The organism is Sphingomonas sp. 10B4, assembly GCF_035019905.1.
GTDB lineage: Bacteria > Pseudomonadota > Alphaproteobacteria > Sphingomonadales > Sphingomonadaceae > Sphingomonas > Sphingomonas glacialis.
The window spans coordinates 1-47,228 of sequence record NZ_JASJVC010000026.1 but is presented as its reverse complement, the minus strand read 5'-3'; the positions used below and the strand labels follow the sequence as shown (position 1 = coordinate 47,228).

Below are 47,228 nucleotides of genomic sequence, written 5' to 3'. Positions count from 1 at the left end.
GCCCGCTGGACAAGGTGAACCGCCAATTTCGCGTCACCCGACCCAACGCGCTGTGGGTAGTTGACTTCACATACGTTCACACCTGGGCGGGCTTTGTATACGTCGCCTTCGTGATCGACGCCTACGCCCGGCGGATTGTCGGGTGGAAAGTCAGCACGGCACCCACAGCCAACTTCGTTCTGGACGCGCTGGAACAGGCGATCCACGCCCGCAAGCCTGGTCCAGCAGACGGCCTGATCCACCACAGCGACCGTGGCGTGCAATACCTTGCTATGAATTATACCCAGCGTCTGGCCGAAGCCAAGCTGGTGCCATCGGTCGGCAGCGTCGGCGACAGCTATGACAACGCCTTGGCCGAGACCATCAATGGCCTCTACAAAGCCGAAGTCATCTGGCGGCAAAGGTCGTGGCCAGGCGTGTCAGCGGTGGAAATGGCAACCCTGCGGTGGGTCGATTGGTTCAACAACCATCGCCTGTTCGGCCCAATCGGATACATCCCACCCGCCGAGGCCGAAGCCAATTACTATGCAGCCCTTGAGAACCTGGATATGGTTGCATGACTCAAACCAAATAGCCTCTAGGAAACCCGGGACGGTTCAATACCACTCCGCATCCCCGATGACTCGCACGCCAAAACGTCGACGGGAATCCCTAATCGGACTCAAATGTAAGGCGAGAACCACTAGGAACCGCGACGCGTCACTCCGGGCGTTTCCCGGGGTGACGAACGCAAGCAAACAAAAAGGGGCGCCCGGCATCTGCCGGGCGCCCCTTTTTCGTAACGCTTCGCGTGCGTTCAGCGCGCGCGCGGCCCGCCGAACGGGAGCGGCGGGGCAGGGCGGCGATCGCGGCGCGGAAGCTGCGCCTGATACGCGTGGCCGCAATGCCCGACGCAATACGGGAAACCGGGGTTCACCTTCTCGCCGCAGAAGTGGAAGTCGGGTTCGCCCGGGTGGCCGATCGGCCATTTGCAGATCTTGTCATTGAGATCGAGCAAGGTCGTCTTGCCCGCCATTTCGGCCGAGGGCTTGGCGGGTACGAGGCGGCGCGGCGGCGCTGGCGTGATCGGCGCTTGCTGCTCGCCGGGTGCCTGGCGCAGGAAGCCGCCGGGGCCGACCGAGCGCAGGATCGGGGGCGCGGGACGCGCGACGACGGGGGCTGCGTCAGCCTCGTCGGTGTCGTCGTCGCTATCGGCCTCGACCGCGACCTCCTCTTCTTCCTTGTCTTCGATCTCAGCGACCGGGGGCGCTGCGACGACCGCCGGGCGCGGGGCAGGCGGCGCTGGCTTGGGTGCGGGTGCGACCGGGGCCGCTGCCTTGGGCGGTGCTACTGGTGCGGGCGCGGGTGCCGGCGTCGGTGCGGGCGCGGCGGCGGCGGTTGCCGCTGCCTCGTTCGGCTTGACCGGCGAGGGGCGCGACTGCAGGCCAAGGCGGTGCGCCTTGCCGATGACGGCATTGCGGCTCACGCCACCGAGTTCCTCGGCGATCTGGCTTGCGGTCTGGCCTGCTTCCCAGCGCTTGCGCAGCGTATCGATGCGTTCGTCGGTCCAGCTCATTCAATTTTCCCAATCGTCATGCCGGGGTTGCGGGCGGCGGCGGCAGTCTTTAGCGACACCCCCATGAGCAGCCAGCCCCCAATCGGCGAAATTCGTACCCAAATGAACGCTCCCGGCGTTCCGGTCATCCGGAATGTCAATTGGGGCGGTCTTCGAACGCTCTATATCAAGGAGGTGCGCCGTTTCTTCAAGGTGCAGCTGCAGACGATCTGGGCGCCGGCGATCACGACGCTGCTGTTCCTGATCATTTTCACCGTCGCGACGGGCGGAAAGCGCCCGGTGATGGTCGGCGGGGTCGCGGTTCCCTTCGCTGATTTCATCGCGCCCGGGCTGATCGTGATGGGGATGCTACAGAACGCGTTCGCCAATGCGAGCTTCTCGCTGCTGGTCGGCAAGATCCAGGGGACGATCGTCGATTATCTAATGCCGCCGCTGTCGACCGCCGAGTTGCTCGTCGCGATGGTCGGTGGTGCGGTGACGCGCGCGATTTGCGTGGGGCTTGCCGTGTCGGTCGCGATGGCCTTGTGGCCGGGCGTCCATATCGTGCCCGTCCATCCGCTCGCGATCCTGTGGTTCGGGCTGCTCGGCTCGGCGTTCCTGGCGCTGGTCGGGGTGCTGACCTCGATCTGGGCGGAGAAGTTCGATCATGCCGCCGCCGTCCAGAATTTCGTGATCGCACCGCTGACGCTGCTGTCGGGCACCTTCTATTCAGTTGATACGCTCGCGCCCGCGTTCCGCGCGTTCAGCCATGTGAACCCATTCTTCTACATCATCTCGGGCTTCCGCTACGGCTTCCTCGGCACCGCCGACTCGCCCGTGCTGGTCGGCGGCGCGGTGATCCTCGCGATCGACGTCGCGCTCGGGACGCTGTGCTACGCGCTGCTGCGCTCGGGCTGGAAGATCAAGAACTGAGGCGTTCCGTGTTGCGCGCGCTTGGCGTAGCGCGCGGGCAGAAGGAGTCGGTGATGCGGATCTGGTGCGCGCTGGGAATGGGGCTGCTCGTCGCGGCGTGCGGCAAGGCTGCGCCAAACGCCGTCCCGACGGCGCAAGCCCCGCAGGCACCGCAAGTCCGCATCGCACAAGTCGGCGGGACGGTGTTTGCCGCAACCGTCAGCGGACCCGGCACGGTCGCCGCGCGCGCGGTCGAGGCGATGCCGGGGAGTGCGGCACCGGGGGCGAAGGCCGCCAACGCCGGCTATGCCTTGCTCGCCACGCTGCCCTGGGCGGACGCGGCGCGCATCACGCTCGGCGCAAGCGCGCAAATCCGCTTTCCGGCATTCCACGGCGATGTCGTCGTCGGGCGCGTAATCCGGATCGCGCCGCCCAAGGCGGGCGCATCAGAGGTCGAAATCACCTTGCCGCGTGATTCGCGTTTCGCCGCTGGCCAGTCGGCAACCGCGCGAATTGTCGCGACGGGCGCTGGCACGACGATGCTCGCGGTCCCGCCGAGCGCGATCCTCGGTCCGCATACAGGCGCTGCGGCGGTCTATGTCGTCGATCTGGCAAGCGCGCGCGTCCAAAAGCGCGCGGTGACGCTCGGCGAACAGACGCCCGACGGCATCGGCGTGAGCGCCGGGCTGCAAAAGGGCGAGTGGGTCGCGCTGACGCGAGTCGATCAACTCGGCGACGGCATGAAGATCGCGCCGGTCGGCCCTTCGCAATAGCGTCTTCCCGGCCGATGCCGCGCGGTGTTGCGCTTGCGGCGGCATCTTCGTAAAACGGGATTCGGGCGACCGGTTGGGTCGCCCTTTTGCTTTTTCAGGAGACGGCCCGTGTCGACCCCCGCTTTGATGCCTGTGTACCCGCGGTGCGGCGTACGCCCGGTGCGAGGCGAAGGCTGCTATCTGTACGGCGAGCAAGGCGAGCAATATCTCGATTTCGCCGCCGGCATCGCGGTCAACGCGCTTGGCCACGGCCACCCCAAATTGGTTGAGGCGATTGCCAAGCAAGCAGCAACGCTGATGCACGTCTCCAATCTCTATGGTTCGCCGCAGGGCGAGCATCTCGCGCAGCGCATCGTCGAGAATTCGTTCGCCGACACGGTGTTCTTCACCAATTCGGGCACCGAAGCGGTCGAATGCGCGATCAAGACCGCGCGGCGCTATCATTACGCCAACGGCAATCCGCAGCGCACGACGCTGATCACCTTCAACAACGCCTTTCACGGGCGCACGATGGGGGCGATCTCGGCGACCAACCAGCCCAAGATGCGCGACGGTTTCGAACCGCTGCTGCCGGGCTTCGCCTATGCGCCGTTCAACGATCTCGAAGCAGCCCTCGCGCTGATCGACGATACGACGGCTGGCTTCATGGTCGAGACGATCCAGGGCGAGGGCGGCGTCTCGGCATCCACCACCGAGTTCCTGCAAGGGCTGCGCAAGGCGTGCGACGAGCACGGCCTGCTGCTGGTGCTCGACGAGGTCCAGTGCGGCTATGGCCGGACCGGCAAGATGTGGGCGTATGAACATTACGGCATCACCCCCGACATCCTGTCCTCGGCCAAGGGCATTGCCGGCGGTTTCCCGCTCGGCGCGTGCCTCGCGACCGAGGAAGCGGCCAAGGGGATGGTATTCGGCACGCACGGCTCGACCTATGGCGGCAACCCGCTGGCGATGGCGGCTGGCGAGGCGGTCCTCGACGTGATGCTCGAGCCGGGCTTCCTCGAGCATGTGACCGCGATGGGCGAGCGGTTGCGCGCCTCGGTCGAGCAGATGATGCCGAATTACGACCAGATCTTCGACAGCCTGCGCGGCAAGGGGCTGATGTTCGGGATCAAGCTCAAGGATGCCGTCGTCGCGCGCGATTTCGTGGCGCATCTGCGCGATCATCACGGGCTGCTGACGGTCGCGGCGGGCGAGAACGTCGTCCGCGTCCTGCCGCCGCTGGTGATCGAGGACGCGCATATCGCCGAATTCGTCCAGAAGCTGAGCGACGGCGCGCGCGATTTCACGCCCGTGGCGGTGGCGGCGTGAGCTAAAACTCCCTCTCCCTTTGGGAGAGGGAAGGGGCCCGCTCGGCGCAGCCGAGTGGGAAGGGTGAGGGCAGCGCACGCCAACACCCTGTCCTCACCCTTCCGCGGCTTCGCCGCTCCCTCCCTCTCCCAGAGGGAGAGGGAATTAAGGATTTAGGATGCGTAATTTCCTCTCGCTTTCCGATGCCGGCCCTGACGGCGTGGCCGCGATGCTGGCCGATGCGCTCGACCGCAAGGCGGCGCGCGCCGGCTGGCCCAAGGGCAAGCCCGATGCCGATGCACCGCTCGCCGGCCACACGCTCGCGATGGTGTTCGAAAAGAGCTCGACTCGTACGCGTGTGTCGTTCGACATGGCGATCCGCCAGCTCGGCGGCAGCTCGGTGATCCTCGACTCCGGCACCACGCAGCTTGGCCGCGGCGAGACCGTTGCCGACACCGCGCGCGTGCTGTCGGGCTATTGCGACGCGATCATGCTGCGCACCGACGATCACGCCAAGCTCGAGGAAATGGCGCAGTATGCGACGATCCCGGTCATCAACGGCCTGACCGACGATTCGCATCCGTGCCAGATCATGGCCGACCTGCTGACGATCCTCGAGGCGGGCAAACCGCTCCCCGGGCTCAAGGTCGCCTGGCTCGGCGATGGCAACAACGTCCTCGCCTCGATCGTCGAGGCCGCCGGGCTGATGCAGTTCGACGTCGTCGCGGCGTGCCCGCAAGGGTTCCAGCCCGACGATGCCGTGATCGGCCGCGGCGCGGGGCGCGCGCGCGTCGTCTCGCACCCCGCGGAGGCGGTGGCGGGCGCCGATGTCGTCATCACCGATACCTGGATCTCGATGGGGCAGGCGCATGCCGACACCAAGCTCAAGGCGATGCTGCCGTATCAAGTCGACGCCGCGCTGATGGCGCAGGCCAATCCAGCAGCGGTGTTCCTCCACTGCCTCCCCGCGCATCGCGGCGAGGAGGTGACGCCCGAGGTGATCGACGGGCCGCAATCGCTGATCTGGCCCGAGGCGGAGAACCGGCTCCACGCGCAAAAATCGGTGCTGCGCTGGTGCTTCGGGCAGATCGGTTGAACCCGCGCTGAGCGTCCACCATATCCGTCATCCCGGCGAAAGCCGGGATCTCCTGGCTGTAGGGCGCTCCCGAGCCCCATGAGACCCCAGCGTTCGCTGGGGTGACGAAAGTTTGCGATGACCGATCCGATCACCACCGACACCGACCGCGCGCTCGGCTTCACCATCCCGCAGCGCCATGCGCGCGGCCGCATCGTGCGGCTCGGGCCGGTGCTCGACACCATCCTCGCCGCTCACGCTTACCCGCCTGCGATTGAGGCGTTGCTCGCCGAGGCACTGACGCTCGCCGCGTTGATCGGCTCGACGCTCAAGGATGCCGGCGGTCAGCTGACGATGCAGGCGCAGACGCAGAACGGCATCGTCACGCTGCTGGTGTGCGATTATCGCGGCGGCGAACTGCGCGGCTATGTCCAATACGATGCCGAGCGGCTCGCCGCAGGGCCGGAAGAGCCGAGCCTGTTCGCGCTGTTCGGTGCAGGCTATCTCGCGATCACCTTCGACCAGGCAACCACCGGCGAGCGCTATCAGGGCATCGTCCCGCTCGACGGCAGCTCGCTGAGCGAAGCGGCCGAGCATTATTTCCTCCAGTCCGAACAGATCCCGACGCTAGTGCGCGTCGGCGTCGGTCGCGCGGCGGACGGCAAGCGCGTCGCGGGCGGGCTGCTGCTCCAGCATCTCCCCGAGGGCGAGGATGGCCGCGAGCGGCTCCACACCCGGCTCGACCATCCCGAGTGGGAGCATGTCGCGATCCTGGGTGGGACGATGGCGGCCGATGAGCTTGCCGACCCGGCGCTGCCGCTCGAGACGCTCGTCTGGCGCCTGTTCAACGAGGAGGAGGAAGTCCGCCTCCACGGCGAGACCGCGTTCGCGCGCGGCTGCCGCTGCTCGCCGGATTACATCGCGCAAGTGCTCGGCAAATTCCCGCCATCCGAGCAGCAGGCGATGGCCGATGAGAACGGCGTGATCTTCGTCGATTGCGCGTTTTGCGCGACCAAATTCCCCGTTCCCGCCGCGAGCGAGATCGTTACGTAAACGCATTGTAACAGGCCGGGTGTATCCCCAGATACGCGTCTGGAAGAGAGCCGGCCGTGCGGAGGCGCGCCGCCGGACAGGGATCGATACAATGCAAGTGCGAAACGTGGTGCGCGCGATGATTGCGGGCTTGGCAGCGACGGGCGGCTTGGCCGCCGCAGCGCCAGCGGGCGCGCCGACACTGGCCGCGCTGGCGCGGATCGAACCGGGTGAATGGCAGTTCAAGGCGCTCGATAGCGATGCGCCGCCGCGGTCGATCTGCATCGCCGATGCACGCCCGCTGATCCAGTTCGGGCATGGCAACGCGCAGTGCCAGCACAAAGTCCTGGTCGACGATGCCAATGTCGCGCGGGTGACCTATGTCTGCCCCGGGACCGGCCATGGGCAGACCAGCGTCAAGGTCGCGACGCAGCGCAATTTCAATCTCGAGACACAGGGCATTTTGAGCGGTGCGCCGTTCGACGAGCAATATGAGGCGCGTCGGGTTGGTGACTGCGCGGCAGGTGTCGCGCGCCTTAAGTGATCGCGGTAAAGGTCTTTTCAATCTTTCGGCACTAGGACGGGTTCGTGCAATTCTTGTGAGCGCACGCTTTTCTCCCAATCGCCCAGAGATGGGCATCCCCTGGGCCGCCTAAGGGCGGCCCGTTTTTCTGACGGGGCTATACTTGCGTAATGCGAGGGCGAGGGGTACCCGCGGGAGATTATGACAAACGAAAACATTTCGGCAGCGCCTGCAGGCGCCGCACCGCTTGCGGTCGTCTTGGTCTCAGGCGGTCTTGATTCGATGGTCGCGGCGGCCTTTGCGCGCGAGGCGGGCTATCGGCTGCTCGCGCTGTCGGTCGATTATAATCAACGGCATCGGCTCGAGCTCGCTTCGGCACGGCGGATCGCGCATGTGCTTGGCGCCGAGCGACACGTCATGTTGCCGCTCGATCTCGCGGCGTTCGGCGGATCGGCGCTGACCGCCGATATCGACGTGCCCAAGGACGGCGTCCAGCCGGGGATCCCGGTGACCTATGTGCCGGCGCGCAACACGATCTTCCTCAGCCTTGCGCTCGGCTGGGCCGAAGCGGCGGGCGCGCGCGATCTGTTCATCGGCGTCAATGCGCTCGATTATTCGGGCTATCCCGATTGCCGTCCCGAATTCATCGCCGCGTTCGAGGGGCTCGCCGAACTTGCCACCAAGGCAGGCGTCGAGGGAAGCCCGTTCCGCATCCATGCGCCGTTGCAGGACATGACCAAGGCCGACATCGTCCGCGAAGCGGCGCGGTTGAAGATCGATCCGGCGCTCAGCTGGTCGTGCTACGACCCCGCGCCCGGTGGTTTGCATTGCGGCGTGTGCGACAGCTGCCGGTTGCGCAAGAAGGGCTTCGCGGAAGCCGGGTTTCCCGATCCCACCGCCTACGCGGTCTGAGCCGATGTCGTACGCGGTCAAGGAAATGTTCCTCACGCTGCAGGGCGAAGGCGTGCAGGCCGGGCGGCGCGCGGTGTTCGTCCGCTTTGCCGGGTGCAATCTGTGGTCGGGGCGCGAGCAGGACCGCGCGAGCGCGATTTGCCGCTTCTGCGACACCGATTTCGTCGGGACCGACGGCGCGGGCGGCGCGAAATTCGCCGATGCGGTCGAGTTGGTCGCGGCGGTCGCGGACTTCTGGGGTACGGACCCGGCGCATCGCTTCGTCGTGCTCACCGGCGGCGAGCCGATGCTGCAAGTCGACGATGCCTTGGTCGACACGCTCCACGCCGAAGGTTTCGAGATCGCGATCGAAAGCAACGGGACGCTCGCGGTACATCCCGGGATCGACTGGGTGTGCATCAGCCCCAAGGCCGGGAGCGAAGTTGTCCAGCGCAGCGGCGACGAATTGAAGCTCGTCTGGCCGCAGCCGGGCAGCGATGTCGCCGAGCTCGAAAGCTGGGACTTCGCGCATCATCTGATCCAACCGCTCGACAGCATCGCTGCCGAGGCCAATCACGCCGCCGCGATCGACCTCGTCATGGCGCGCCCGCAGTGGCGGCTGACGTTACAGGCGCACAAGGCGCTGGGCCTGCGCTGAGGCAGGCCCTGACGCGCCGCGTCAGCGGAACGTCGTCGTGAATTCCCCGCACTTGCGCTGGAGCCAGGTGCCGCGCTTGTCCCAGCACGCGTCGTCGAGCCGCGGCAGTGACAGCCGCGTGTCGACGCGGACGCGGCGCGCGAAGCGTTCCTCGCCGAACGGGATGAGCGCATTGCGCAGCGAACTCATGTCGCGCACCGCGACCTTGTACAGCTCGCCGCGCGGTGCGTAAGCCGCATCGGTCGCGACGGCTGCCGCGGTCTGGCAGAAGCCCAGCTGCGCGTTGACCGTGGTGAACGCCGAATAGGTCTTCGTGCCATAGCGGTCCATCGCCGCCTGGCCGGGCTTGAGGCCCTTGTTTACGCGCGTGAAATATTTGGTCAGGATGTCGAGCGACTTCTTGAACTCGTCCTTATGATTGATCACCGAGATGTTGTAATTCTCGACCGTCAACAGGCTCGGTTCGAACTGGCACTGCAGCGCCGCGACGTTGAGTGCCGAGCGCATGTTCCACACGAGGTTCGCCCGAACTTCCTCGTCGGTTGCACCCGGCAGCGTCGGCAGGCCGGGCTCGTCGCCGCGGATCGGTGGGCCACTGAAATCATGCGGTTTGAAAAAGAACTGTGCCGACGCAGGGGTGACGGCGAGGGCGGCGCCCGCGATTGCGGTGATCGCAGCCAGTTTACGCAACACGGTCATTGAAAGCCTCTCGTTAACGATGCTGCGATTACGGCTTTTTGACGCGCAACCCAACTCTTTTCGTTTCATCGCATGCCGATGCCCGGGCGTTCTGCGCTGGAATCGAAAGGGCCGCCCGGTTGCCCGGACGGCCCTCGCGATAATCGTTCCCTGACGGGAAGATTACATTGCGTTGGTGGTGGTCGTGGTCGTGGTGTTCGAGGTCATCATGGTGTCGTTTGCCATCATGCCTTCGTTGCCAGCGGCGTCGGTCGACGTCATCGTGTCGTTGGTCGTCGCGCCCATCGTGTCGGTCGAGTTCATGTCGGTGACCATCGTGTTGTCGGTCGTCGTCGTCTCGGTCTTCGGGGTGCATGCCGAAATCGCGATCGCCGCAACAGCGATCATCGAACCAGCAGCGACCTTGGAAATGAATGCACGCATTGGAAAGCTCCCTAGATAAATGGTTGGTTGGCCTCGAGACCTTTAATACCCAAACCGTGGTGGACATTAGTCCGGAAACGCCTGACCCTCAAGCCCAGTTTTGTTGCCTGATAGAATGAGTTTGCAGGAACGCTGCAAGGCGCAACGCCAAGGCTGCGTCAAAAGTTGCATAATCGGTCGGCCGGCCGAGCATCTCGGCGCTGGTCACCGCGAAGTCGGGGAGGCCGCAAGGCACGATCCCGCCGAAGTGCGCGAGGTTGGGCGAGAGGTTGACCGAAAAGCCGTGGAGCGTCACCCAGCGCCGAACGCGCACGCCGATCGCCCCGATCTTGGCCTCGGCCGGGTCGCCGCCGAGCGGGCCAGCGATGTGCGTCCAGATGCCGACGCGGCCCGGCGCACGGAAGGCGGTGATGCCGAGATCGCCGAGCGTGTCGATCACCCAGCCTTCGAGACCGTGGACGAACTGGCGCACGTCACGCCCGCGCTTGTTGAGATCGAGCACGACATAGCCGATCCGCTGCCCGGGGCCGTGATAGGTGTAGCGCCCGCCGCGCCCGGTCTGGACGACGGGGAATTGCGGGTCGCGCAGTTCGCTCGGGTCGGCGCTCGTCCCGCCGGTGTAGACCGCAGGATGTTCGAGCAGCCAGATCAGCTCGCGCGCTCGGCCTTCGACCACCGCCGCGGCACGCGCCTCCATCTCGGCGAGCGCCTCGGCGTAGGGGACAGGCGCGGGGGAGATGCGCCATTCGATGTCGTCGCGAAGATCGGTCACCTGCGCGATGTGGCCCGGCTGCAGGCCGGACGCAAGTGATTGGCAAGCGCGGCGGCGTCGGTCTAAGAGCGGGCGCGCGGTCGGGGCCGCGCGGCGAAGCGGGGAGGAACGACGTGAGCGTGACGATGAGCACCGTGTGGGATCGCACCACGGACTGCCTGAGCGAGCGCCGCGCCGCGATGCTGCCGATCGTGCTGCTCGGGCTGTTCGTGCCGCTGGCCCTGATCGGTACACTGATGCCGCTGATGGGATCGAGCGGGCATGGCGGCGACCTGCTGCTCGGGATCATCGTCTTGCTGCTGTCGCTGCTGACGAGTTGGGCGGGGCTCGCGCTCACCGCGCTCGCACTAGATCCGGCGACCCCGCGCGTTGCCGCGGTGCAGGCCGCCAATCGGCGTTTCCTGCCCGTGCTCGGGATCGGGCTGGTGACGCTCGCGGTGGTCGTGGTGCTGGCGATGCCGATCGGGATCGTGCTTGGCCTGAGCGGGATGAACATGGCCGCGCTTGCCGCCGGCACGCTGCAGCCGGGCGACGTCAATGGCGGCGCGATGGCGTTCGTCTCGCTCTACAGTCTCGTACTGGCCGTCGTGCTGTTCTGGGCCTATGCGCGCTGCGTGGTGCTGGTGACCCCGATCGTGCTCGAAGAGCGGCGCGGATTGGGCGTCTATCGCCGGAGTTTTGATTTGACGCGGCATATCGCGTGGAAGGTGATCGGCGTGGTGATGCTGTACGGCGTGGTTTCATGGGTCGCCTCGGCGGCGGCCAAGAGCGTATTCGGGACGGTGTTCGCGCTCGTCCTCGGCGGCGAGGGGACCGTCACGCTCGCCAGCATCCTTACGCAGGTCGTCGTCGCTGGCGTCTCGACGCTGTTCTCGCTGCTCGCGGTGGTGTTCCTCGCCAAGCTATATCTCGCCGCCCGCGAGGCGATCGTCGCGCGCTCATGAAGCTCGATGCTGCCGCCGTGCTGCGCGACGCCTGGGCGATGGCGAAGCGCGATCGCGACCTGTTGATCGCGGTCGGGGGCGTCTTCCTGCTGGTGCCGAGGGTGGCGCAAGTGATGTTCGTTGATCCGACCCCGCCGCTGCCCGCGTCGAGCTCGGACCCGGTCGCGCTGCAGGCGTGGCTCGATGCGGTCGCTCTGTGGTCGAGGCATAACGACCTGCTCGTGCTCGCGTTGACGCTGGCGTCGTTGTTCGGAACGCTGACGCTGCTGCTGCTCTATACCGATCGCGACCGCCCCGATGTCGCCGGCGCGTTGCGCAAGGCTTTGCCGCTGCTGCCGCGCTACATCCTGCTGGCGCTGGTGGTGACCTTCCCCGTCAACATCGCCTCGCTGCTGCTGATTCCGGGCCTGTATCTGAAAGGGCGGTTGATGCCGATCGGCCCGGCCTTCGTCGGCGAGCGGCCGCTCGGCGTGATCGCGGCGTGGCGGCGCAGCTTTGCGCTCACGCGCGGGCATGGCCTCACGCTGATGGCGTTTGCGTGCGTGCCGTTGATTGCGGGCGACGTGCTGGCACTGCCGTTCGAATTGCTCGGCTCGGCGATGAACGGCGCGCCGATGGCCAACCCAGTCGTCGCTGCAGTGCTCGACGTGTGCAATGGCGGCGCGCGCAGCGTCGCGACGATCGCCGCGATCCTGCTCGAGGTCGCGCTCTACCGGCGGCTCAGAAGCGGAATCTGAGGCGCCGTCTCGGGCGGGAGATGCCCGGTGATGCGCGGATCGGTGAAGGTTTCGATCGTCCGCTGGATCGCGGTGAAGCCTTGCGCGCGGTAGAAATTCAGCGCGCTCGGGTGGTCGAGCGTGCAGGTGTGGAGCCAGACGCGCGCGATTCCCTTGGTCCAGGCGCGCGCGAGCGTTTCTGCCATCAGCCAGCGGCCAAAGCCCTGACCCGCAAGTTCGGGGATGAGCGCGAAGTACGAGATTTCGCATGTTGCGGGCTGGCGGAAGTCGAGCTCGACCATCCCCACTTCGATCCCCGCGGGATCGACCACGGCATAGATCGCAACGGCCGGATCATGGATGATCGCGCGCAGGGCGGCTTCGTCGATCACGAGGCGCGAGAACCACAGCCACGGCGCGCCGACGCGGCGGAACAGAACGCGGTAGCGATCGGGCGTCGGCGCCTCCCAGCGCGCGAGCCGTAGCCGCGAGGCGGGGAGGGGGCGCAGCGGCGGCTTTTGCCGCATCTCGAGCGTGGTGACGATCGCCGCGACCTCTGCGTCGCGGACCGGTGTCAGCCCCATCGGCTCACGACCAGGTCGCGAGCGGCGGCAAGCTCATCAGGATCGCATCGATATTGCCGCCGGTCTTTAGCCCGAACAGCGTGCCGCGATCATAGACCAGGTTGAATTCGGCATAGCGCCCGCGCCATTCGAGCATCTGCGCGGTGTCGGCGGGCGTGAACGGCAAGTTCATCCGCCGCCGCACGATCTTCGGGTAAACGTCGAGAAACGCGCGGCCGAGATCCTGGATGAAAGCGAAATTGGCGGCGAAATCGCCCTCGAGATGGTCGCAGAAGATCCCGCCGACGCCGCGGTGCACCTTGCGGTGCGGGATGTAGAAATAGTCCTCGGCCCATTTCGAATAGCGCTCGTAATAGTCCGCGCCGTGCGAGTCGCACGCGGCTTTCATCGCGGCGTGGAACTCGGCGGTATCCTCAGGGTAGGGGAGCGGCGGGTTGAGATCGGCGCCGCCGCCGAACCAGCGCTTGGTGGTCACGAGGAAGCGGCAGTTCATGTGGACCGCGGGGACATGCGGGTTCGCCATGTGCGCAACGAGGCTGATGCCGGTGGCAAAGAAGCTCGGGTCTTCGGCCGCGCCGTGGATCGACTTGGCGAATTCGCCCTCGAACGCGCCACCGACGGTCGACACGTTGACGCCGACCTTTTCGAACACGCGTCCCTTCATCACGCCGCGCACCCCGCCGCCGCCGTCACCGCCGCTCGGGTCGGTGCGGTCCCACGCGGTGTAGTCGAAATCGGCGTCCGATCCGGCCTCGCGTTCGATCGCGACGAATTCGGCGCAGATCTGGTCGCGCAATTGCTCGAACCAAAGGCGGGCGGTGGTTTGTTCGGGGTCGAGTTGCATGGCGCTGTTGTGACGAGGGATCGCGCTCAAGTCGAGATGGCTTTCCACATCCTCCCCCGAGTTCCGGGGCAGATTTAGGCGGGCCAACCGCCGGTCTGGCGCAGCGCCTCGCTCAGCGCGATTCCCGCCGCCACCGCGATATTGAGTGAGCGCATTCCCGGTACCAGCGGGATCCGCACCGCAAGATCGGCCTGGTCGTGCACCGCGTCGGGCACGCCGCTGCCCTCCGATCCCATCAGCAGCACGTCGTCGGCGCGGAACGCTGCGGCGTCGAGCCGCACGCCGCCGCGCGTGGACAGCAGCACGATTCGCCCCGGCACAGTCGCGACGAACGCGTCCCAGTCGACATGTCGCCGCACCTCGACCAGTTCGGCATAATCCATCCCCGAGCGGGCGAGCGCCTTCTCGCTCCAGGTGAAGCCCGTCGGCTCGATCACGTCGACGCCTGCGCCGAGACAGGCGCCGAGCCGGAAGATGGCGCCGACATTGCCGGCCATGTCGGGTTGATAAAGAGCAATACGCATGCCGCCCCGCTAGCACCCTTAAAATGCAGTTGGCAAAAGCTAGGCGGCCCGGCTACCAGAGCCCTCAAGCTTCCCCGATCGAGGGAAGCGTTCAGGCGTGCCTGTGGATCCGTCGTGCAGGGCGTCGTGTCAAAAATTGATCGCTCGACCGCGCGCAGTGGCGGGGGGCGAAGAACAAGGGCGAGTGGATGGCAAGCGGAAACACCCTGGACGTTCCCCTACACGAGGAACCGCACCATGACGGGGAGCCGCGACGTCGCGATTTCCTCAACATCGCGGCGGTCTCTGTCGCCGGCGTGGGCGCGCTCGCCATCGTCGTCCCCTTGATCAACCAGATGAACCCGTCGGCCGACGTGCTCGCGCTGGCGACGACCGAAGTCGATCTCAGCAAGGTCGAGGCCGGACAGGGCGTCGTCGTGTCGTTCCGCAAGCAGCCGCTCTTCGTCCGCAACCTGACGCCTGCGGAAATCTCCGCCGCCGACAAGGTCGACATCAAGTCGCTGCGCGACCCCGAAACGCTCGAGCAGCGCACGCGCGGTCAAAAGAACTGGCTGATTACGCTCGGCGTCTGCACGCATCTCGGCTGCATCCCGCAGGGCATCACCAGCGGCGAGGATCGCGGCCAGTTCGGCGGCTATTTTTGCCCGTGCCACGGGTCGCAATACGACACCGCGGCACGCATCCGCAAAGGCCCGGCACCGAAGAATCTGCTCGTGCCGGATTACAAATTCACGTCGCCGACGACGGTCGTGGTGGGTTGAGGATAGCGATATGAGTTTTCCCTGGGCCAAGCATTACGAACCCAAGAGCGGGTTCACCAAATGGATCGACCAGCGCCTGCCGCTCCCGCGGCTCGTCTATGGCGCGGTCGGTGCGGGCTATCCCGTGCCGCGCAACCTCAACTATTTCTGGAACTTCGGCGTGCTCGCCGGCGCGGCGCTCGCAATCCAGATCGTCACCGGCATCGTTCTCGCGATGCACTATGCGGCCAATGGCGGCGTGGCGTTCGATTCGGTCGAGCACATCATGCGCGACGTGAACGGTGGCTGGTTCCTGCGCTATGCGCACGCCAACGGCGCCTCGATGTTCTTCGTCGTGGTCTATATCCACATCTTCCGCGGCCTCTTCTACGGATCGTACAAGGCACCGCGCGAGATGATCTGGCTGCTCGGCGTCACGATCTTCCTGCTGATGATGGCGACCGCGTTCATGGGCTACGTCCTCCCCTGGGGGCAGATGAGCTTCTGGGGCGCGCAGGTCATTACCGGCTTCTTCTCGGCGATCCCGGTGGTCGGCGAGACGATCCGGATCTGGCTGCTCGGCGGATACGCGCCGGACGATGCCGCGCTCAACCGCTTCTTCTCGCTCCACTATCTGCTGCCGTTCGTGATCGCGGGCGTCATCATCCTGCACATCTGGGCGCTGCACATTCCCGGCTCGAACAACCCGACCGGCGTCGATGTGAAGGGCGAGCAGGACACCGTCCCGTTCCATCCGTATTACACCGCCAAGGACGGCTTCGGGCTCGGCGTGTTCCTCTTCATCTTCGCAGCGCTCTTGTTCTTCGCGCCCAACAGCCTTGGCCATCCGGACAACTATATCCCGGCAAACGCGCTGCAGACGCCGGCGCACATCGTCCCCGAATGGTATTTCTGGCCGTTCTACGCGATCCTGCGCTCGTTCACCGCGGACTTCCTGTTCATCCCGGCCAAGCTGCTCGGCGTGCTCGCGATGTTCGGCTCGATCCTGATCCTGTTCTTCCTGCCGTGGCTCGACAGCTCGCCGGTGCGGTCGTCCAACTATCGCCCGCTGTACCGCATCTTCTTCTGCGTCCTGGTGGTCGACGTGCTGGTGCTCGGCTGGGTCGGTGGATCGGAGATCTCGCCGTTCAAGGTCGCGCTCGGGCAGATCACCGCAGCCTATTATTTCGCACACTTCCTGATCATCCTGCCGATCGTCTCGCGCGCCGAGCGGCCGCAGCCATTGCCGAACTCGATCACCGAGGCGGTGCTGGCGAAAAAGGGTGGCACCAGTCCGGCTCATACCGCGCTCAGCGGTAGCCCGGTTCCGGCCGAATAAGGGGCATTCAGACCAATGGTTCGCGCAATCGCAATCCTCATCGGCGCCGGTATCGTCGCCTGCCTCGCCTGGGCGCTGTTTGGCACCGTCTCGGGCGCCATCACCGACCCGGCGCCCCCCACCGCGGTCGAGGAATTCCATCGCCATCCCAAGGACGTCGAGCTCGCCTCTAACGGCTTGCTCGGTACGTATAACGAGCGTCAGCTCCAGCGCGGCCTGCAGGTCTACAAGGAAGTCTGCTCGAACTGCCACTCGCTCAAGCACGTCGCGTTCCGCGACCTGACCCAGCTCGGCTACTCGGCGGGTCAGGTGAAGAAGTTCGCGGCGGACTGGGCGGTCAAGGCCAAGCAGTTCGACCCCAAGTCGGGCGACACGACCGAGCGTCCCAACACGCCGGCCGATTATTTCCCGGCGGTCTATTATCCCGGCACCGGCAACCCGCCAGATCTCTCGCTGATCACCAAGGCGCGGCATGAAGGCCCGGCCTATGTCTATTCGCTGCTGACGGGGTATCAGGATCAGCCGGCCGCGTTGCTCAAGCACTTCCCCGACGCGAAGGTGCCCGACGGCCTCTACTACAATCCGTATTTCGCGAACCTCAACCTCGCGATGCCGCCACCGCTGACGCAGGATGGGCAAGTCACCTATCTCGACGGCACCAAATCGACCGTCGATCAGAATGCCAAGGACGTCGCGGCATTCCTGACCTGGGCGGCCGAGCCAAACCTGCCGGCACGGCATGGCTATGGCCTCGCAGTCCTCGGCTTCCTGCTGCTGTTCTGCGTGCTTTCCTACGGCGCCTATCAGAACATCTGGCGCGACATTAAGCACTGATCCATACGTCGCCCCGGCGAAAGCCGGGGCCGCTGCGTTGACTCGCGGAACGCCTGGTTCGCGAACCGACATAACGGCCCCGCCTCCGCCGGGGCGACGAGGAATTTTCGTGTCCGACAATGACGACCTCAAGGCGCTGATCCGGACGATCCCGGACTTCCCCAAGCCCGGCATCCAGTTTCGCGACATCACGACCTTGCTGCTCGACCCGCACGGCTTTGCGCAGGCGATCATGCGAATGGCGGCGACGACGCTCGGGCCGATCGATCTCGTCGCCGGGATCGAGGCGCGCGGCTTCATCTTCGCCGCCGCACTCGCCCGCCCGCTCAACGCCGGCGTGCTGCTGATCCGCAAGGACGGCAAGCTGCCCGGTGCGACGATCGCCGAGGATTACGCGCTCGAATATGGGACCGACCGCATCGTGATGCATGCCGATGCGCTGGCACCTGGCAAGCGCGTGTTGCTGGTCGACGATCTCATCGCCACCGTTGGTACCGCGCGCGCCGCGCTGCGGCTGCTGCGCAAGGCAGGCGCGGTGGTCGAACAAGCGCAGTTCCTCGTGGATCTGCCCGATCTGGGCGGCGCCGATGCGTTGCGCGCCGACGGCGTTACGGTCGATTCGCTGATCGCCTTCCCCGGGCACTGAGCATCGGACAGGAACCAAGCATGAGCCGCCGGGTTGAGGATCTAACCCCGCGCCCCGCATAATGTCCGGCGCGTCGTCCAGCAGGAACGCGCCATGTCCTTTATCAAGCTAACCCTCGCCGCAGCCGCCCTCGTCACCGTCGGCGGCCTTTCGGGCTGCGTCGACGATTACGGTTATGGCGGCGTCCAGGTCGGCTATGGCGCAAGCGCGTGGGATCCCTATTATGGCGGCTACAGCGCGGATCCGTATTGGGGCTGGCAGGGCGACTATTATTACCCCGGCTCGGGCTATTACGTCTACGATCGCAACAATTACCGCCACCGCTGGAACGACCAGCAGCGTGGCTATTGGCAGGGCCGCTCGCAGCAGTGGCGGGGTGCGCGCCGCGAGATTCGCCCGATGTGGCGCGATTACGGCATCCAGGGGCGCCCGGGTGGCGGGTTCCGCGGGTCGCCAGGGCGCGGGCCACAGGGCGGTGGCGGCTATCACGGCGGCGGCAATCGCGGCGGTGGGCATCACCGCTGATCGTCAGTCGTCCTTACTGAATCCGCCGCGTCGAACCATTACGCGGCGGGTCGGGTGCGAATGAGGCCGATCGAGACGAAGGTCATCACCGTGACATCGTCCTGGTTGAGCACGGTCATCCGGCTGCGATAGCTCCCCATCTCGGGCCGGCTCTGCGATGCGCGCTTGTCGAGGATCTCGGTTTCGCAGCGCAGCGTGTCGCCGGGATAAACGGGCTTGAGCCAGCGCAGTTCGTCGATCCCGGGCGAGCCGAGACCGGCTTGATCGTGTGCCTTGAGGTTCTCGACAACCATTGCCATCGTCATCGCGCAGGTGTGCCACCCGCTCGCCGACAGCCGGCCGAAATGCGTCTCGGCGGCGGCCGCATCGGAGAGGTGGAACGGCTGCGGGTCATAGGCCTTGGCGAATGCGACGACCTCGTCGTGCAGCACGGCATACTGGCCGAACGACGCTTTGGTACCGACCACGATATCTTCGAAATATTGCATCGCGCGAGTGTCTCGCGCGCCCGCGTCGAAGGCAAGCGCTACTTGGCGAGCGCTGCGCGGAACGGCGCGTCGTCGCCGTCGAGTCCGGTCCCCGCGGGCAGGCCGAGCACATCGCGGATCAGCGGCGCGACATCGACATTGTCGAAACCGGGCAGCGGCCCGAGCGGCTTGATCGCCGGGCCGCTGGCGATGAACAGCGCGGCCATTTCGGGCGCGGCATTGTCGAAGCCGTGATTGCCGCCGGGCTTGGCATCGGGCTTCGGCGTGCTGGCGGTGAGCGACCAGCCCGTCTCGGCCAGGCAGAAATAGGGCGGCACGCGCGGGTTGGCGCCGTAGTGCAGCCGTGCCGGGATCTCGCGCTTGCGCCAGCAATCGTAATGCGCGTGATGGCCGAGCAGCGCCCTTTCGAGCGCCGCCTCATGTCCGGGCACCGCATAGAGGCTGGCGAACGGCCCCGATTCGAACAGGCGATAGTCCGCCGGGTTGGCAATGCTGTCGAGCGCGATCGTACGCGCCGGGCTGGTCGCGGCCATGCCGTGATCGGCGACGATTATTAGATTGGCGGGCTGGCCGAGTGTTCGCAGGCCCGAGACGAGCGCCCCGATCTGGGCGTCGATCTGCTTGACCGCTTCGGTCGTCTCGGGCGCGTCGGGGCCAAAGCTGTGGCCCGCACTGTCGACGGTATCGAAATAGAGCGTGATGAAGCGCGGGCGCTGCGCCGCCGGCCGGCGCAGCCAGTCGATCACGCCGGCGACGCGCTGTTCGCCCGGCACCGCTTGGTCGAACGGCCACCAATCCTCGGGCCGCATCCCGCCATTGGTCGCGCCGTGACCCTTGAGCGTGCCGCCCCACGCGACGTTCGAACCCGGCCAGAACATCGTCGCGCTGCGGACCCCACCGCGCTCGGCCGTGACCCAGAGCGGCTCGGCGGCGTTCCACCAGAAGGGGTCCTTCGAATCCTCCATCGTGAACTTCTCGCCCGGCCGCGCGACATCCTCCATCGCGTTCGAGACGATGCCGTTGCGATCGGGCCGGAGGCCGGTGACGAGCGTCCAGTGATTCGGGAAGGTCTTGGAGGGGAAAGACGGCCGCATCGCCGCGCTGATCCCGCTTGCGGCGAGCGCATCGAGGTTCGGCGTCACCCCGCGGGTGCGGTAATCGGGGCGGAAGCCGTCGATCGAGACGAGGATCGTGACGGGCGTCCGCGCTTCCGCGCGCAGCGCGCTGGGGCGCGGTCCGGGGGCGGGCGCGGTGACGCAGGCTTGCAGGGCGGCGCACAGAGCTGCGGCAAAGATCTTGGTGGTAAAACGCATGTGCGATTCCCTGCGACACGATTGCGTCGGCGCTATGACAGGGTGCGCTGGGCGCGCCTAGCGGGCGCCGCCTGCTGTTCCCCCTTCTGATCCTCCTTCTTCCCCGGCGAAGGCCGTGGCCCAGTCGTGGAACGATGGCGAGAAAGCGCGGCGCTCGCTTGCGATCGGCTCGCTCCCGGGCCCCGGCCTTCGCCGGGGAAGAGAAGAAGAAAGGGGAAAGGGTAGACGAGAAGGGCAGGCGCGATGGTGCGCCTATCCCCCCAGCGAGACCTTGGCGAACAGGCTGACGCTCACCGGCATCTTGCCATACGCGGCATCGAGTGCTGCGGGCTTGGCGAACACCCCGACCGACCCGCCGAGTGCGAGATCGAACGGCCAGACGAACGGCAGCCGATAGGCATAGCCCCCCTCGAGCTTGCCGACGCGGAACTTGCGGTCGTGCAGCGGGTCGGTCCGATCGGGGAACAGCTCGTCATTTGCGACATTCTCCGCGCGCGCGAAGACCGTGTGGTGCCGGTCGATGTCCCAATTCGCCTCGGCGAGCCATGCGGTCAGCGTGCGCCCGGGCAGCAGATGCTTGTTCGAGAAAGCGAGCAGTGCCGAGACGCCGTGCTGCGCATATTGCACGCTCGCGGTGGTGCGCGCTTCGTCGCGGTCGGGTTCGAGCTGTTCGGGGCTCTTGAGCCGGCCGTGGCTGACCTGCACCGCCCAGGCGGGCGAGGGGGTCCAGGTCGCGCGCACGCTCCACGAATCGAGGCTGGGGCGCTCGATGTTCCAGCGAAACTGGTCGGGCTCGCGTCCGCGAAACGCCGAGGCCTCGAGCTGCCAGCGCGATGCCGCATAGCCAACGGTGACGACGCCGTAGCTGATATGCGTGCTGTCGAACCAATGGTGCGTGATCGGCGAGAGCGGCTGGTAGGTCGCCGAGGTGCGGTGCATGAACGCCGACGGTCCGATCGCCGGCTCGGCGACGGGACCGCCATAGACGAACACGCTGCCGGGCCCGGCATCGACATCGAGCCGCGCCGACAGCTCCATGAAGAGGTCGTGCGGATGCTGGCGATCGGTCAACTGGATCCTGCCGTCGGCGGTTTCGCCGGTGGCGAAGAGGTTGGGATAGCCCTTCGCGCCCATCGCCGGTTCGAGGCTCATCATCGAGCGCAGCTGCAACCGCGCTCCGCCGTAATCGCGCGCGGCGGAGAGCATCGCCATCGAGGTAACGAACGCTTCGTTCTCGCCGCGCGGCCCGCCCTGATCGGTATACACGCCCCAGGCATAGCCGTGGAGCATCAGCATCCAGTCGCCCGCCATGAAGTGCGACCCCCGCATCGCCCCATCGTTGCCGGGGTTGCGCGCGGTGCCCGAGCCTTCGGCATAGGCACCGTCGGGCGGGCCCATCGTCATGCCGGGCATGGCCGCCATGTCGTGGTCGGTGTTCTCGATGTGCTCGGTGTGGCCCCCCTGCCCGGTTGGGACGGGGGCCGCTGGCGGCATCGCCATGCCAGGCATCGCCTCGGATGTCGGATCCGTGGCGGCATCCCCGGCTTGCTTCGCCGGCGACGGCCCGGGCGAAGGCGTAGAGTTGGTTGTCGGCGCGTGCTGCGCGTGATTTTCAGCCGCTCGCGACTGGGCCCCGGCCTTCGCCGGCGAAGCGGAAGGGGGGAGGGGGGGAGTGGCGGGAGCTGCGGCGGGCGTATGCACGGGTGAAGCGTCATGCTGATGCACCGGCGCCGGAACCGCGCGTTTCGGTTTCGGCTTCGGCTTCGGCTTGGCGGGCATCGGCATGTCCATCTTCATGCCGGGCATCATCTGCGCGAGCGCGCCCGTCGGCAGCAACGCCGCCACGGCACAGCCCGCGATCATCATCGATCGAGTCATTGTCGGTCCTCACGAACAAGAAAGCAAAGCGGGCACATGGCCCGCCGGTTTAGGCTTTCGAGCGCGGAGGGGGCAAAGCGGGCGGCGTGCCCGATGCCGGGTCGAACGCCGCGGCAACGATGCGCCGTGGCGGTGCGGCGGGTGCCAGCGGCGCGGTTACGCCGCGCGCGGCAAGGCTCGCGGGCGGGATGCAGCCGATGCACATGTGCGGGATGGTCGCATGGTCGTCGCGGACCGGCGCGGCGTGGCCGGCATGATGCATCGCCGTGGCCTTCGGCGCGGGCGCGTCATGGCACGGCGCGCTCGCGAATGCCGGGAAGGCAAAGGCTGCCAAGAGCAGCGCAAGGATCAGGCGGGCGAACACGCGGACAGCGCTACGCCGTGTCCGCCCGCACGACAAGGTCAGACGTTGAAGCGGAAGTTGAGCACGTCGCCGTCATGGACGACATACTCCTTGCCTTCCTGACGCAGCTTGCCGGCATCGCGCGCGCCGGTTTCGCCGCCAAGCGCGACATAGTCGTCATAGGCGATCGTCTCGGCACGGATGAAGCCGCGCTCGAAATCGGTGTGGATCTCGCCCGCTGCCTGCGGGGCCTTGGCGCCGGCATGGACGGTCCAGGCGCGCGCTTCCTTCGGGCCGACGGTGAAGAAGGTGAACAGCTTGAGCAGCCGATAGCCAGCGACGATCACGCGCGTCAGGCCGGTCTCGGTCAGCCCAAGCTCGGCCAGGAACTCGCCGCGCTCCTCGGCGGCCATCGTGGCGATCTCGGCCTCGATCGCGGCGGAGACGACGACGGCTTCGGCGCCCTCGGCCTTGGCCTTTTCGAACACGCGCGCCGACTGGCTGTTGCCGTTGGCGGCGCTCGCCTCCTCGACGTTGCAGACATAGAGAACGGGCTTGGCGGTGAGCAGCTGCGCCTGGCCGAAGGCGCGCGTCTCGTCCTCGTCCTTGGGCACGGTCAACCGCGCGGGCTTGCCCTCGCGCAGCAGCTCGAGTGCTTGCCCCAGCACCGAAGCGGCGACCTTGGCTTCCTTGTCGCCCTGCGTCGCCTTCTTGAGCAAATTGGGGACGCGCTTTTCGAGGCTCTCGAGGTCCGAGAGCATTAGCTCGGTCTCGACCGTCTCGGCATCGGCAATCGGATCGACCTTGCCCTCGACATGCGTGACGTCGTCATCCTCGAAGCAGCGCAGCACGTGGACGATCGCGTCGACCTCGCGGATGTTGCCGAGGAACTGGTTGCCGAGCCCCTCGCCCTTCGACGCGCCGCGGACGAGCCCGGCGATGTCGACGAAGCCGAGTTGCGTCTCGATGATCTTGGCCGAGCCCGCGACCGCGGCGAGCTTGTCGAGCCGCGGATCGGGCACCGCGACGTTGCCGACGTTCGGCTCGATCGTGCAGAACGGATAGTTCGCCGCCTGCGCCGCTGCGGTCTGCGTCAGCGCGTTGAAGAGGGTGGACTTGCCGACATTGGGCAGCCCGACGATGCCACAGCGAAAACCCATGATATTCCTTGGTGTGCGATGATGTGCGTGAAAGCCCGCCCGATACGGCGTTGCGCCGCGAAAGACCAGCCTGTCGCACCATGAAGGCCCTTGATGAAGGCCCTTGCCGGGAACCCGCAAAGGCATAGGCTGTTGATTCTGGATCAAGTCGCTTGCTTGCCGAGTCGTACGTCGGAGTTTCTTGCTGGGGTCAATGAGATGCGCCGAAAGTCTCTGCAGAGCTGCTGTGTCACGATCCTGCTCTCGGGCATGGCGCCGGGCGTTGCCAATGCGGCTGATTTCGAATCGCACATCGTTTCGCTCGAAGACCCGGCGAGCACGCAGGACCCCGCCGCTGTGCGCGGTACGACCGCTCATGCGCTCGTATCGATGTCCCCGCATACCGAAACGGGTGACCAGCCTGCGGTCTCCTACGATCTGCGGCTCGCGCGGGGCTATCAGGCGAACGCGGTGACGACGCTTAAGCAGAATTTGCGCGCGCGCGGCACCGGGATGAAGGACGCCTATGCGCATGGCGATCGTGGACTGCGGGTTTCGGTCGGATCGAGCTATCACATGCGCTACCGCGCTTCGGATGTCGGGCCGGGCGCCGCGGCTGGCACCGCCGCGCTGATGCGGCTCCCGGTCGGCGCGGTAAATTTGCGAGACGGGTATGAAAATTACGCGCCGGTCGCGATGCTTGGCTATGGCGCCGCGGTCAGCGAGCGGATGAAGGTCGGGATCGAAGGGGGCATGATGGTCGGCCGCTCGACCGCGATGTATGCCGACGAGACGGTCCCGGGCCTGCGCGAGGAGAGCCATAGCGCGCGCAATCCGGTGGCGGATCTGGTGATGACCTACGCGTTTTGAACGCCACAGCGTGACTCGTCACCCCGGGCTGGTCCCGGGGTCCACCGCGATACGAATGCCGCAGCCGCAATGCGCGCGGCACGGTGGGCCCCGGCACAAGGCCGGGGTGACGATTGGATGCTTAGCCGAGGCTACCAGCGATAGTTGAAGCTGATGCTCACGCGCTCGGTCTTGGCGGTCCCGGGCGCGACCTCGTGGCGCAGCCAGCTTTCCCACAGCAATACGCTGCCCGCCTGCGGCTCGACATAGACGAAGGTCTTGAGCGGCTCGGCGACATCGTCGCGGCGGCGCGGGGCGGCCATCATCATCGGCAGCCGCGGATCCTCGAACTTGATCGCGCCCGCGCCCGGCGGGACGGCGATATAGACCGTTCCCGAGATCACGCTGTGCGGGTGGATGTGCCCCGAATGCGTGCCGCCCGGCTTCATCACATTGACCCACAGGCTGTCGAGCTTGAGCTTGCCGCCGTCGAGCTCGAAGCCACAGTCCTCTGCGAAGGCGGCGACATGCTTGTTGAGCAGCTTCACCAGGTCGGCGAACGCCGGGTCGCGCATCGGCAGGTCGTTGAGCGAGGCGTAGGAGGTGTAGCCGCGATAGCCATGCGCCTTCGACCAGCTCCGTCCGGCGCGATCATCCTCGGCGAGCGCGTGGCACGAGCGTTCGAGATCGGCGACCAGCGCCGCGTTCTTGAGCTTCGCCTCGTAGAGCGGGGTGGCGAACAGGCTGCGGGTCGAGGCATTCTTCATGCTGCGCCCTATCCTCCAGTGCGACGCCGTTGCCAAGGTGTCGGATGCACGTCTAGATTTCGCGCGTGACCTTTGCAGATCTCGTCGCGCCGCTCGACAGCGCCGTCTTCCAGTCGAGCTATTGGGGCGTGCAGCCCGTGCATATTCCCGCGCCGCCGGGCGGGCGGGGCGCTCTGCTCGATTGGGCGCGCTTTGCTGAACTGCTCGGCGTCGGCGCGCACTGGACCGCGTCGAACCTCAAGCTGATCCTCAACAGCCGACCGATCGTCCCCGATTTCTACCTCGACGGCGATGCGACCATGCCGATCGAGGCGCGGCGGGTCGATCCGGCACGAGTCGACGTGTTCCTAGGCATGGGCGCCAGCTTGGTCGCCAACGATATCGAACGCATCGCGCCCGAAATCCGAGACTGGACGCAAATGCTGGGCGAGCAGTTCGCCGCGCTGACCAACGCGAACGTCTATTGCTCGTTCAAGGGCGTCCAGGCGTTCGCCACGCATTTCGACGTGCACGACGTCTTCGCGCTCCAGTGCGAGGGCGAGAAGGTGTGGCGCATCTATCAGAACCGTGCCGACGCGCCGCTCGTCGCGCCGCACGGTGGCGAAGAGGTGCAGCGCCAGATCGACGCGGCGCGCGGGCCCTTGCTCGCCGAGGTGCGGATGCGGCCGGGCGACGTTCTGTATCTGCCGCGCGGCTGTTACCATGATGCCTTGGCGCAGGACGGCGCGTCGCTGCACGTCACCTTCGCGGTCGCGCCGCTGACGGGGATGACGCTGCTGCGCGTGCTCGAGACCGAGGCGCGACGTGATCCGCAGTTCCGCGCGTATCTCGAGGATGCGCGGGTCGATGCGGGCCAGCCGCTCGCGGCGCAGTTGCACGCGCTGGCGACGCGGCTCGGCGAACTCGCGGCCAGCCCGCTGGTGCGCGATGCGGTGATCGACGCGCAGCGTGCGCGGGTTCGGCCCATCCATGCCTTCACGCTGCCGCAGCATCCCGCGCTTGAATCCTATGCGCGGACGCAACGGCCAGCACGGATCGATTGGCGCGATAGCGGGATGGTGCTGCTCACGCAGAGCGGTGCGCATCCGCTCGGGACGTTCGGCGCGGTGGCCGAATATGCGCTGTCGCGGCCGGCTTTCTCGGCACAGGAGTTGCGCGCGCGGTTCGCGCATGTGCCAGTGGCCGAGCATGACGCGCTGATCGCGTTGCTGGTGCGCGAACGGCTGTTCGAACGCTACACGCCCGAGATGTGACAGCGCGGCGGGCGTTCAGCCCGCGAGGCGCACCGCGACGTCGCTCATGAATCGCCCGTCGTCACCGCTCGCGAGCCATGGCGACTCGGCCGCGACCGCGCCGAGCATGTCGGCGAGCGGATCCATTTCGGCCTTGGCGTAATTGCCGAGCACGTACGGGCTGACTTTGTCTTTATGGCCGGGGTGGCCGATGCCGAGGCGGACGCGGCGGAAGGCGTTGCCGATATGCGCTTCGGTCGAGCGCAGGCCATTGTGGCCAGCGGTGCCGCCGCCAGTCTTCACCTTCACGCGAAACGGGTCGAGATCGAGCTCGTCGTGGAAGACGGTGACGTCGCCGTCGGCGAGCTTGTAGAAGCGCATCGCCTCGCCGACGCTGCGGCCGCTTTCGTTCATGAAGGTGGCGGGTTTCAGCAGCAGGATCTTCTCGCTGCCGATGCGGCCTTCCTGGGTCCAGCCCTGGAACGCCTTCTTGACCGCGCCGAAGCCGTGTATCTCGGCGATCGTGTCGAGCACCATGAAGCCGACATTGTGCCGGTTGAGCGCATATTGCGCGCCGGGATTGCCGAGACCAACCCAGATTTGCACGGCGAATGCCTACCTTTTCAAACGAACGAGGCAGCGAAAGCGTCTGCTTCCGCTGCCCCGATTGTGCGCATCCCGCAAGGGGACAGCGGCTGCTTACTCGGCCTTGTCGCCTTCGGCTTCGGCTTCTGCTTCGGCGGCTTCAGCCTCTGCTTCAGCCGACTGAGCTTCCGCAACGGCAGCCTCGAGCTCTTCGTCCTCGACGGTCGGGACCGTCGGCGGAACGATCGTCGCGATCGCGAAGTCGCGGTCGGCGATCGCCGGCGTCACGCCCTTGGGCAGCTTGACGTCCGAGATGTGGATCGAGGCACCGACGTCGAGACCTGCCAGCGAGATCGTGATCTCGGTGGGGATGTCGGCCGCGTCGCAGACCAGCTCGAGCTCGTGGCGCGTGATGTTGAGCACGCCGCCGGCCTTGGCGATACCGGGGGCATCGTCCTCGTCAGCGAACACGATCGGCACGTTGACGTGCACGGTGGTGTGCGCGCCGATGCGCAGGAAGTCGACATGCGTCGGACGATCGGTGACGGCGTCGAACGAGACGTCCTTCGGCAGGGTGCGGATCTGCTGGCCACCGGCGTCGACCATGACGACCGAATTCATGAAGTGACCCGTCATGAGGAGACGCATCAGCGCCTTTTCCTCGACGTGGATCGAGAGGGGTTCTTGCTTGTTGCCGTAGATCACGGCGGGGACGCGGCCTTCGCGACGAAGCAAACGGGAGGCTCCCTTGCCAACCTGTTCGCGCGTCTCGGCTGCGAGCTCCAATTGGTCGCTCATTGCATTACTCCGAAATACGGTTGTGGTGTTTCCGGCCAAGCCTCCAGGGATGACCCTGGCCGAAGCGCGGCGCTATAGGGGAGGCGGGGCTTAAGTGCAAGACGACGGTTCGGCGCTTCCGCCCCACACGTCACCCCAGCGAAAGCTGGGGTGACCCTGGAAGGCGCGCACCCGAAGAACCACGAGACCCCATCCTTCGCTGGGGTGACGGGTGGAGGGTGAGCCTTCGCACGATATCGCCCGCCCGTTATCCTATTCGACCCGCTCGACCTTCAGTCCCCGCGCCTGCAGCATCGCAATGACCGACCCCGGCCCTACCAGATGCCCCGCGCCAACCGCGACGAACACCCGCCCCGGGCGCGCCAGCCGACGCACGATCGTGCTCGCCCAGCGAGCGTTGCGATCGGTCACCAGCGCCGCCCCCATCGCCGAATCGCGCCGTAACGGCGCGACATCGGCGGCTAGCCCCGCCGCATCGCCGGCCATCCACGCGGTGCGCAGGGCGGCATCGCCCTTCGCCGCCGAGAGGACGTCGCGCGCTGCAGCGATCAGCAACACCCGCTGCGACTCGGCGGGGAGGCGGTCGAACAGCCGCAATTGCCCCTCGCGGCTCTCCAGCGCACCGATCGCCTTGCCGGCAAACGCCCGCGTCAGCACCGCCTCGACGCCATTGGCGGCGTCGGAGTCGAAGAGATGTCCGGCCCCGGCGCTGATCGTCAGCGCCGCCGCCCAGGTCTTCAACCCATCGAGCGTTTCCGGCGATTGCCCCGCGACCGCCATGCCCCGCGCGAGCGTCGCGCGATCGGCCGCCGCCACCCGGTCGAGCAACGGCGGCAAACCCGGTTGCTCGGCCAGCGCCAGGAACTGCGCGCGCGCCGCGGCGTCGGCGGCGGGCGGCACTTCGAGGATCAGCGTGTCCGCCGCCGCGATCGCGCCCGCCACCGTGGGCGTCTGCCAGGCGACGCGCGGCGGCAGCGCGTGGATCGATCCGAACAGCCAGATCGTCGTATCGCGGTCCGCCACGCGCCATAGTGCTGGATGCGCCGGGATCTCGGGCGCCTGCGCGCACGCGGCGAGCGCCAGCCCGATCGCCAGCGCCGCGTACCTCAATAGCGGATCCGCGTCGCGACGATGCGATGCTTGGCGAGCTGCGCCTGGACGCTATCCTTGCCCGCGAGATGCCCCGCGCCGACCGCGATGAACACCGTGCCCGGCGTCTTCATCCGCGAATCGATCCAGGTCGCCCAGCGCGCGTTGCGATCGACCAGCAGCACCTTGTAGAGATTCTTCTGCCCGGTCAGATCCTCGTTCATCAGCTTGCTCAAGCCCTCGGCGTCGCCCGCTTTCCATTTGTCGACCATCGCGTTGATCGTGGTGTCGAACTTGTCGAGGTCCTTCACGCTTTCGAGCAGGAAGGCGATCTGATCGGCCTGTGGCAGATCGTGGAAATAGCCGAGCTGCTGTTCGAGCGTCTCGAGCCCGGTGACTGGCTTGCCCGCGGCCTTGGCGGCGGCATCGAGCGCCATCTCGGCGCCGTCGGCGGCGCTGTAGCCCGCCTTTTGCAGCGAGATCTGCGACATCGTCACCGCAGCGAACCACGGCTCGAAGCGATCGAGCGCGGCGGCGGGAACGCCGAGCTTGGCGAGCGCGGCGGCGTAGGCCGCGCGGCTTTTTTCGGGGAGCTTCTGCGTCAGCGTGGGGCCGGTCGGGTCCATCGCGAGAGGTCCGATCACCTTCTGCGCCTGCTCGGGCGTGGGCAACGGGATTTCGAGCACGAGCTGCCCGCTCGCGTCGAACGCCTTGCGCACCGCCGAATCGAACCAGCTGAGGTTCGGCTTGAGCGCATGGACCGTGCCGAACAAATAGATCGCCGTGTCCTTGTCCTTGACCACCCAGAGCGCGGGGTCGGCGGGAACGGTGGCGACGGGCGCGGGCGCCGCCGGGGCAGGGGCAGGAGCTTGCGGCGCGGTGTTGGCGGCGAGCAGCAGTGCGGCGAGCGTGATCACCGTCTGCCCGAAATCGAGCGTCTTCATGGTTCGATCCTTCTTAAAGGTTTGGCGAGGTCAGCGCAGCTTGCGCCAGGCATAAGCGAGGCCGGTCGAGACCAGCACCGCGAGATAGAGCGTCATCGCATCGGGGGCGGGGACGAGGCCGCCCTTCCAGAGGATCAGCCAGACGGGATAGGCCATCAGCAGCACGTTGGCGCCCATCGTCGCGGCCCAGTAATTGTCGAGTCGCTGGAGCTCGTCGATCGTGCGGTAATAGACGAGGCTGCCTGCCGTTACCGCGCCGATCAGCAGCAGCGCGGCAAGGATCGCGAACCATGCCGGCAGCGAGCCGCCGGTGGTGAGCGTCGCCTCGTGCGGCTCGATCAGCGCGGCGGTGAAACCGACCGCGCCGCCGAGCACGCTGAGCACGGCGAAGGTGATGAACGTGCGGCGCGAGCGCGTGCGATCGGCGGCTTCGCCGGGGCCCATCTCATTCTGCGGCATGGCAATCTTCAGTCTGGTCATCGAAAATCTCCTCGATCGGCATTTCGAACAGGCGCGCCAGCTTGAACGCGAGCGGCAGCGACGGATCGTATTTGCCGGTTTCAATCGCGTTGACCGCCTGCCGCGATACGCCGAGCCGGCCGCCAAGCTCGGCCTGGCTCCAGTCGCGTTCGGCGCGCAGCACCTTCAAGCGGTTCTTCATATCGGTTTCCATCGCGGTCGCATCGTCAAGCGAGCGGCGACGTCGGGCTTGCTGGATGATCGTGCATCGGTCCCTCCATCATGCGACACTGACACTATGTCAGCTGTCCATGACTAAATGACAGCGAGTCGTGTCTATGTCAAGAACCCCTTACAAAAGGTCAGTGCATGCTGACGGGGAAGCGAACTGCCCCAAGCGCGCAGTTGAAATTCCGCGCGCCCTGCGCCAAAGCCCGCGGCGTGACCGACAGACCCCTCAGCTTCCAGGGCATGATCCTCAAGCTCCACGAATACTGGAGCCAGCATGGCTGCCTCATCCTCCAGGCCTATGACATGGAGATGGGGGCGGGGACGTTCCACACCGCCACGACGCTGCGCGCGCTCGGCCCCAAGCCGTGGAACGCCGCCTTCGTCCAGCCGTGCCGCCGCCCTACCGACGGCCGCTATGGCGAGAATCCCAACCGGCTGCAGCATTACTATCAGTATCAGGTGATCCTGAAGCCGAGCCCGTCGAACCTGCAGGAGCTGTATCTCGGCAGCCTCGCGGCGATCGGCATCGATCCGCTCGTCCACGACATCCGCTTCGTCGAGGACGATTGGGAAAGCCCGACGCTCGGCGCGTGGGGGCTGGGTTGGGAAGTGTGGTGCGACGGGATGGAAGTCACCCAGTTCACCTATTTCCAGCAGATGGGCGGTTTCGACATGAAGCCCGTCGCGGGCGAGCTCACCTACGGGTTGGAGCGGCTCGCGATGTACGTGCAGAATGTCGACAATGTGTACGACCTGGCGTTCAACGATGCCGGCGTGACCTATGGCGAGGTGTTCCACGAGAATGAGGTCGAGATGTCGACCTGGAACTTCGAGGTCGCCGACACCGACAGCCTGTTCGACCAGTTCCGCAAGCATGTCGCCGAGTGCGAGAACAGCCTCGCCGCCAAGTTGCCGATCCCGGCCTATGAGCAGGCGATCAAGGCGAGCCACGTGTTCAACCTGCTGCAGGCGCGCGGGGTGATCTCGGTCGCCGAGCGCCAGGCCTATATGGGCCGCGTGCGCGATCTCGCGAAGGGCAGCTGCCAGGCGTGGATGGACAAGAATGCCGAGGGCTGGAAGGCCGAGTATCCCGCCTGGAACGCCGCGTGATGTTCGGCGCCGCAGGCACTCTGCCTCTTCCTTCGTCTCTCCGCGTCTCCGCGTCTCCGCGAGAACCAAATTTCTTGTTCACGCGGAGACGCGGAGACGCGGAGAAAAAGAGTTTCTTCGCGTCTTCGCGCCTTCGCGTGAACCGACCTTCTTTTTCACGCGAAGACGCGAAGCCGCGAAGCCGTTGCGTTTCGATCGCTGACGGGGTGTGCGCATGACGGACTTTCTGCTGGAGCTCCGCTCCGAGGAAATCCCCGCGCGGATGCAGGATCGCGCGCGCGAGGATCTCGCGAAACTGTTTGTCAGTCACGTGGTCAAACAGCTTGGTTCTGAGCTGGATCAGGCTAGCGGGCCCATGATCGGGATCGAGACCTACGCCACGCCGCGCCGCCTGGTGCTGATCGCGCGCGATCTGCCTACGCAGACTGCCGCCGTGTCGGAAGAGACCAAGGGCCCCAAGACCAGTGCCCCGCCGCAAGCGCTCGAAGGATTCCTGCGCAAGACCGGCCTGACGCGCGAGCAGCTTGTCGAGCGCGACGGCATCCTGTTCGCGGTGATCGACAAGCCCGGCCGCGCCACCGCCGACGTGCTGGCAGCAGCGATCCCCGCGATCGTCCGCGCCTTCCCCTGGCCCAAGGCGATGCGCTGGGGCGCTGCCTCGACTACCATGGAATCGCTGCGCTGGGTTCGCCCGCTGCAGGGGATCGTCGCCTTGTTCGGCGACGCCGTGATCGACTGCGAGATCGCCGGCATCATCAGCGGCGCCGCGACTGTCGGGCATCGCTTCCACCATCCGCATGTCATCACGATCGGCAGCGCGAATGACTATGTCGAGAAACTCCGCGCCTGCCATGTGATCGTCGACCAGGCCGAACGCCGCCAGATCATCGCGCTCGGCGCGACGATGGCCGCGCGCAAGGCCGGGCTCGAACTGGTGCAGGACGAAGGGCTGCTGAGCGAGAATGCTGGCCTCACCGAATGGCCGGTGCCGCTGCTCGGCCGCTTTGACGAGGCGTTCCTCGAAGTGCCGCCCGAGGTGATCCAGCTGACGGCGCGCGTGAACCAGAAGTATTTCGTGTGCCGCTCGGCCGACGGCGCCTTGGCGAACGCGTTCATCTGTACCGCCAATATCGACGCGGCCGATGGCGGCGCGAAGATCGTCGAAGGCAACCGCAAGGTGCTCGCGGCACGGTTGTCCGACGCGAAATTCTTCTACGAGACCGATCTCAAGGTGCCGCTCGCGGAGCAGGCGGCGAAGCTCGACCGGATCGTGTTCCACGAGAAGCTCGGCACGGTGGCGGACAAGGTCGACCGCGTCGCCAAGCTCGCGCGGTGGTTGGTGGAAGAGGGCATCGTCACCTCTTCTGCTCCCCTCCCGCTCGCGGGAGGGGCTGGGGGAGGGCCTGTTCCCCTCGCCGACGCCGCCAGTGCTGACGGCCCCTCCCCTAACCCCTCCCGCAAGCGGAAGGGGGACCTGTCGCGCGCGGAACTGGCCGACCTCGCCGACCGCGCCGCGCGGCTGTGCAAGGCCGATCTCGTCACCGGCATGGTCGGCGAATTCCCCGAGCTGCAGGGCTTGATGGGCGGCTATTACGCCGCCGCGCAAGGCGAGCACCCCGCCGTCGCCGCGGCGATCCGCGATCACTACAAGCCGGTCGGGCAGGGCGATGACGTCCCGACCGATCCGGTGACGGTGGCGGTGAGCTTGGCGGACAAGCTGGATACGATTTCTAAGTTTTTTGAAATAGGCGAATTGCCTACTGGTTCGAAGGACCCGTTTGCGCTCCGCCGAGCAGCGCTTGGCATTGCTCGCCTCATTCAGCAGAACCAAATTCGGATACAGTTGAGACCAATCTTGGCGGGCCAGGTCATGATTGGGGATGCTTCACCCGACATGCACGAGATTGTTCGCATAAGCTTTTGGTCGCAAACATGGGCTGAGATTCAACATGCCTATGCGTGGGGCCAGCCTCACAACGCGTATCCTGAACCGCTAGAAAGTCTTCCGGTAACGGTCGATGCGCTCCTCGACTTTTTCGCAGACCGCCTCAAAGTCCAGCAACGCGAAGCCGGCGTCCGGCATGACCTGATCGACGCGGTGTTCGCGCTCGGCGGCGAGGACGATCTCGTCCGCCTGCTCGCGCGCGTGCGGGCGTTGCAGGGGTTTGTCGGGACCGAGGATGGGGCGAACCTGCTCGCCGGGTACAAGCGCGCGGCGAATATCCTGAAGAAGGAGGGCTTCGGCACGTCCGCCCCGGCCGTCACCCCAGCGAAAGCTGGGGTCTCCGCGGCGGGCGCGCACCCGGAGAACCACGAGACCCCAGCGTTCGCTGGGGTGACGGTTGAAGAGAGCGCGGGTTCGCACACTGCACCGTCCTACACGCCAGAACCTGCCGAAACCGCACTCGCCACGGCGCTCGACGCGGCCGAACCGGCAGCCTCCGCAGCGATCGCGCGCGAGGATTTCGAAGCCGCGATGGCCGCGCTCGCAACCCTGCGCGCCCCGATCGACGCGTTCTTCGAAAGCGTCATCGTCATTGACCCTGAACCCGCCAAGCGCACGGCACGGCTCGGTCTGCTTGATCGCGTTCGTGCTGCGGTGCACAGCGTGGCCGACTTCTCGAAGATCGAGGGCTAGCCCCCGCGATGATGTGATCATACCGCGACTTTTGCCGACGCCTCCCCAGCGAAAACCCAGGCACTGAGTAGGGAATATCCATGACGTACGTATATCGGTTCGGCGGCGGCGTTTCGGACGGCGGCAAGGGCGATCGCAACCTGCTGGGGGGCAAGGGCGCGAACTTGGCCGAGATGGCGTCGATCGGCCTGCCGGTGCCGCCGGGCTTCACCATCTCGACCGATTTCTGCGCGGTCTATTACGATGAAGGCGGGCAGTTTCCGCAAGGCCTGCGCGACGAAGTCGCCACCGGGATCGCGCATATCGAGGGCGTGACGGGCAAGCGCTTCGGCAATGCCGCCGATCCGCTGCTCGTCTCGGTCCGCTCGGGGGCGCGCGCCTCGATGCCGGGCATGATGGACACCGTGCTCAACCTCGGCCTCAACGACCAGACCGTCGAGGGCCTCGCCACCACGAGCGGCGACGCGCGCTTCGCGTGGGACAGCTATCGCCGCTTCATCCAGATGTATTCGGACGTCGTGCTCGAGCTCGACCATGACGCGTTCGAGGAAGCGCTCGAAATCGCCAAGGAAGACCGCGGCTACTTCCTCGACACCGACCTCACCGCCGATGATCTGCGCGCGCTCGTCGCCGAATATAAGGCGCTCGTCGAAAAGCAGTGGGGCAAGCCCTTCCCGCAGGACGTCCACGACCAGCTGTGGGGCGCGGTCGGCGCGGTGTTCGGCTCGTGGCAGTCCGAGCGCGCCAAGGTCTATCGCCGCCTGAACGACATCCCCGCATCGTGGGGCACCGCGGTCAACATCCAGGCGATGGTGTTCGGCAACATGGGCGACACCTCAGCGACGGGCGTCGCCTTCACGCGCGACCCCGCCAAGGGTGACCGCGCTTATTACGGCGAATTCCTGATCAACGCGCAGGGCGAGGACGTCGTCGCCGGTATCCGCACCCCGCAATACCTCACCACCGCGGCGCGTGAGGCGGCGGGTGCCAAGCCGCTGTCGATGGAAGAAGCGATGCCGGTGGTGTTCGCCGAGCTCGCCAAGGTGTTCGACCTGCTCGAGACGCATTACCGCGACATGCAGGACATCGAATTCACCGTGCAGCAGGGCAAGCTGTGGATGCTCCAGACGCGCTCGGGCAAGCGAACCGCCAAGGCCGCGCTCAAGATCGCGGTCGACATGGCCGAAGAGGGGCTGATCACGCGCGAGGAAGCCGTCCAGCGGATCGACCCCGCCGCGCTCGACCAGTTGCTCCACCCGACGCTCGACCCCAAGGCGCCGCGCGACGTGCTGACCAAGGGCCTGCCCGCATCGCCCGGCGCTGCATCGGGCCAGGCGGTGTTCGACAGCGACACCGCCGAGAAGCGCGCGAATGCTGGCGACTCGGTGATCCTGATCCGCACCGAGACGTCGCCCGAGGACATTCACGGCATGCACGCGGCGCGCGGCATCCTGACCGCACGCGGCGGGATGACCAGCCACGCCGCCGTCGTCGCGCGCGGCATGGGGCGGCCGTGCGTTTCGGGCGCCGGCTCGATCTCGATCGACGCCAAGGCCGGCGTGATGAAGGTCGGCGACCGGACGATCCGCGAGGGCGATCTCGTCACGATCGACGGCACCACCGGCGAAGTGATGGCGGGCGAAGTGCCGACCGTGCAGCCCGAACTGTCGGGCGATTTCGCCGCGCTGATGGTGTGGGCCGACGGCGTGCGCCGCCTGAAAGTTCGCGCCAATGCCGAGACCCCGCTCGACGCCAAGGTCGCGCGCGAGTTCGGTGCCGAGGGCATCGGTCTGTGCCGCACCGAGCACATGTTCTTCGATGCCCAGCGCATCACCGACGTGCGCCAGATGATCCTCGCCGAAGACGAAGCCGGCCGCCGCACCGCGCTCGACAAGCTGCTGCCCGCACAGCGCAGCGATTTCGTCCAGCTGTTCGAGGTAATGGCGGGCCTGCCCGTCACGATCCGCTTGCTCGATCCGCCGCTCCACGAATTCCTGCCGCACCAGGAAGCCGAATTCGCCGAGGTCGCGCGTTCGGCGGGGATCGACATCGACGTGCTCAAGCGTCGCGCTGCCGAGCTCCACGAGTTCAACCCGATGCTCGGCCATCGCGGCTGCCGCCTCGGCGTGACCTATCCTGAAATCTACGAGATGCAGGCGCGCGCGATCTTCGAGGCGGCTATCGAGGTCGCGGTCAAATCGGGCGCGGCGCCGATCCCCGAGGTGATGATCCCGCTGGTCGGCACCGCGCGCGAGCTCGAGCTGATGAAGGCCGTCGTCGACAAGGCGGCGGAAGCCGTGTTCGCCGACAAGGGGCACCGCATCGAATATCTCGTCGGCACGATGATCGAGCTGCCGCGGGCGTGCCTGATGGCGGGCGAGATCGCCGAGGCGGCCGAGTTCTTCTCGTTCGGCACCAACGATCTGACGCAGACCACGCTCGGCGTCAGCCGCGACGACGCCGCGCGCTTCCTCACCACCTATGTCGAGCGCGGCATCTACGCGCGCGATCCGTTCGTCTCGCTCGACGTCGAGGGCGTCGGGCAGCTAATCGAGATGGCGGCGGAGCGTGGTCGCGCGGCGCGCCCGGGAATCAAGCTCGGCATTTGCGGCGAGCATGGCGGCGATCCGGCGAGCATCGCGTTCTGCGAGGCGACCGGGCTCGACTACGTCTCGGCCTCGCCGTACCGCGTGCCGATCGCGCGGCTCGCGGCGGCGCAGGCGGCGCTGGCAAAGCAGGGCTGAGCGGGCTCGGCCGCACCGCGTTGCGCGCCATGCTCCCGAAACCCTCCTCCGAATAGCGGGGGAGGGGAACCGCCAGCCTTCTTCAGGCTGGCGGTGGAGGCGGTACCTCAGGCGCCTGCAGTGCGCCCGTTTCGACGTTTTCCCCCGGCGCATTCACCGATCCTGCGCGGAGCGCCGCAGCCTGCGCGCGCCATTCGTCGCGCGCGATCAGCCCCGCTGGCAACGCGAGCTGCTGCTCGAGCGCGATCTCGTCGGCGGCCGAGAGCTTCTCGATATCCTCGAACCGCACCAAGCCGAGGCTGAACAGCCGCGTCGCAAGCAGCGCGTCGATCCCGCGGATCCGCGTCAGATCCTCGCGCCCTGGGCGCGGATCGACTCTGGCGTGGGGGATGCCGTTGTCCGCTTCGACAACAGGCTCGTGGGGCGGCGCAACCGTCGCTGGCACGACCTCTGGCGTGACATCGTGCCTCGCGCCGCTCCGCAGCCGCGCGATCGTCTGCTCGGCGTCGGCATGGTCGGCGCGCAGCGACGCAAGCTCGTCCTTCAGGTCGGTCGCGCGCTGCTGCGCCGCGCGGAGCTTGTCCTCGGCATCGCGGTGATAGGCCGCATAGCTGTCGGCCTGCGCCCGCGCGCGCCGCTTCCATTTGGCGGCATTCGGTGCGCTGGCAAACCCGATCAGCCACCCGCTCAACAGCACGACCGTCAGTACGACGAACTGCTCCGATGTAGTAAACAGCATGGCCTCATCCCTCGACAGAACGTCGCGGTATAAAATGCCGTTAACTGCGTCGTGCGGCAAGGGCGCTTGCCGGCACCCCTGCCGCCGCGGTCGTCAGTGGTTGAACGCGTCGGAGATCGAGCAGGCCGCCGGGCCGAGAATGACGACGAACAGCGTTGGCAGGATGAACAGGATCAGCGGGATCGTCATGATCGCGGGGAGGCGCGCGGCCTTTTCCTCGGCGCGCATCATGCGTTCGTTGCGGAACTCGCCCGACAGCACGCGAAGCGCAGACGCCAGCGGCGTGCCGTATTTCTCGGTCTGGATCATCGTCGTGACGACGCCCTTGACCGCGTCGAGCTTGACGCGCTGTGCAAGGTTCTCGAACGCCTGGCGCCGTTCCGAGAGGAAGCCGAGTTCGATCGCGGTGAGCGTGAATTCGTCGCCCAGTTCGGGATAGGCGCGGCCCAGTTCGCGCGCGACGCGGTTGAACGCGGCGTCGACGGTGAGTCCCGCTTCGGCACAGATCACCAGCAAGTCGAGCGCGTCGGGCAAGCCGTTCTGGATCGCCTGGGAGCGTTTGGTGACGAGATTGTTGAGATAGATATCGGGCGCCTTGTACGACAGCACGAAGTTCATCGCGACCAGCGCGTACGCCTTCCACGGCGTCCAGCCAGCGAACATCTCGGTACCGTACACGACATAGACGCCGAACACGCCCCAGGTGAGCGGCAGCATCAACCGGCCGAAAATCACCGCGACGGCATATTCCTTCGAGCGGATACCCGCCTGCATCAGCTTGACCTGCGCCGCCTTGACCTGGCTGTCCTGGAGCACCTTGAGGCCCGACAGCAGCGCCTTGATCCGGTCGGTCGTCTCGTTCTTGGTGACGAGCTTGGCGCGGCGCTTGGTCGAGGCGGTGATGCCCGCCTTCAGCTGCTCGCGCCGGTCGTTGAGCGCCTTGACGCGCTTGGTCATCGGGTCGCGCGCAGTGGTCGCGGCATAGACCGCGAGCAGCACCATGAACGCGGCGATGCCGGCGAGGAAGGTCGCGACGGTGAAGACGTTGACGCCAAGGATGACGGGGCCAGCGGGATGATCGAGTGGGGTCATCGCATCAAATCTCGAAATTGACCATGCGGCTCATGATGAACGCGCCAAGCCCCATCCAGAGCAGCCCCCCGCCGCCGACGACCATCAGCCGCTGGTCGACGAAGAATTTCTGCATGTAGCTGCCATTGATCATCCAGATCATCCCGAACACGATGAACGGCAGCGATCCGACGATATAGGCCGACGCCTTCGACTCGGACGACATCGCCTTGATCTTCAACTTCATCTGACTGCGCATGCGCAGCACGTTGGCGAGGTTGGCGAGCGTTTCGGCCAGATTGCCGCCGGTTTCGCGCTGGATCGCGATGGTGATGACGAAGAACTGGAATTCGGGCGTGCCGAGCCGGTCGGCGGTTTCCTGCAGCGCGGCGTCCATCGTCCGGCCGATCTTCATCTTGTCGGTGATGCTCTTGAACTCGACGCCGACCGGACCGTCGACCTCGGCGCCGACGACGGCGATCGTCTCGGTGATCGGCAGGCCCGAGCGCAGTCCGCGCACGAGCAGCTCGATCGCATCGGGAAACTTGCTGGTGAATTGCGCGATGCGGCGCTTGATGAAGAAGCCGACGACCATGTGCGGCACGCCACCCCCGATCACGACGCCGAGCAGCAGCCCGAGCAGCACCGGCAACCCGATGATCGACAGCAGGATCGTCACGCCCATCACGATGCCGATCGTCGCCATGCCGTATTGGCCGACGGTCCAGGTCTTGCCCGTCATCGCCAGCCGCTTCTTGAGCAAGGCAGGACGGGGCAGGAAGCGCGCCGCGGCAGCATCCATCTTGGTGCCTTGCAGCGACGAGATGCGGCGCATCTGGGCGTCGACCAGCGTATTGGCCGAATCGCCGTGACGCGCGCGCATCGCCGCGACACGCCGCGTTCGAGCGCGTTCGGGCGAGGGGCCGGCAAAGGCGAACGCGACCAGCATCAGCATGATCAGCGCGCCGCCACCCAGCGAAAGAACGGGCATCAAGTCCATGAGCCTATCAAGCGCTCCGCTTCGTTACCACGGCGTTTACGGCGCCCCCAAAAACTGACCCAAAAACCGACATTGGCGTGGCTTCACGCCTTCTTCTTGCGCGACACCAGCGCCTTGAAGTCGAACTTGCCGACGAGCGAAGTGCCCTTGGCGGCAGGTTTCTTCTTGCTGCCGGTATCGATCGACTCGGCCGAATCGCCGACCGCCATCAATTTCGTCGCGAGGTCGATGATCGGCAGGATCGTCTTCGAACCCTTGCCCGCCTCGGCGAACGGCTTGCCGAGCTTGGCGGACTGCGCCGCGAGCTTCTGATCGAACACGATGCTGAAATCGATCTTGCGCTCGATCGAGCCCTCGAAGTCCTTGCGGCTGATCTCGAGCTGCGCGACCGGCTGGACGCGGTTGGCGACGACCACGACTTGCGTCTGCGGCGCGTTGGACTTCATCCACGATAGCAGCCGGATCGTGTCGCGGGCTGCCGCCAGCGTCAGTTCGGTGACGATCACCGCGACTTGAATGTCCGAGATCAAGTGCGGATGCTGGACCAGCATGGTGCGCGGCAGATCGACCACGGTGCATTCGAACGCGGCGCGCATTTCCTCCTGCAACTGGTAGAAGGCCGATCCGTCGGTCATCAGCGGCGAATTGATCGGCGCCTCGGCCGACAGCACCGACAGCCGCTCGCTCGATTTGACCATCGCGCGTTCGATGAACAGCCCGTCGATGCGGCTCGGATTCTCGATCGCGTCGGTCAGGCCGCGGCCGGGCTCGAGATCGAGCGACAGCGCGCCGGTGCCGAAATGCACGTCGAGATCGAGCAACGCCGTGGTCCGCGCGCCCTTTTCGCTCAGCACCCAGGCGACCGAGGTCGCCAGGCTCGACGCGCCGACACCGCCGCGCGCGCCGATAAATGCGGTCGAGATATGCGGCCGCTCGGTCCCCGCCTCGACCGCTTTCGGCGCGTTGAGGATCGCCTGCGCGTTGGTGAAGGCCTCGCGCAGCATGTCGGGGTTGAGCGGCTTGAGCAGATAATCCTGGATCCCGCTGACGACGAGATCGCGATAGAGCCGGACGTCGTTGACCTGGCCCGCCGCGATCACGACGGTGCCGGGCTCGCAAACCTCGGCGAGCGCATTGATGTCGTTGAGCGGGTCGCCGCTTTCGGACAGATCGACGAACAGGATCTGCGGCGAGGCCGAGACCGAGAGCGATTGCACCGCGTTGCGCAGGCCGCCCTTGTTCACCTTTTCGGGCGCCCAGCCCATTTCGGTGACGATCGGCCGTAGCGTCTCGGCGGTGGTCTCGTCGCAGACATAAGCGGAGAAGGGATCGCGAAGACCCATCCGGCCGGGATTGAACGGTGCGTTCATTATTTGCCTCCGGCGCTTTCGGCCTTGATGGTGGTGCCGCCGGCGCCGCTCGGCGGGGCCTTGCGGAAGCTGTCGATCGCCTTTGCCGAAGCGGACTGATCGGCGACGCCGTTGCCCGTCTGGCCGAGCACGAGATCGGCTGGGTTGGCGATCATCGCAGCGAGCGTCGCGTTGCTCGCACAGCCATGATTCGAGGACGTGTTCGCCTCGAAATCGGTCGAGCTATCACGGCTGAAATCGGGGCAACCGGGCACGCTCGCCTTCATCCGCGTCACCACCACACGGACGGTGCCCGCGGTGATCGGCGCGTTGGTGACGGGCGCGTCGTCGGAAACGAGCAAGCCGTAATGCGCCACCTGGCGCGCCACCGCCTCGCGCACGCCAGCGCCGTAGGGGTTGGGATCGTCGATCGCGACTCGGTCGCCATAGCCGACACGGAGCGAGGCCATCCAGCCGGCGAGACGCTGTTCTTCGCCGGGGGCGAGGTCACCGCCGCTGGTCGCGACGTCGAGTGCATAGTCGCTGCGGCTGACGACCGGCTGGTGGACCGATTCGAGCCCGCGATTCTGCGTGCCGGCGCATGCGCCGACGAGCAACGCCGGGGCGAGGGTGGTCGCGATCAAGAGACTGCGCTTGAACATGATCATGTTCCTCCGGCCTTAGTTGCTGAAACCGGGCGCGACATTGGCGCCCCTTTTGGGCTTGCCCGCGGGTGCGGGAAGAGCGGGCAGCGGTGCGCTGTCGCGATCACCCGGTGCCGAAGGCGCGCGCTGCGGCACTTGCAGCGCGGCCTGGAAGGCGGGCTGCAGCGGGTCGCGCGGGGCCATTGTCGGCTTGGGACGATCGCCGCCGGTGGTGCCGCTTCCCAACTGCCCCATGAACACGCGGCCGAGATCGGTCGGCGCCTTATAGCCATCGGTCGGCAGGACGATGTCGGCGGCGTTGACCGGCTTGACCAGATACGGCGTGATCACGATCACCAGCTCGGTCTCGTTGCGCTGGAACGCGTTCGAGCGGAACAGCGCGCCGACCACGGGCATGTCGCCGAGCGCCGGCGCCTTGTCGATCGAGTTGTTGTGGTTGTTCGACAACAGCCCGGCGATCATCATGCTCTGGCCCGAGCCGAGCTCGACCGTCGTTTCGGCACGCCGCGTCGTCAGCGCAGGGATGCTGACGCCCGACAGCGTGACCGCGCCTTGCGACGACAGCTGCGACACTTCGGGGCGAACGTGGAGCGAGATGCGCCCGTCGGAGAGCACCGTCGGCGTGTAGGACAGGCTGACGCCATATTGCTTGTAGTCGACCGACACCGCGCCGAGCCCCTGCGAGATCGGGATCGGGAATTCGCCGCCGGCCAGGAACGAGCCGGTCTCGCCCGAGATCACGGTGATGTTCGGATTGGCGAGCGTCGAGACTTGCCCGTCGCGTTCGCCCAGATCGAGCGAAGCGAGCAGATCCATGCCGAACGCGCGGCCCGCAATCCCGAGCGCGGTGCCCATGCCGGTCGCGGCCGGGAAGGCGAATTGCGTCTGGCCGGGCTTCAGTCCGCTCGCGATCAGCGTCGGATCGCCGGGCACGCCAGGGACGGTCGTGATGGATGCGGCGCGGCCTTGATTGAGGTTGAAGATCGCGCCGCTGCCGATCTGGCGGTTGGCGAGATTGACGCCGATATTCTTGACGAAGCTGCGGCTGACTTCGGCGATCCGCACTTGCAGATTGACTTGCAGCGGAGTCGCCGCGCGCAGCCGGTTGATCACGCCGATCTTGAGCCCGGTCTCGGCCCCTGGCACGACGCCGGGGTTGAGCAGTCCGCTCACCAGCCGTTGTGCCTGGGCGCTGTCCTCGGGCGAGGCGACCGTCCCGGTCAGCACCGCGATCTGGCCGACCGTGGTGACGCGGATGTCGCTGTCGGGCATGGCGAGCTTCACCATGCGGTCGATCGAGGTCAGGTTCTGGCTAACGCGGATGTTGGCGGCGTAGATCACAGCACCGCTCGCGCTCGTCGCGAAGATCGTCGACTCGCCGAAATCCTTGCCGAACAGATGGATCTGGTGCGGGTTGCTGACATAGACGTCGGCGACACCCGGGTTCGAGATCCACACGTCGCTGACGCTGGCGGGCAGGTTGATCAACTCGCCCTGACCGGTCGACAGCGTAACCTCGTTGGTCGGCCGCACCGTGCCCGTGGGGGCCGATCCGATATGCGTCACGGCGTGGCTGGCCGGGCGGGCGGGCGAGCCTCGCCGCGGTGGCTTGCCGCCTGCGGCGAGGAGCGGAGCGGGTGCGCTGGCGACCAGCGCTGTCAGGACCGTCGCCGAAACGGCGCGGTGCAGGAAGCCGAGGTTGCGCATCACTTCTTCCCCTCAACGGCGACATCGGTCACCGCATTGCCGCGAACGATATGGACCATCGGCCCGGCGCGTACCGCACCCCCCCCGGGAAAACCGCCGCTTGGAGCGACCATGCCAGGGGCCCCTGGAGCGCCGGCCTGGGCTACTTTTCCCGGAACCGAGCTGCGCTGGAAGCGCGAGACATCGGCACCCGTCGCCATCGTGCCGCCACCCGCCGAGGGCGAGGCCGCGATGCGCGTGAGCATCGCCTTTTCGGCCTTGGGGTCTTCGGGCATGGTGACGTTGCCGCTGGCGATCGCCTGTTCGAGATCGCTGTTGTTGTCGGCGATCGAGCGCAGCGACAGCGACAGCGAGCCGAGCGTCTGCGCGACGGCAATCTGTTCTGCGATCTTGGGCGTTGCCTCGATCGTCACGTTCGAGAAGGTGCGGACGACCGACTTGCCGTCTTCGCCGACGCCATTGTCGGTGCGCTGATCGGTGGCGAGCACGCGCAAGTTGCGCATGATCGTCTCGGCCGCCTTGAGCGGGGGACCATCACCGCCGCCCACCACGGCCTGCGTCAGGATCAGATCGATTCGGTCGCCTGGAAACACGAAGCCCGCGACGCTCGTCTGAGTCTGCACGGGTACGGTGACGGCGCGCATGCCAGGCCCGAGCGCTGCAGCGAGGAACCCGCGGTCGCCCGGCTTGACCAGCGCGCCTTGCGTCAGCGGCTGCCCGGCGGTGATCGCGTTGCGCACCACGGTGCCAAGCAGCGTACGCTGATCGAAGCCACCCTTCTTGATGAAATAGGCATTCTCGACGAGCTCCTTTGGCCAGGGCTGGAACTTCAGCGCAGTGGCATCGAGGATCGTGCCGACCGGCAGCGCCTTGGTCGCGACGAGCACTTCGGGCCCGTCGACCACCGGAGCGGCGACCACGGCATTGGCTTGCGGCGCCGAACTGCCGACGATCAGCGATCGCGCCATGAACGCGGTGATCGCAGCGACGATCAGCGCTCCCACCAGCAATAGGACCTTGCGACTATCCATTTCGAACCTTTCGAACGTGGGCGGTTGAGCCCGCGTTAAGCATTCACACCAAAGTGGTTAAAAAGCGGTTCACGAAGCGCGAACAAGGCGGCGATTGCGATCGCGACGCCATAGGGGATCTCGATCGGGGTGGTCCGACGGCGGAGACGATGCTCGATCATCACCACCGCGGTCAGCGCGCCGCCGACCAGCGACATCACGATCAGCATCCACACCAGCGGCACCAGCGGCAGCCACAAAGCGAGCGCGCCGATCATCTTGACGTCGCCGCCGCCCATCCAGCCCAACTGGAATGTGGCGATGAACAGCGCGAATACGATCAGCGCGAGCCCGAATTGCGCGGCCATGTCGGGCCACACCGCGAGCCCGCACGCCCACCAATAGAAGGGCGCGAGCAATGCGATCGCGGCGTTTTTCCAATTTGCGATCTCACGCGTGCGCGCGTCCTGGATCCCGGCCGAAACCAGGATCAGCGCCAATGTCGCCACCAACACAATCGAAAGAGTATCCCCACGCATGCGGGAAAGGCCTAGACGACAGGCCTTTCGAAACCGTAACCATGATCCATGGTTTCCCCCCAGCTGTATCGACGCGCGATTCCCGCCGCGGCGCGGATCACGCGCTGGACTGCGCCCGACGGCTGGGCGCTGCGCCGGTTCGACTGGCCAGCGAACGGGCCCGCGCGCGGGCGGATGCTGTTCCAGGGCGGGCGCGGCGATATCTTCGAGAAATATCTCGAGGCGTTCGCGCATTGGCAGGCGCAAGGCTGGTCGATCACCTCGTTCGACTGGCGCGGGCAGGGCGGCTCGGGGCGGCTCTCGCCCAATCCGCATGTCGGGCATGTCGACGATTTCCAGCTCTATATCGACGATTTCCGCGCGTTCTGGGCGGAATGGCGGGCCGAGAGTGCCGCTGGCACTGGCGGGCCGCTTGTCGCGATCGGACACTCGATGGGCGGGCATTTGCTGCTGCGCGCGCTGGTCGAGGGTGCGGCGGAGCCCGATGCGGCGGTGCTGGTCGCGCCGATGCTGGGGCTACACAGCCCGCTCGGTGCGACGCTCGGCGAGCGCCTCGCGGTCCTGCTCGGCGGGATCGGCGATGCCGCGCGGCCGGCGTGGCGCGGCAATGAGAAGCCCGCGACGACCGAAACCCGCCAGGCGCTGCTGACGCACGATCAGGATCGCTACGAAGACGAGCTCTTCTGGCAGGCGAGCAAGCCAGATTTGCTGCTTGGCCCGCCGAGTTGGCGCTGGGTGATCGAGGCATTCCGCTCGACTCGACGGTTGCGCGCCGATTCGCGGTTGAAAACGCTCTCCGTGCCGCTGCTGTTCGTCGTGCCCGAGAACGACCAGCTCGTCGCGCCCAAGGCCGCTTACGGCGTCGCGGCAAAGCTGCCCGATGCGCAGGTCGCGCGCTTCGGCGTGGAATCGGCGCACGAAATTCTCCGCGAGGTCGATGCGGTGCGCAATCGCGCGCTGGGCGCGATCGACGGCTTTCTGGCGGCGCGGGCACCCGGACCACGCGCATGAAGCACTACGATGTCGCAATCGTCGGTGCGGGAATCGCGGGCGCGAGCCTTGCCGCGGCGATCGCGCCGTTCGTGCCGGTGGTGCTGCTCGAGGCCGAGGACGTGGCGGGCTATCACGCGACGGGGCGGTCGGCTGCGTTCTGGTCGGAAACCTATGGCGGCCCGGGGATCCAGCCGCTGACCACGGCGTCGGGGCCGGCGCTGCGGGCAGGCGGGTTCCTGCAGGATCTCGGGTCGCTCCATATTGGCCGCGCCGAGGATGCGCCCGCGATCGACGCGTTTCTTGCCGAATTTGCCGGGAGCGGCGTCGCGCTCGACCGAGTCGACCCGCACGCGCTCGTTCCCGGCCTGCGTCCCGAATGGACGCTCGGCGTGCTCGAGGCGAGCAGCACGTACATCGACGTCGCCGCGCTGCACGCCCATTACCTCGCCCAGGCCAAGCGCGCGGGTGCGACGCTGCTGGTCTCGGCACCGCTGCAAAGCGCCGAGCGGCGCAACGATTGCTGGGAAGTGCAGACCGGGGGCGGGCCGGTGAGCGCGCCGATCCTCGTCAACGCCGCGGGCGCCTGGGCCGATCAGGTCGCTGGGCGCGTCGGAGTCGCGCCGATCGGGATCACCGCGTACCGCCGCACCGTCGTGCAGCTCGCGACCGACCCGGCCGCACCCGATACGTTGCCGCATATCGCCGACATTTCGGGAAGCTTCTACTTCAAGCCCGAAGCAGGCGGGCGGTTGTGGCTGAGTCCGCATGACGAGACCGAAGCACCCCTCGGCGATGCCCAGCCCGAGGAACTCGACGTCGCGATTGCGATCGACCGATTCGAGCATGTCGTCGACTGGACGATCACGCGCGTCGAGCGGCGCTGGGCGGGATTGCGCAGTTTCGCGCCCGATCGCTTGCCCGTTTATGGCTTCGCGGCCGAGTCGCCGGGCTTTTTCTGGTTTGCCGGGCAGGGGGGATTCGGCATCCAGACCGCGCCGGCCGCCGCCGCCCTGGCCGCTGCGCTGCTGCTCGGCAGGGAGCCTGATCCAAGCGTCGCGGGAATCGATCCCGCGCGATATGCTCCGGGTCGGTTCGTCGCGGTAGCGTAACGACCGAATTCGCGCTATGCCTGCGGCTCATCCGGGAGAGCGATGATGGCGCATAAGTTCGTGATCGAGCAGAACAAAGCCGGCGAGTATAGCCTGACTCATTGAGGAGCCGGAAAAGAGGTTGCGTTGTGGTCCGGAAGCGATTCATGTTCCAACATGATCCG

At 66.6% G+C, this 47,228-nt stretch carries 50 protein-coding genes; 23 read left to right on the top strand and 27 right to left on the bottom strand.

The window, feature by feature from the left end; genetic code table 11:
- Nucleotides 1–560: IS3 family transposase (locus QN347_RS09885; protein WP_323494020.1), on the top strand; the 560-nt coding region annotated here is incomplete at its 5' end.
- Between the two features lie 236 nt (nt 561–796).
- Here the strand turns inward: QN347_RS09885 and QN347_RS09880 are convergent.
- Complete coding sequence (locus tag QN347_RS09880) at nt 797–1,555, bottom strand: GcrA family cell cycle regulator (protein WP_322160256.1); 759 nt, start codon at nt 1,553–1,555, stop codon at nt 797–799.
- A gap of 63 nt (nt 1,556–1,618) precedes the next feature.
- On the opposite strand from QN347_RS09880, the gene QN347_RS09875 reads away from it, so the two are divergent.
- The 8 genes from QN347_RS09875 to queE all read left to right on the top strand — a co-directional run bounded on the left by QN347_RS09875 (nt 1,619) and on the right by queE (nt 8,685).
- Entirely contained in the window at nt 1,619–2,467 is an 849-nt protein-coding gene (locus tag QN347_RS09875; RefSeq protein ID WP_133189749.1) for an ABC transporter permease, read from the top strand.
- 53 nt (nt 2,468–2,520) lie between these two features.
- Entirely contained in the window at nt 2,521–3,219 is a 699-nt protein-coding gene (locus QN347_RS09870; RefSeq protein WP_322160254.1) for a hypothetical protein, read from the top strand.
- Nucleotides 3,220–3,327: 108 nt separating this feature from the next.
- Nucleotides 3,328–4,527 carry an aspartate aminotransferase family protein gene (locus QN347_RS09865; RefSeq protein WP_322160252.1) on the top strand — a complete coding sequence of 400 codons (1,200 nt, stop codon included), beginning with the start codon at nt 3,328–3,330 and terminating at the stop codon, nt 4,525–4,527.
- 157 nt (nt 4,528–4,684) lie between these two features.
- Nucleotides 4,685–5,602: an ornithine carbamoyltransferase gene (gene argF / locus QN347_RS09860; protein ID WP_322160250.1), complete on the top strand. Its 918-nt coding sequence runs from the start codon at nt 4,685–4,687 to the stop codon at nt 5,600–5,602.
- A 117-nt stretch (nt 5,603–5,719) separates the two neighbouring features.
- Nucleotides 5,720–6,634 (top strand): Hsp33 family molecular chaperone HslO, encoded by a 915-nt coding sequence (locus tag QN347_RS09855; protein WP_189675374.1) that lies wholly within the window; start codon nt 5,720–5,722, stop codon nt 6,632–6,634.
- A 91-nt stretch (nt 6,635–6,725) separates the two neighbouring features.
- Nucleotides 6,726–7,157, top strand: coding sequence for a DUF3617 domain-containing protein (locus tag QN347_RS09850; protein WP_133189739.1), 432 nt, complete (start codon nt 6,726–6,728; stop codon nt 7,155–7,157).
- A 180-nt stretch (nt 7,158–7,337) separates the two neighbouring features.
- Complete coding sequence (gene queC, locus QN347_RS09845) at nt 7,338–8,048, top strand: 7-cyano-7-deazaguanine synthase QueC (protein WP_133189737.1); 711 nt, start codon at nt 7,338–7,340, stop codon at nt 8,046–8,048.
- A 4-nt stretch (nt 8,049–8,052) separates the two neighbouring features.
- The gene (queE, locus tag QN347_RS09840; RefSeq protein WP_322160247.1) at nt 8,053–8,685 is read left to right on the top strand and encodes a 7-carboxy-7-deazaguanine synthase; all 633 of its coding nucleotides are present in this window, start codon (nt 8,053–8,055) and stop codon (nt 8,683–8,685) included.
- Between the two features lie 21 nt (nt 8,686–8,706).
- Here queE and QN347_RS09835 read toward each other — a convergent pair whose 3' ends face one another.
- From QN347_RS09835 to lipB, 3 genes are all read right to left on the bottom strand, one after another.
- Nucleotides 8,707–9,384, bottom strand: coding sequence for a hypothetical protein (locus QN347_RS09835; protein ID WP_322160245.1), 678 nt, complete (start codon nt 9,382–9,384; stop codon nt 8,707–8,709).
- A gap of 162 nt (nt 9,385–9,546) precedes the next feature.
- The gene (locus QN347_RS09830) at nt 9,547–9,807 is read right to left on the bottom strand and encodes a hypothetical protein (RefSeq protein WP_189675372.1); all 261 of its coding nucleotides are present in this window, start codon (nt 9,805–9,807) and stop codon (nt 9,547–9,549) included.
- Between the two features lie 88 nt (nt 9,808–9,895).
- The gene (gene lipB, locus QN347_RS09825) at nt 9,896–10,579 is read right to left on the bottom strand and encodes a lipoyl(octanoyl) transferase LipB (RefSeq protein WP_322160243.1); all 684 of its coding nucleotides are present in this window, start codon (nt 10,577–10,579) and stop codon (nt 9,896–9,898) included.
- 113 nt (nt 10,580–10,692) lie between these two features.
- Between lipB and QN347_RS09820 the strand changes: the two genes are divergently transcribed.
- Together QN347_RS09820 and QN347_RS09815 are read left to right on the top strand one after the other, a co-directional pair.
- Nucleotides 10,693–11,523: a hypothetical protein gene (locus QN347_RS09820; RefSeq protein ID WP_322160241.1), complete on the top strand. Its 831-nt coding sequence runs from the start codon at nt 10,693–10,695 to the stop codon at nt 11,521–11,523.
- Entirely contained in the window at nt 11,520–12,260 is a 741-nt protein-coding gene (locus tag QN347_RS09815) for a hypothetical protein (protein WP_322160239.1), read from the top strand. Before QN347_RS09820 ends, QN347_RS09815 begins: the two co-directional genes overlap by 4 nt.
- On the opposite strand, the gene QN347_RS09810 is transcribed toward QN347_RS09815, so the two are convergent.
- The 3 genes from QN347_RS09810 to QN347_RS09800 form a co-directional block, all read right to left on the bottom strand.
- Nucleotides 12,233–12,823, bottom strand: coding sequence for a GNAT family N-acetyltransferase (locus QN347_RS09810; protein WP_322160238.1), 591 nt, complete (start codon nt 12,821–12,823; stop codon nt 12,233–12,235). The genes QN347_RS09815 and QN347_RS09810 overlap by 28 nt on opposite strands.
- Before the next feature lie 4 nt (nt 12,824–12,827).
- Complete coding sequence (hemF, locus tag QN347_RS09805) at nt 12,828–13,667, bottom strand: oxygen-dependent coproporphyrinogen oxidase (protein ID WP_322160236.1); 840 nt, start codon at nt 13,665–13,667, stop codon at nt 12,828–12,830.
- A 74-nt stretch (nt 13,668–13,741) separates the two neighbouring features.
- Nucleotides 13,742–14,191 carry a tRNA (cytidine(34)-2'-O)-methyltransferase gene (locus QN347_RS09800; RefSeq protein WP_133189721.1) on the bottom strand — a complete coding sequence of 150 codons (450 nt, stop codon included), beginning with the start codon at nt 14,189–14,191 and terminating at the stop codon, nt 13,742–13,744.
- Nucleotides 14,192–14,379: 188 nt separating this feature from the next.
- Between QN347_RS09800 and petA the strand changes: the two genes are divergently transcribed.
- The 5 genes from petA to QN347_RS09775 all read left to right on the top strand — a co-directional run bounded on the left by petA (nt 14,380) and on the right by QN347_RS09775 (nt 18,275).
- A complete protein-coding gene (gene petA, locus QN347_RS09795) occupies nt 14,380–14,952 on the top strand; it encodes a ubiquinol-cytochrome c reductase iron-sulfur subunit (protein WP_133189719.1) in 573 nt (190 codons plus the stop codon).
- A gap of 10 nt (nt 14,953–14,962) precedes the next feature.
- Nucleotides 14,963–16,270 carry a cytochrome b gene (locus QN347_RS09790; RefSeq protein WP_189675365.1) on the top strand — a complete coding sequence of 436 codons (1,308 nt, stop codon included), beginning with the start codon at nt 14,963–14,965 and terminating at the stop codon, nt 16,268–16,270.
- A 15-nt stretch (nt 16,271–16,285) separates the two neighbouring features.
- Nucleotides 16,286–17,104 carry a cytochrome c1 gene (locus QN347_RS09785; protein ID WP_133189715.1) on the top strand — a complete coding sequence of 273 codons (819 nt, stop codon included), beginning with the start codon at nt 16,286–16,288 and terminating at the stop codon, nt 17,102–17,104.
- A gap of 109 nt (nt 17,105–17,213) precedes the next feature.
- On the top strand, nt 17,214–17,750 hold the full coding sequence (locus tag QN347_RS09780; protein ID WP_322160233.1) for an adenine phosphoribosyltransferase: 537 nt from the start codon (nt 17,214–17,216) through the stop codon (nt 17,748–17,750).
- 93 nt (nt 17,751–17,843) lie between these two features.
- On the top strand, nt 17,844–18,275 hold the full coding sequence (locus tag QN347_RS09775; protein WP_322160231.1) for a hypothetical protein: 432 nt from the start codon (nt 17,844–17,846) through the stop codon (nt 18,273–18,275).
- Nucleotides 18,276–18,313: 38 nt separating this feature from the next.
- Here QN347_RS09775 and QN347_RS09770 read toward each other — a convergent pair whose 3' ends face one another.
- The 5 genes from QN347_RS09770 to ychF all read right to left on the bottom strand — a co-directional run bounded on the left by QN347_RS09770 (nt 18,314) and on the right by ychF (nt 23,457).
- Complete coding sequence (locus QN347_RS09770; RefSeq protein WP_189675362.1) at nt 18,314–18,763, bottom strand: MaoC family dehydratase; 450 nt, start codon at nt 18,761–18,763, stop codon at nt 18,314–18,316.
- Nucleotides 18,764–18,801: 38 nt separating this feature from the next.
- Nucleotides 18,802–20,076: an ectonucleotide pyrophosphatase/phosphodiesterase gene (locus QN347_RS09765; RefSeq protein WP_322160229.1), complete on the bottom strand. Its 1,275-nt coding sequence runs from the start codon at nt 20,074–20,076 to the stop codon at nt 18,802–18,804.
- 252 nt (nt 20,077–20,328) lie between these two features.
- Nucleotides 20,329–21,954 carry a hypothetical protein gene (locus tag QN347_RS09760; RefSeq protein WP_322160227.1) on the bottom strand — a complete coding sequence of 542 codons (1,626 nt, stop codon included), beginning with the start codon at nt 21,952–21,954 and terminating at the stop codon, nt 20,329–20,331.
- A 49-nt stretch (nt 21,955–22,003) separates the two neighbouring features.
- On the bottom strand, nt 22,004–22,318 hold the full coding sequence (locus QN347_RS09755; protein WP_322160225.1) for a hypothetical protein: 315 nt from the start codon (nt 22,316–22,318) through the stop codon (nt 22,004–22,006).
- 38 nt (nt 22,319–22,356) lie between these two features.
- Nucleotides 22,357–23,457, bottom strand: a complete 1,101-nt coding sequence (gene ychF, locus QN347_RS09750; RefSeq protein WP_322160224.1) for a redox-regulated ATPase YchF — start codon at nt 23,455–23,457, stop codon at nt 22,357–22,359.
- Nucleotides 23,458–23,655: 198 nt separating this feature from the next.
- Here ychF and QN347_RS09745 point away from each other — a divergent pair, with 198 nt between their 5' ends.
- Nucleotides 23,656–24,306 (top strand): hypothetical protein, encoded by a 651-nt coding sequence (locus tag QN347_RS09745; RefSeq protein ID WP_322160222.1) that lies wholly within the window; start codon nt 23,656–23,658, stop codon nt 24,304–24,306.
- 131 nt (nt 24,307–24,437) lie between these two features.
- Here QN347_RS09745 and QN347_RS09740 read toward each other — a convergent pair whose 3' ends face one another.
- Nucleotides 24,438–25,052 carry a TIGR02466 family protein gene (locus QN347_RS09740; RefSeq protein ID WP_322160220.1) on the bottom strand — a complete coding sequence of 205 codons (615 nt, stop codon included), beginning with the start codon at nt 25,050–25,052 and terminating at the stop codon, nt 24,438–24,440.
- A 65-nt stretch (nt 25,053–25,117) separates the two neighbouring features.
- On the opposite strand from QN347_RS09740, the gene QN347_RS09735 reads away from it, so the two are divergent.
- Nucleotides 25,118–26,305, top strand: a complete 1,188-nt coding sequence (locus QN347_RS09735; RefSeq protein ID WP_322160219.1) for a JmjC domain-containing protein — start codon at nt 25,118–25,120, stop codon at nt 26,303–26,305.
- Nucleotides 26,306–26,320: 15 nt separating this feature from the next.
- Here the strand turns inward: QN347_RS09735 and pth are convergent, their stop codons facing one another.
- The 6 genes from pth to QN347_RS09705 all read right to left on the bottom strand — a co-directional run bounded on the left by pth (nt 26,321) and on the right by QN347_RS09705 (nt 30,361).
- Nucleotides 26,321–26,890 (bottom strand): aminoacyl-tRNA hydrolase, encoded by a 570-nt coding sequence (gene pth, locus QN347_RS09730; protein WP_322160217.1) that lies wholly within the window; start codon nt 26,888–26,890, stop codon nt 26,321–26,323.
- A 93-nt stretch (nt 26,891–26,983) separates the two neighbouring features.
- Complete coding sequence (locus QN347_RS09725) at nt 26,984–27,667, bottom strand: 50S ribosomal protein L25/general stress protein Ctc (protein WP_133189697.1); 684 nt, start codon at nt 27,665–27,667, stop codon at nt 26,984–26,986.
- Nucleotides 27,668–27,919: 252 nt separating this feature from the next.
- A complete protein-coding gene (locus QN347_RS09720; RefSeq protein ID WP_322160215.1) occupies nt 27,920–28,777 on the bottom strand; it encodes a TraB/GumN family protein in 858 nt (285 codons plus the stop codon).
- Nucleotides 28,774–29,700 (bottom strand): TraB/GumN family protein, encoded by a 927-nt coding sequence (locus QN347_RS09715; RefSeq protein WP_322160214.1) that lies wholly within the window; start codon nt 29,698–29,700, stop codon nt 28,774–28,776. The genes QN347_RS09720 and QN347_RS09715 overlap by 4 nt, the downstream gene beginning before the upstream one ends.
- Before the next feature lie 30 nt (nt 29,701–29,730).
- A complete protein-coding gene (locus QN347_RS09710; RefSeq protein ID WP_322160213.1) occupies nt 29,731–30,180 on the bottom strand; it encodes a hypothetical protein in 450 nt (149 codons plus the stop codon).
- Nucleotides 30,146–30,361: a helix-turn-helix transcriptional regulator gene (locus tag QN347_RS09705; RefSeq protein WP_322164109.1), complete on the bottom strand. Its 216-nt coding sequence runs from the start codon at nt 30,359–30,361 to the stop codon at nt 30,146–30,148. Before QN347_RS09705 ends, QN347_RS09710 begins: the two co-directional genes overlap by 35 nt.
- A 269-nt stretch (nt 30,362–30,630) precedes the next feature.
- On the opposite strand from QN347_RS09705, the gene QN347_RS09700 reads away from it, so the two are divergent.
- From QN347_RS09700 to ppdK, 3 genes are all read left to right on the top strand, one after another.
- Entirely contained in the window at nt 30,631–31,500 is an 870-nt protein-coding gene (locus QN347_RS09700) for a glycine--tRNA ligase subunit alpha (protein ID WP_322164108.1), read from the top strand.
- 214 nt (nt 31,501–31,714) lie between these two features.
- Nucleotides 31,715–34,138: a glycine--tRNA ligase subunit beta gene (gene glyS, locus QN347_RS09695; protein ID WP_322160212.1), complete on the top strand. Its 2,424-nt coding sequence runs from the start codon at nt 31,715–31,717 to the stop codon at nt 34,136–34,138.
- An 80-nt stretch (nt 34,139–34,218) separates the two neighbouring features.
- Complete coding sequence (gene ppdK, locus QN347_RS09690; protein WP_322160211.1) at nt 34,219–36,882, top strand: pyruvate, phosphate dikinase; 2,664 nt, start codon at nt 34,219–34,221, stop codon at nt 36,880–36,882.
- Nucleotides 36,883–36,964: 82 nt separating this feature from the next.
- Here the strand turns inward: ppdK and QN347_RS09685 are convergent, their stop codons facing one another.
- The 8 genes from QN347_RS09685 to QN347_RS09650 form a co-directional block, all read right to left on the bottom strand.
- A complete protein-coding gene (locus QN347_RS09685) occupies nt 36,965–37,621 on the bottom strand; it encodes a hypothetical protein (protein WP_322160210.1) in 657 nt (218 codons plus the stop codon).
- Nucleotides 37,622–37,714: 93 nt separating this feature from the next.
- On the bottom strand, nt 37,715–38,713 hold the full coding sequence (locus QN347_RS09680; RefSeq protein WP_322160209.1) for a type II secretion system F family protein: 999 nt from the start codon (nt 38,711–38,713) through the stop codon (nt 37,715–37,717).
- Nucleotides 38,714–38,717: 4 nt separating this feature from the next.
- The gene (locus QN347_RS09675) at nt 38,718–39,692 is read right to left on the bottom strand and encodes a type II secretion system F family protein (RefSeq protein WP_322160208.1); all 975 of its coding nucleotides are present in this window, start codon (nt 39,690–39,692) and stop codon (nt 38,718–38,720) included.
- A gap of 83 nt (nt 39,693–39,775) precedes the next feature.
- A complete protein-coding gene (locus QN347_RS09670; RefSeq protein WP_322160206.1) occupies nt 39,776–41,062 on the bottom strand; it encodes a pilus assembly protein CpaE in 1,287 nt (428 codons plus the stop codon).
- Nucleotides 41,062–41,703, bottom strand: coding sequence for a CpaD family pilus assembly protein (locus QN347_RS09665; protein ID WP_133189677.1), 642 nt, complete (start codon nt 41,701–41,703; stop codon nt 41,062–41,064). Before QN347_RS09665 ends, QN347_RS09670 begins: the two co-directional genes overlap by 1 nt.
- An 18-nt stretch (nt 41,704–41,721) precedes the next feature.
- Nucleotides 41,722–43,413, bottom strand: coding sequence for a type II and III secretion system protein family protein (locus QN347_RS09660; protein ID WP_189675346.1), 1,692 nt, complete (start codon nt 43,411–43,413; stop codon nt 41,722–41,724).
- A complete protein-coding gene (gene cpaB / locus QN347_RS09655; protein WP_189675345.1) occupies nt 43,413–44,444 on the bottom strand; it encodes a Flp pilus assembly protein CpaB in 1,032 nt (343 codons plus the stop codon). Before cpaB ends, QN347_RS09660 begins: the two co-directional genes overlap by 1 nt.
- Nucleotides 44,445–44,479: 35 nt before the next feature.
- Nucleotides 44,480–44,962 carry an A24 family peptidase gene (locus tag QN347_RS09650; RefSeq protein WP_322160204.1) on the bottom strand — a complete coding sequence of 161 codons (483 nt, stop codon included), beginning with the start codon at nt 44,960–44,962 and terminating at the stop codon, nt 44,480–44,482.
- Between the two features lie 48 nt (nt 44,963–45,010).
- On the opposite strand from QN347_RS09650, the gene QN347_RS09645 reads away from it, so the two are divergent.
- Complete coding sequence (locus QN347_RS09645) at nt 45,011–45,973, top strand: alpha/beta hydrolase (RefSeq protein ID WP_322160203.1); 963 nt, start codon at nt 45,011–45,013, stop codon at nt 45,971–45,973.
- A complete protein-coding gene (locus tag QN347_RS09640; protein WP_322160201.1) occupies nt 45,970–47,064 on the top strand; it encodes an FAD-dependent oxidoreductase in 1,095 nt (364 codons plus the stop codon). Before QN347_RS09645 ends, QN347_RS09640 begins: the two co-directional genes overlap by 4 nt.
- Nucleotides 47,065–47,228: the final 164 nt, after the last annotated feature.

Coding starts and splice junctions, on each gene's coding strand:
- QN347_RS09830 (WP_189675372.1), bottom strand. CDS start 9,807: ATGCGTGCATTCATTTCCAAGGTCGCTGCTGGTTCGATGATCGCTGTT.
- QN347_RS09650 (WP_322160204.1), bottom strand. CDS start 44,962: ATGCGTGGGGATACTCTTTCGATTGTGTTGGTGGCGACATTGGCGCTG.
- QN347_RS09815 (WP_322160239.1), top strand. CDS start 11,520: ATGAAGCTCGATGCTGCCGCCGTGCTGCGCGACGCCTGGGCGATGGCG.
- petA (WP_133189719.1), top strand. CDS start 14,380: ATGGCAAGCGGAAACACCCTGGACGTTCCCCTACACGAGGAACCGCAC.
- QN347_RS09665 (WP_133189677.1), bottom strand. CDS start 41,703: ATGTTCAAGCGCAGTCTCTTGATCGCGACCACCCTCGCCCCGGCGTTG.
- QN347_RS09785 (WP_133189715.1), top strand. CDS start 16,286: ATGGTTCGCGCAATCGCAATCCTCATCGGCGCCGGTATCGTCGCCTGC.
- QN347_RS09675 (WP_322160208.1), bottom strand. CDS start 39,692: ATGGACTTGATGCCCGTTCTTTCGCTGGGTGGCGGCGCGCTGATCATG.
- QN347_RS09875 (WP_133189749.1), top strand. CDS start 1,619: ATGAGCAGCCAGCCCCCAATCGGCGAAATTCGTACCCAAATGAACGCT.
- QN347_RS09740 (WP_322160220.1), bottom strand. CDS start 25,052: ATGAAGAATGCCTCGACCCGCAGCCTGTTCGCCACCCCGCTCTACGAG.
- queE (WP_322160247.1), top strand. CDS start 8,053: ATGTCGTACGCGGTCAAGGAAATGTTCCTCACGCTGCAGGGCGAAGGC.
- QN347_RS09745 (WP_322160222.1), top strand. CDS start 23,656: ATGCGCCGAAAGTCTCTGCAGAGCTGCTGTGTCACGATCCTGCTCTCG.
- QN347_RS09775 (WP_322160231.1), top strand. CDS start 17,844: ATGTCCTTTATCAAGCTAACCCTCGCCGCAGCCGCCCTCGTCACCGTC.
- hemF (WP_322160236.1), bottom strand. CDS start 13,667: ATGCAACTCGACCCCGAACAAACCACCGCCCGCCTTTGGTTCGAGCAA.
- QN347_RS09670 (WP_322160206.1), bottom strand. CDS start 41,062: ATGAACGCACCGTTCAATCCCGGCCGGATGGGTCTTCGCGATCCCTTC.
- QN347_RS09765 (WP_322160229.1), bottom strand. CDS start 20,076: ATGCGTTTTACCACCAAGATCTTTGCCGCAGCTCTGTGCGCCGCCCTG.
- QN347_RS09770 (WP_189675362.1), bottom strand. CDS start 18,763: ATGCAATATTTCGAAGATATCGTGGTCGGTACCAAAGCGTCGTTCGGC.
- QN347_RS09790 (WP_189675365.1), top strand. CDS start 14,963: ATGAGTTTTCCCTGGGCCAAGCATTACGAACCCAAGAGCGGGTTCACC.
- QN347_RS09705 (WP_322164109.1), bottom strand. CDS start 30,361: ATGAAGAACCGCTTGAAGGTGCTGCGCGCCGAACGCGACTGGAGCCAG.
- QN347_RS09810 (WP_322160238.1), bottom strand. CDS start 12,823: ATGGGGCTGACACCGGTCCGCGACGCAGAGGTCGCGGCGATCGTCACC.
- QN347_RS09800 (WP_133189721.1), bottom strand. CDS start 14,191: ATGCGTATTGCTCTTTATCAACCCGACATGGCCGGCAATGTCGGCGCC.
- QN347_RS09700 (WP_322164108.1), top strand. CDS start 30,631: ATGATCCTCAAGCTCCACGAATACTGGAGCCAGCATGGCTGCCTCATC.
- QN347_RS09855 (WP_189675374.1), top strand. CDS start 5,720: ATGACCGATCCGATCACCACCGACACCGACCGCGCGCTCGGCTTCACC.
- argF (WP_322160250.1), top strand. CDS start 4,685: ATGCGTAATTTCCTCTCGCTTTCCGATGCCGGCCCTGACGGCGTGGCC.
- ppdK (WP_322160211.1), top strand. CDS start 34,219: ATGACGTACGTATATCGGTTCGGCGGCGGCGTTTCGGACGGCGGCAAG.
- QN347_RS09685 (WP_322160210.1), bottom strand. CDS start 37,621: ATGCTGTTTACTACATCGGAGCAGTTCGTCGTACTGACGGTCGTGCTG.
- cpaB (WP_189675345.1), bottom strand. CDS start 44,444: ATGGATAGTCGCAAGGTCCTATTGCTGGTGGGAGCGCTGATCGTCGCT.
- QN347_RS09660 (WP_189675346.1), bottom strand. CDS start 43,413: ATGCGCAACCTCGGCTTCCTGCACCGCGCCGTTTCGGCGACGGTCCTG.
- QN347_RS09850 (WP_133189739.1), top strand. CDS start 6,726: ATGCAAGTGCGAAACGTGGTGCGCGCGATGATTGCGGGCTTGGCAGCG.
- glyS (WP_322160212.1), top strand. CDS start 31,715: ATGACGGACTTTCTGCTGGAGCTCCGCTCCGAGGAAATCCCCGCGCGG.
- QN347_RS09835 (WP_322160245.1), bottom strand. CDS start 9,384: ATGACCGTGTTGCGTAAACTGGCTGCGATCACCGCAATCGCGGGCGCC.
- QN347_RS09715 (WP_322160214.1), bottom strand. CDS start 29,700: ATGAAGACGCTCGATTTCGGGCAGACGGTGATCACGCTCGCCGCACTG.
- ychF (WP_322160224.1), bottom strand. CDS start 23,457: ATGGGTTTTCGCTGTGGCATCGTCGGGCTGCCCAATGTCGGCAAGTCC.
- QN347_RS09640 (WP_322160201.1), top strand. CDS start 45,970: ATGAAGCACTACGATGTCGCAATCGTCGGTGCGGGAATCGCGGGCGCG.
- QN347_RS09880 (WP_322160256.1), bottom strand. CDS start 1,555: ATGAGCTGGACCGACGAACGCATCGATACGCTGCGCAAGCGCTGGGAA.
- QN347_RS09760 (WP_322160227.1), bottom strand. CDS start 21,954: ATGACTCGATCGATGATGATCGCGGGCTGTGCCGTGGCGGCGTTGCTG.
- QN347_RS09725 (WP_133189697.1), bottom strand. CDS start 27,667: ATGAGCGACCAATTGGAGCTCGCAGCCGAGACGCGCGAACAGGTTGGC.
- QN347_RS09710 (WP_322160213.1), bottom strand. CDS start 30,180: ATGACCAGACTGAAGATTGCCATGCCGCAGAATGAGATGGGCCCCGGC.
- QN347_RS09680 (WP_322160209.1), bottom strand. CDS start 38,713: ATGACCCCACTCGATCATCCCGCTGGCCCCGTCATCCTTGGCGTCAAC.
- QN347_RS09870 (WP_322160254.1), top strand. CDS start 2,521: ATGCGGATCTGGTGCGCGCTGGGAATGGGGCTGCTCGTCGCGGCGTGC.
- QN347_RS09645 (WP_322160203.1), top strand. CDS start 45,011: ATGGTTTCCCCCCAGCTGTATCGACGCGCGATTCCCGCCGCGGCGCGG.
- queC (WP_133189737.1), top strand. CDS start 7,338: ATGACAAACGAAAACATTTCGGCAGCGCCTGCAGGCGCCGCACCGCTT.